The 57,671-nt window shown below is 41.0% G+C and carries 43 protein-coding genes and 1 pseudogene (1 of these 44 only partly in view); 6 read left to right on the top strand and 38 right to left on the bottom strand.

The features are described 5' to 3' along the window. Nucleotides 1–141: 141 nt before the first annotated feature. The 8 genes from ACGTN9_RS03220 to ACGTN9_RS03185 form a co-directional block, all read right to left on the bottom strand. Nucleotides 142–1,440 (bottom strand): O-antigen ligase family protein, encoded by a 1,299-nt coding sequence (locus tag ACGTN9_RS03220; protein ID WP_499590446.1) that lies wholly within the window; start codon nucleotides 1,438–1,440, stop codon nucleotides 142–144. A gap of 99 nt (nucleotides 1,441–1,539) precedes the next feature. After that, nucleotides 1,540–2,604, bottom strand: a complete 1,065-nt coding sequence (locus ACGTN9_RS03215; protein WP_499590444.1) for a glycosyltransferase family protein — start codon at nucleotides 2,602–2,604, stop codon at nucleotides 1,540–1,542. Nucleotides 2,605–3,455: 851 nt separating this feature from the next. Beyond that, the gene (locus tag ACGTN9_RS03210) at nucleotides 3,456–5,306 is read right to left on the bottom strand and encodes a polysaccharide biosynthesis protein (protein WP_499590442.1); all 1,851 of its coding nucleotides are present in this window, start codon (nucleotides 5,304–5,306) and stop codon (nucleotides 3,456–3,458) included. Between the two features lie 42 nt (nucleotides 5,307–5,348). Then, nucleotides 5,349–6,122 (bottom strand): tyrosine-protein phosphatase, encoded by a 774-nt coding sequence (locus tag ACGTN9_RS03205; RefSeq protein WP_499590440.1) that lies wholly within the window; start codon nucleotides 6,120–6,122, stop codon nucleotides 5,349–5,351. A gap of 253 nt (nucleotides 6,123–6,375) precedes the next feature. Further along, nucleotides 6,376–7,143: a tyrosine-protein phosphatase gene (locus ACGTN9_RS03200; RefSeq protein ID WP_499590438.1), complete on the bottom strand. Its 768-nt coding sequence runs from the start codon at nucleotides 7,141–7,143 to the stop codon at nucleotides 6,376–6,378. Between the two features lie 191 nt (nucleotides 7,144–7,334). Next, nucleotides 7,335–8,030, bottom strand: coding sequence for a CpsD/CapB family tyrosine-protein kinase (locus tag ACGTN9_RS03195; RefSeq protein WP_499590436.1), 696 nt, complete (start codon nucleotides 8,028–8,030; stop codon nucleotides 7,335–7,337). Further along, nucleotides 8,002–8,778, bottom strand: a complete 777-nt coding sequence (locus ACGTN9_RS03190) for a YveK family protein (RefSeq protein ID WP_499590434.1) — start codon at nucleotides 8,776–8,778, stop codon at nucleotides 8,002–8,004. The genes ACGTN9_RS03195 and ACGTN9_RS03190 overlap by 29 nt, the downstream gene beginning before the upstream one ends. Before the next feature lie 289 nt (nucleotides 8,779–9,067). Next, the gene (locus ACGTN9_RS03185) at nucleotides 9,068–9,451 is read right to left on the bottom strand and encodes a hypothetical protein (RefSeq protein WP_499590432.1); all 384 of its coding nucleotides are present in this window, start codon (nucleotides 9,449–9,451) and stop codon (nucleotides 9,068–9,070) included. A 489-nt stretch (nucleotides 9,452–9,940) separates the two neighbouring features. Between ACGTN9_RS03185 and ACGTN9_RS03180 the strand changes: the two genes are divergently transcribed. Further along, the gene (locus tag ACGTN9_RS03180; RefSeq protein ID WP_499590430.1) at nucleotides 9,941–11,530 is read left to right on the top strand and encodes a bifunctional metallophosphatase/5'-nucleotidase; all 1,590 of its coding nucleotides are present in this window, start codon (nucleotides 9,941–9,943) and stop codon (nucleotides 11,528–11,530) included. Nucleotides 11,531–11,833: 303 nt separating this feature from the next. Continuing rightward, nucleotides 11,834–13,378, top strand: coding sequence for a phosphodiester glycosidase family protein (locus ACGTN9_RS03175; protein WP_499590428.1), 1,545 nt, complete (start codon nucleotides 11,834–11,836; stop codon nucleotides 13,376–13,378). A gap of 238 nt (nucleotides 13,379–13,616) precedes the next feature. On the opposite strand, the gene ACGTN9_RS03170 is transcribed toward ACGTN9_RS03175, so the two are convergent. From ACGTN9_RS03170 to ACGTN9_RS03050, 25 genes are all read right to left on the bottom strand, one after another. Further along, entirely contained in the window at nucleotides 13,617–14,549 is a 933-nt protein-coding gene (locus tag ACGTN9_RS03170; protein ID WP_499590426.1) for a S66 peptidase family protein, read from the bottom strand. A gap of 193 nt (nucleotides 14,550–14,742) precedes the next feature. Next, entirely contained in the window at nucleotides 14,743–16,356 is a 1,614-nt protein-coding gene (locus ACGTN9_RS03165) for a sigma-54-dependent Fis family transcriptional regulator (RefSeq protein ID WP_499590424.1), read from the bottom strand. A 178-nt stretch (nucleotides 16,357–16,534) separates the two neighbouring features. Beyond that, nucleotides 16,535–17,920: a dihydrolipoyl dehydrogenase gene (gene lpdA / locus ACGTN9_RS03160; protein WP_499590422.1), complete on the bottom strand. Its 1,386-nt coding sequence runs from the start codon at nucleotides 17,918–17,920 to the stop codon at nucleotides 16,535–16,537. 11 nt (nucleotides 17,921–17,931) lie between these two features. Next, nucleotides 17,932–19,248, bottom strand: a complete 1,317-nt coding sequence (locus tag ACGTN9_RS03155) for a dihydrolipoamide acetyltransferase family protein (RefSeq protein WP_499590420.1) — start codon at nucleotides 19,246–19,248, stop codon at nucleotides 17,932–17,934. Between the two features lie 15 nt (nucleotides 19,249–19,263). Then, nucleotides 19,264–20,250 carry an alpha-ketoacid dehydrogenase subunit beta gene (locus ACGTN9_RS03150; protein ID WP_499590418.1) on the bottom strand — a complete coding sequence of 329 codons (987 nt, stop codon included), beginning with the start codon at nucleotides 20,248–20,250 and terminating at the stop codon, nucleotides 19,264–19,266. Between the two features lie 27 nt (nucleotides 20,251–20,277). Beyond that, a complete protein-coding gene (locus ACGTN9_RS03145) occupies nucleotides 20,278–21,267 on the bottom strand; it encodes a thiamine pyrophosphate-dependent dehydrogenase E1 component subunit alpha (RefSeq protein WP_499590416.1) in 990 nt (329 codons plus the stop codon). Between the two features lie 59 nt (nucleotides 21,268–21,326). Next, the gene (locus ACGTN9_RS03140) at nucleotides 21,327–22,361 is read right to left on the bottom strand and encodes a zinc-dependent alcohol dehydrogenase (RefSeq protein WP_499590414.1); all 1,035 of its coding nucleotides are present in this window, start codon (nucleotides 22,359–22,361) and stop codon (nucleotides 21,327–21,329) included. Nucleotides 22,362–22,459: 98 nt separating this feature from the next. Then, on the bottom strand, nucleotides 22,460–23,926 hold the full coding sequence (locus ACGTN9_RS03135; protein ID WP_499590412.1) for an NAD-dependent succinate-semialdehyde dehydrogenase: 1,467 nt from the start codon (nucleotides 23,924–23,926) through the stop codon (nucleotides 22,460–22,462). Between the two features lie 20 nt (nucleotides 23,927–23,946). Beyond that, complete coding sequence (locus ACGTN9_RS03130) at nucleotides 23,947–24,720, bottom strand: acetoin reductase (protein WP_499590410.1); 774 nt, start codon at nucleotides 24,718–24,720, stop codon at nucleotides 23,947–23,949. Nucleotides 24,721–24,753: 33 nt separating this feature from the next. Continuing rightward, on the bottom strand, nucleotides 24,754–25,491 hold the full coding sequence (gene nfsA, locus ACGTN9_RS03125) for an oxygen-insensitive NADPH nitroreductase (protein ID WP_499590531.1): 738 nt from the start codon (nucleotides 25,489–25,491) through the stop codon (nucleotides 24,754–24,756). 14 nt (nucleotides 25,492–25,505) lie between these two features. Beyond that, complete coding sequence (locus ACGTN9_RS03120; protein ID WP_499590408.1) at nucleotides 25,506–26,534, bottom strand: zinc-dependent alcohol dehydrogenase; 1,029 nt, start codon at nucleotides 26,532–26,534, stop codon at nucleotides 25,506–25,508. 8 nt (nucleotides 26,535–26,542) lie between these two features. Continuing rightward, a complete protein-coding gene (locus ACGTN9_RS03115; RefSeq protein ID WP_499590406.1) occupies nucleotides 26,543–27,247 on the bottom strand; it encodes an ABC transporter ATP-binding protein in 705 nt (234 codons plus the stop codon). Beyond that, nucleotides 27,240–27,962, bottom strand: coding sequence for an ABC transporter ATP-binding protein (locus tag ACGTN9_RS03110; RefSeq protein WP_499590404.1), 723 nt, complete (start codon nucleotides 27,960–27,962; stop codon nucleotides 27,240–27,242). Before ACGTN9_RS03110 ends, ACGTN9_RS03115 begins: the two co-directional genes overlap by 8 nt. Further along, on the bottom strand, nucleotides 27,946–28,953 hold the full coding sequence (locus ACGTN9_RS03105) for a branched-chain amino acid ABC transporter permease (protein WP_499590402.1): 1,008 nt from the start codon (nucleotides 28,951–28,953) through the stop codon (nucleotides 27,946–27,948). Before ACGTN9_RS03105 ends, ACGTN9_RS03110 begins: the two co-directional genes overlap by 17 nt. Next, the gene (locus tag ACGTN9_RS03100; RefSeq protein WP_499590400.1) at nucleotides 28,950–29,834 is read right to left on the bottom strand and encodes a branched-chain amino acid ABC transporter permease; all 885 of its coding nucleotides are present in this window, start codon (nucleotides 29,832–29,834) and stop codon (nucleotides 28,950–28,952) included. The genes ACGTN9_RS03105 and ACGTN9_RS03100 overlap by 4 nt, the downstream gene beginning before the upstream one ends. Before the next feature lie 73 nt (nucleotides 29,835–29,907). Then, nucleotides 29,908–31,134 carry an ABC transporter substrate-binding protein gene (locus tag ACGTN9_RS03095; RefSeq protein WP_499590398.1) on the bottom strand — a complete coding sequence of 409 codons (1,227 nt, stop codon included), beginning with the start codon at nucleotides 31,132–31,134 and terminating at the stop codon, nucleotides 29,908–29,910. Between the two features lie 19 nt (nucleotides 31,135–31,153). After that, nucleotides 31,154–32,395 carry an ABC transporter substrate-binding protein gene (locus tag ACGTN9_RS03090; protein ID WP_499590396.1) on the bottom strand — a complete coding sequence of 414 codons (1,242 nt, stop codon included), beginning with the start codon at nucleotides 32,393–32,395 and terminating at the stop codon, nucleotides 31,154–31,156. 22 nt (nucleotides 32,396–32,417) lie between these two features. Further along, entirely contained in the window at nucleotides 32,418–33,176 is a 759-nt protein-coding gene (locus ACGTN9_RS03085; protein ID WP_499590394.1) for an SDR family NAD(P)-dependent oxidoreductase, read from the bottom strand. Further along, the gene (locus ACGTN9_RS03080; protein ID WP_499590392.1) at nucleotides 33,163–34,335 is read right to left on the bottom strand and encodes an iron-containing alcohol dehydrogenase; all 1,173 of its coding nucleotides are present in this window, start codon (nucleotides 34,333–34,335) and stop codon (nucleotides 33,163–33,165) included. The genes ACGTN9_RS03085 and ACGTN9_RS03080 overlap by 14 nt, the downstream gene beginning before the upstream one ends. A gap of 283 nt (nucleotides 34,336–34,618) precedes the next feature. Then, nucleotides 34,619–35,365, bottom strand: a complete 747-nt coding sequence (locus ACGTN9_RS03075) for an SDR family oxidoreductase (protein ID WP_499590390.1) — start codon at nucleotides 35,363–35,365, stop codon at nucleotides 34,619–34,621. Between the two features lie 36 nt (nucleotides 35,366–35,401). Next, on the bottom strand, nucleotides 35,402–37,117 hold the full coding sequence (locus ACGTN9_RS03070) for a thiamine pyrophosphate-binding protein (RefSeq protein ID WP_499590388.1): 1,716 nt from the start codon (nucleotides 37,115–37,117) through the stop codon (nucleotides 35,402–35,404). Nucleotides 37,118–37,351: 234 nt separating this feature from the next. Next, nucleotides 37,352–38,356, bottom strand: a complete 1,005-nt coding sequence (locus tag ACGTN9_RS03065) for a M14 family metallopeptidase (protein WP_499590386.1) — start codon at nucleotides 38,354–38,356, stop codon at nucleotides 37,352–37,354. A 298-nt stretch (nucleotides 38,357–38,654) separates the two neighbouring features. Continuing rightward, nucleotides 38,655–40,151: an outer membrane protein assembly factor BamB family protein gene (locus ACGTN9_RS03060; protein WP_499590384.1), complete on the bottom strand. Its 1,497-nt coding sequence runs from the start codon at nucleotides 40,149–40,151 to the stop codon at nucleotides 38,655–38,657. A gap of 206 nt (nucleotides 40,152–40,357) precedes the next feature. Beyond that, the gene (locus ACGTN9_RS03055) at nucleotides 40,358–41,596 is read right to left on the bottom strand and encodes a glycosyltransferase (protein WP_499590382.1); all 1,239 of its coding nucleotides are present in this window, start codon (nucleotides 41,594–41,596) and stop codon (nucleotides 40,358–40,360) included. Continuing rightward, nucleotides 41,485–42,219 carry a WecB/TagA/CpsF family glycosyltransferase gene (locus tag ACGTN9_RS03050; protein ID WP_499590380.1) on the bottom strand — a complete coding sequence of 245 codons (735 nt, stop codon included), beginning with the start codon at nucleotides 42,217–42,219 and terminating at the stop codon, nucleotides 41,485–41,487. The genes ACGTN9_RS03055 and ACGTN9_RS03050 overlap by 112 nt, the downstream gene beginning before the upstream one ends. A 139-nt stretch (nucleotides 42,220–42,358) precedes the next feature. Here ACGTN9_RS03050 and ACGTN9_RS03045 point away from each other — a divergent pair, with 139 nt between their 5' ends. The 4 genes from ACGTN9_RS03045 to ACGTN9_RS03030 all read left to right on the top strand — a co-directional run bounded on the left by ACGTN9_RS03045 (nucleotide 42,359) and on the right by ACGTN9_RS03030 (nucleotide 49,073). After that, nucleotides 42,359–43,831 (top strand): O-antigen ligase family protein, encoded by a 1,473-nt coding sequence (locus ACGTN9_RS03045; RefSeq protein WP_499590378.1) that lies wholly within the window; start codon nucleotides 42,359–42,361, stop codon nucleotides 43,829–43,831. 4 nt (nucleotides 43,832–43,835) lie between these two features. Further along, complete coding sequence (murJ, locus tag ACGTN9_RS03040; RefSeq protein ID WP_499590376.1) at nucleotides 43,836–45,362, top strand: murein biosynthesis integral membrane protein MurJ; 1,527 nt, start codon at nucleotides 43,836–43,838, stop codon at nucleotides 45,360–45,362. Continuing rightward, nucleotides 45,362–46,546: a glycosyltransferase family 4 protein gene (locus tag ACGTN9_RS03035; RefSeq protein WP_499590374.1), complete on the top strand. Its 1,185-nt coding sequence runs from the start codon at nucleotides 45,362–45,364 to the stop codon at nucleotides 46,544–46,546. Before murJ ends, ACGTN9_RS03035 begins: the two co-directional genes overlap by 1 nt. 355 nt (nucleotides 46,547–46,901) lie before the next feature. Beyond that, complete coding sequence (locus tag ACGTN9_RS03030; RefSeq protein WP_499590372.1) at nucleotides 46,902–49,073, top strand: C39 family peptidase; 2,172 nt, start codon at nucleotides 46,902–46,904, stop codon at nucleotides 49,071–49,073. Nucleotides 49,074–49,127: 54 nt separating this feature from the next. Here the strand turns inward: ACGTN9_RS03030 and ACGTN9_RS03025 are convergent, their stop codons facing one another. The 5 genes and pseudogenes from ACGTN9_RS03025 to ACGTN9_RS03005 form a co-directional block, all read right to left on the bottom strand. Further along, nucleotides 49,128–52,619 (bottom strand): glucosaminidase domain-containing protein, encoded by a 3,492-nt coding sequence (locus ACGTN9_RS03025; RefSeq protein WP_499590529.1) that lies wholly within the window; start codon nucleotides 52,617–52,619, stop codon nucleotides 49,128–49,130. A gap of 435 nt (nucleotides 52,620–53,054) precedes the next feature. Continuing rightward, nucleotides 53,055–53,867 carry a teichoic acids export ABC transporter ATP-binding subunit TagH gene (tagH, locus tag ACGTN9_RS03020; protein ID WP_499590370.1) on the bottom strand — a complete coding sequence of 271 codons (813 nt, stop codon included), beginning with the start codon at nucleotides 53,865–53,867 and terminating at the stop codon, nucleotides 53,055–53,057. Nucleotides 53,868–53,884: 17 nt separating this feature from the next. Beyond that, a complete protein-coding gene (locus tag ACGTN9_RS03015; RefSeq protein ID WP_499590368.1) occupies nucleotides 53,885–54,706 on the bottom strand; it encodes an ABC transporter permease in 822 nt (273 codons plus the stop codon). A gap of 128 nt (nucleotides 54,707–54,834) precedes the next feature. Next, nucleotides 54,835–56,004: pseudogene (locus tag ACGTN9_RS03010) on the bottom strand (CDP-glycerol glycerophosphotransferase family protein); the annotation flags it as partial. Nucleotides 56,005–56,027: 23 nt separating this feature from the next. After that, nucleotides 56,028–57,671: the 3' portion of a glycosyltransferase gene (locus ACGTN9_RS03005; RefSeq protein ID WP_499590366.1), read on the bottom strand. The gene runs 393 nt beyond the window's last position; only the last 1,644 of its 2,037 coding nucleotides appear in the window; its start codon lies beyond the right edge, outside the window; it ends in the stop codon at nucleotides 56,028–56,030.

The following is a 57,671-nucleotide window of genomic DNA, read 5'->3' as shown; positions in this document are numbered from 1 at the left end:
CCAATAACCAGAATTTGTTCATTCATTTGCGCTAAGCAATAAATTGGTATGAAAATCCATAGTAGGAGTCCTCTTCAGTACTTACTTAGAGGTCTTGCATTACACTCTTTATCGTACCAAGAGAACTTTTTTATGCATTCTTCATATTTCTTCCTTACAAGAATGCTCCTTTATTTTCTTCACCTTAACCGGCTCTTCAATTGGGCACGGTAATAACCATATTAGTCCACCTGTAACCCAGAAATATTGATTTGTGGAAATGTCTCCAGAGACCATTGCTATTATAAAAGAAAAAAACCATGCCCCCCCAAATGCCTTTGCTATAATTGATATATCTACATTTAGCGATAACTTCTTCACTCTAAATATGGTAATGGTCATTAAAGCTAAGAGTAAGATAAGTCCTATTATTCCTAATTCCACAAATACTTCAAGAAAAATATTATGGGGGTAAGCTCTCGCAGACGTAGAATAAAGATCTGCGAAACCACCTGTACCTACTCCAAAATAATCAGATTCCAATATCCCATTTAAAGCTATTTGCATTCTTTCTATTCTGCCTTGGTCACTGGTGTTTTCACCTATTGCCATAATATTTGACATTACTCTTTGGTAACCATTTATTTCTTGAATATTAAAGTTTGTAACAAGCATAAAAAGAAATATTATTACCGTGGAGCTAATCAATTTTGTACTGTACTTTAACCTCTGCCAGAATCCCCCTAACAAGAGAATCACCCCAATTACAGAAATAAGTACAGCGATTATGGGACCTCTTGAACCAGTAAGCAACATCGTATGCATAAATATTGGTATTAGTAACAAATATAATATTTTCATTGGAAGTCTTAATTTCTCAGTAAGTAATAACACACTTAGAAGAATGCAGCCTAGCCCAATAGTCCTTGCTACTGTTATAGGATTTGCACTAACCGTTACTCTTAGTGATGATGTAATATCAGCGTAACTATATATATTCATTACCGTTAGAATAGATCCAATGATAACAGTAGTAATTATTACTTTAATATCGTATTTCTTAAGGGGAGCAAACATAGTATATGCTATGATAGGTCCAATTGACTTTAAAATAAAGAAAGTTATCTTATAAATCCCATAGCTTTGGGTACCGGAAAAAAAGAGATAGAAGGTTAATAGAATAATGAAAAAATAAAGGAACAAATTATATTTGTTTAATAAGTATTTAATAAATCCTGCTTTGTTTTTCTTAAATAAAAAATAAACAAAAGCCAAAAATAAAAACAACAACTGAAAAGATGCAGCTAAACCATTCATATTTAACACAAATAATGGAAAAGAGGTCAACGAAAAGGTTGTAAAAGTTAACCCAATTAATACACCTCTGCGAAAATCTTTGAATAATGTTTTAAAAAAGAAAAATAAGCATATTAGAAAAAAGATTGTATGAATTAAATTCAAAATGCCCCCCCCTTCTGATAATTAAATATTTTTGAGCCTACAAGTAATAAATAATCAAGAAGGCCACACCTAGTAATAGGTGAATTACAACATTATAAATTAAATAAGAATATCGTTGAAGTTAATTTTTGGGCTCTCTATATAGTAATCTGAGTATCTGCCTAAAATAGACCTTTTAATGTCAGTATTCTTAAACTTTGAAATATAATCTAACAAGTCTTCTATATTATAATTAAGACTGTACTTGTTATAGTTAACTACAAAATACTGTTTATTATTTAAAATATCCCGCACATTTGGCTCTAGACTATCAGATACGATCAATGACAAACCATTTGTTATATAGTCAAATATTTTGAATGGGGAAGAAGCTAAATTGATTATGTTATTATCTCTTATGATTATACCAATATCATGATTAAATAATTCCTCATCTAATAATAAAGGTTCAATATACTTAACATTCACTATTTCGGATAAATGATTTTTCTTTGCAAGAGTGTGTGCGTGTTTGAAATTTTCTTCAAATGTTAATATTGTAAATTTGATAGGAAGACTACTATATTTGTATATTTGACTTACGGTTTTAAATATTAGTTCAATATTTTGCCATTTAGAAAAACCCCCAGAATAAACTAGTTTTACTTCACTGTTATTAATACTCTTTAGATTATAATCTATTTTTGGTTTCAAGTTCGGAATAATTGTGTTATTATTAAGTTCATTTGTAAGGTCTTGATATTTTGATAAATAATGTATCTTTTGGTTTTCAGATATGAATATAAAGTAATCTGTTTTTTTTAATACCTTATACTCTATGTGTTCCAAGATCCTTTTTCTATTCTTTGAACCTTTTTTATAATAAGATTCCTCAGGAATAATCCCTCTTGGCCTGAAGATTAAATAAATATCTTTACGTTTTTTATACTTTTTCAATTTGTAACCATCTATTATATTAAAAAATATAATTACCTTCTCACCTTTTAGATCTAGAAAATCAAAAAAACTTTGGTAAGTGATTGATTTACCTTTTGCTATACTATTATTTAACCTTCCCTCCCACTCTTCGTCCAATATTATGTCGTTATTAACCGAATTAATTGTTGTCTGTATTTGCCTAAAAGATTGTTCAGTAAAATTATGGTTATATAAATATACCTTCAAGTAAGTCCACCCACTTATAATCAGTTTTATTAATTAATTTTCTCTATCTACCCTTATATGGATATAATGTTTGTTTTAAAGATTCACGGTGACTCTTTAGTTAACAGTTGAAAGCAACTACTTGGAGTAATTTAATCAAAGTGAGAAATCTTTTCTTTTATTAAGGTAAAGGACGTATTTACTTGTTAATTGTATATTTTACATACAATTACAGTCTAACCCCTTTTTATCCTATGTTTTTAAATAAAGATCACAAGTGAACAGGATAACCTTACTTGGCAAAGCCATAACCCTTAAGCATAGCTTCCGTTCTTTTTGCTGCTTCTGAAACGCTCTTCATACTGTTGGCATTACTCTTAAATGCTTCTTTAGGGTTGGCTATTCTAATGGCAAAGCTGACATGGTAAATAAAATATGGTGATATTCCACCCCAATTGCAAAGATTTAATCACGCTCTTGTCCATCAGCTATTACTGTATGAATTTCGTTTTCTATAGTGACATATTTGTTTTTCGCTACGTAGATGACGAGTTAGACGTATTAATAATTCTTCCTCCTTGGTTCAAATTAGAGGTGAAATGCTAATTTTCGACACTCCCTACTATCCTAAGGAGCTCTTTTTGTTTCGAATTTCACTTATTTCATAACAGGAATGCTCCTCATAGTTAGCTCATAAATAAGAAGTTAATCTAGTCTGTTTAACTTTTTATTTATGAGAAACGTAACTTATGCAGTATGTTTTTAAATTACTATTATACTTACCCTTTAACTTACGTAAAGTGAGGCTTAAGCCCCCAAACTTTTTAAAAAATTTTGTGAAGTTACAGAGCTCATTTCACTTCTATAATAGTTTATTTAACTCGACTATGTGCTACTATTGGTTGATCATTCGCTAGTGAAATTGAATACTCTCTCAATTCGCCCTGAGTCATGGTTTCTTGATTCCGAATCAAATAGCTGACTTTATCAGCATCAAATTCCACCGAGCTCCCAATGAAAATCTTAGGGAAGACTGGTTCTTTATGGATTTCTTTTTCATTCAAAAGCTCTTCGTACATTTTTTCCCCAGGTCTAATTCCCGAGAATTCAATTCCGATTTCATTAATGTCATAACCGGAAAGTGTAATCAAGTTCTTGGCAAGGTCAACGATCTTTACCGGTTCACCCATATCCAATACAAAGATTTCTCCACCACGAGCTAACGCTCCAGCCTGTAGTACGAGCCTGGAGGCTTCTGGAATCGTCATAAAGTACCGGGTCATATCTGGATGAGTAACGGTTACCGGGCCGCCATTGGCAATCTGCTTTTTAAATAACGGGATGACACTTCCCCGACTTCCGAGCACATTTCCAAATCGTACCGCAACAAAATTCGTTTTACTCGTTTGCGCTAACTGCTGAATTACCATTTCGGCAATACGTTTTGTCGATCCCATTACATTTGTCGGGTTGACCGCCTTATCCGATGATACTAATACGAATGTTTTAACACCGGCCGTATCAGCCGCTTCGGCAACATTTTTCGTACCAAGCACATTATTCTTAACCGCTTCTTTCGGATTGGCTTCCATTAACGGTACGTGCTTATGGGCTGCTGCATGGTAAATATAAGTTGGCTTATAATCGTTGATGACCTGGAACATCCGGTCGCGATCCTGGATATCGGCAATCACCGGAATCAGTTCGGTATCAATATCCAGCTGTTTCAGTTCCATATGAATAGAATAAATGCTGTTCTCGCCATGACCTAAGAGAATTAACTCTTCCGGACCAAATTTGACTAGCTGACGGCAAATCTCTGAACCAATTGAGCCACCTGCTCCAGTAACAAGCACAGTTTGTCCTTTAATTTCATTAGAAATCGAATCGATATCGAGTTCTACCGGCTCACGGCCAAGCAAATCCTCAATAGATACATCACGGATTTGACTGACGGAAACATTCCCCATCGCAATATCTTCTATCAACGGCAACGTTTGCACATTTGGCACGACTTGTTGTGCTTCAGTGATGATATCTTTTACACGGTCACGTTCTACCGATGGCATTGCGATAACGATATGGTTGACTGCTTTCTTTTCAACAATCTGTGCTAAATCTTTCGTGCTCCCAAGAACCGGGATATTATTGACGGTAAGATGATGCAACGTGAAATTATCATCAATGAAACCAACTACATTGAAGTTCTGTTCTCCGTTCCCTTTCATCTGACGGGCAAGCATCTGGCCTGCTGAACCTGCTCCAATGATCAGTGTCCGTTTCCGATCATCATTTTCCTGTAACTGCTTGATTCTTTTTCGTCTTGGAGCAAACGTAATGCCGTAAGTTGTATAATAGCGCCAGGCGAACCGGATACCACCAATTAAGATGATATGTAACATCCATGTCACCGTAAGAGCGCGTTCGTAGACCTCTCCATAGATTACTTGTTGTTCAACAGCGGTAACGAGAATCGATCCTGTAACCGCCACGAATATACCAATCAATTCTTCTAAACTGGCATATCGCCACACTTTTTTATAAAGATCCAATATATAAGAAAAGACATGATGTGTTAATAATAGCGTGATAGATGCTACAAGCATCCTTGTATCAAATACCTGGACGTATGGGTTCAGGAAAAAGTGGGACATGAAGATCGAAAATGATACAATAATAGAATCGATCAAAATCAATAATGCCAACCGTTTACTATACGTCAAACTCACTCACCCTTTCTATACTCGATTTTCTTTTTTATTGGATTATCCGAAAATCCCAAATAGTTTTTTCTTTTTTTTAATCGGCTCCGGAGGATCGGCGGCCACCATTTGACCTTCTGCAACAAATTTCGCATTTTCCACAAAATAATAAACCATGGATGGCCCATAGTTTTCCTTGATTTGCTGATATGCATGCTGGACACAGAACCCCCGGGACGTGGTGTTATGTGCATCGGATGCAATCAGGTGGGTCAGGTTGGCTTCGATTATTTGCTGCGAGAATTTCTGAATATTTTTTCCAAACCTTCCAGTCAAACTAGCTGTCGTTACTTGGGTGTAGGCACCGTTTTGGACGAACTGGTAAAGCAGGTCCGGTTCCTGAATCAGTCGTGCATTCCGTTCTGGATGTACGATGATGGGCTTGTAACCTTTTACCTGCAAGTCGAAAAGCATTTGTTTCGTATAACGCGGTACTTGATCGGAAGGTAATTCTACGAATATATAATTACTGGATTCATTAAGTGGCAGGATCGTTGCTTCTTCTACTCCTGATAGGAAGTCACCATGAATACGTGTTTCCTGTCCTGGAAGAATCGTTAGTGGGATGTTTACTATACTGAGTTCTTCGTTCAATTGCTTTACTGCTGACAGTATAGCGTCACTGTCATTATCATATTTTCCATTTCGATGATGCGGGGTTGCGATGATGGTATCGATTCCTTCATCGACGGCTTGTCTCGCCATCGCCAGGCTGTCTTCGATTGTCTTCGCCCCATCATCCACTCCGGGGAGAATGTGGCAATGAATGTCTATCATTCTATGTATCCTTTCCAAGCATATTTCCTTTATAAAATATGCATCTCAAATATGTCTATCAAGGATTATAGCATAATTCCATAAATTTGTAAGGGTACTAGTAACTGTTTTTATAAAATCTTTACAAATTACCCCCATAAAAATAATTCTCGTATCGAAAAAATAAAATACTCGTTTTACCAATGTCATTGACAAAACGAGTAACTGCTTCAATTAACTAGTTTAACATGAATTTATTTCCTTTTGTAGTCTACTAAAAAATTCCCAGGAACTTTTTTTGTTTAATGCGCTCTGGGGGCTCAGCCGCTAAGACTTCTCCCTGTGTCACATAGTAAGCATTTTCCATGAAATAATAGACTTGACTTGCTCCATACTTTTTTCTTATCTCCTGATATGCTTCTTTAGTGAAAAAACCTCTGCTCCCAATATTATGAGCATCAGATGCTATCAAGTGGGTAAGATTTGACTTAATCAGTTGATGCGTGAATTTTTGAATGTTTTTACCGAACTTTCCGGCAACACTTCCAGCAGTTACCTGTGTATAGGCCCCGCCTTTTACAAAATGGTACAACAAATCAGGATCCTCCATCAGTTTTTTATTACGCTCAGGATGGACAATAATAGGTTTATATCCTGCCCGTTGCATGTCGAATAACATTTGCTTCGTGTATTGGGGGACCTGGTCAGAAGGGAGTTCAACGAATACATAACTGCTGTCTACATTAAGCGGTAGTATCTCTTCTTTCTCCAGGTCTGTAATCATATCTCCATTAATTCTTGTTTCCTGTCCTGGGAGCACAGTCAAGTCGACTCCAGCTCGCTTCAGTTCCTCATTCAATTCTTGCACTTTATGAAAAATGGTTAATCGGGGGTTTTCATACTTTCCATTTAAGTGATGGGGAGTAGCAATAATGGTGTCAATGCCTTGCTCTAAAGCTTCTTTAGCCATCGTGATGCTATCTGCCATTGTCTGTGCGCCGTCATCCACGCCAGGAAGAATGTGGCAATGTATATCGATCATCTCTCTCACCTCACCTATCTTTCTCCTAAACTCAATGTTTTCAAACCTTTTTTGTACAGATTTGATTTAATTCTCAGTATAGCAGATTAGGAGATTTAAAATAGAGGTAAATATTGTCGTTTATTGTCTATGAAACCATAAAAACCCTTTTCTCAAACTTCGAGAAAAGGGTCCAGGGTTCAATTTTCCCTTTAATTACCATAATAGTAATAATAATTGGAGTTCTTTGCTTCTACGTCATTCAACACAGCACCAAGCAGGTTGGCATCCACTTGTTTAAGCAGATCCACAGCCTTTTTACCTGCGTCGATTTCTGTCTGCTTGCTTCGTGACACTAAAAGCACACCATCGCAGATTCGTGATAAAATTTGACCATCCGTAACAGCTAATACAGGAGGTGTATCGAATATCACTATATCATAATAATTTTTCGCTATTCGCAGGAAGTTGTCCATCGCCTTCGACCCTAATAGCTCTGAAGGGTTAGGCGGAATCGGACCAGAAGGAATTAAATGCAGGTTATCCAAATCACTTCCACGAACAACCTGGTCCAGGCTTTGGTCACCAATCAGTACACTGCTTAAACCATGACTGTTATCTAAGCGGAATGTATAATGCAGCGTCGGTTTACGCATATCCGCATCAATCAACAGTACCTTTTTTTCCTGTTGAGCGAAGGTTACTGCCAGGTTAGCAGTAGTTAAGGATTTCCCTTCCGAGGGGCCCGCAGAAGTAACCATCATCGTACGAAGGTCACTATCTACAGAAGCAAACTGCAGGTTCGTCCGGATGGTTCTGTATTGTTCAGAAATAGGAGAGCGAGGATTCATTTTCGTAATCAATGTACGCGCTTTGTTGTTAGATAGATTTTTTCTGCTGCGACGCATAGCTTACTCGACCTCCTTTTGACCGAAGCGAAGTGGCACCTGGGCGATCCATCGCACGAGCGACTTCTTCATCACTGATATGAGTGACGATACCCATTACTGGAATGCCAAGCTTTTCTTCCAAGTCTCTCTCTGTCTTAATCGTGTTGTCCATGTACTCAAGTAAGAATGCTATTCCGACTCCGACCATTAATCCAAGGACAAAAGCGATTGCCATATTAAGCATCGGCTTAGGGCTTACTTGAGCCGCTTCATTATCCAATTGTGCCTCTGAAAGCACATTAACATTGTCAACATTCATCAAATCAGGAATTTCATTTTGGAACACTTCAACGGTGGTATTCGCCATCATTGCGGCACGGTTTTGATTCTGATCTGTCACCGTAACGGTAACCACCTGGGAGTTTTGCTCGCTGGAAACACTCAATTTGTCCCTAAGCTGTCCAGCTGTCATGTTCAGTTCCATTTCTTCAATAACTTCGTCCAGGATTCTCGGACTCTTAATTACCACATTATATGTATTGATAAGTTCGACGTTGGTACGAATATCATTTACATTATACTCTTGGCTCGACTGACTCTCATTCTGATTGACGATAAATTGCGAGGTTGCTTCATACGTTGGTGTCAGGAAAAAGAAGCTTATAAGAGCAGCAAGTACTACCGCACCTACTGTTGTTCCAGCAATAAGCAAAAAACGCTTTTTCAGGACTTCAGCAATCTCTTTCAGGGAAATTGTTTCTTCCATGTAAAGTGTCCCTCCATCTTTCTATGTTGAATTTTGTCCAAACTAGGATTATTATAGCATACACAATCTATGGAATCTGTAAATTTTTTTCAAAAATACTATCTATTACATTTGGCATGACTGTATCCTAGTTGTTTTTATCCTCTCCCTCATTGTTATCGTCGTAGATTGTCGAAATTAAAGTCTATGGGGGTATTTATATAAAATAGTATAAATTACCCACACAAACTAAGAGCTTCCCCGGGAGAACCAGAAAATGGTTCTCCCGGGGAAGCTTCGCCTAAACTGGTCAGATAAATTTCTTTAGCAGAATTAAACTCCCTTTAAATAATAAGTAGGCACCAAAAAACGCCAAAAACCCTACTATACTAATAGCTGCATCTTGGAATTCCATTTGCCCGGCTCCCGTTATTTTCTGCTGTATTTCTACTGCGAACACAAAAACAAGCACCATTGCAAATGAAAATACAAATGATATAGCCGTGATGCTCCATTGAGACAGGACATGAAAAGCTGCATTCACAATTAAAAATCCAGCTAATCCTAATATGCCGATTATCCAAAAGTGCATCTCTTTATCATTCAAGGTCAACCCTAATCCCCTCGCCAGTTCGCCAAACAAGTCGTGAAATATATTAACGATTTCTGCAAGTAATAATATAACTTCTTTCATAATTCTCTCCTTGTGTTACATCTATTTATCTAACACTATATTCATCGGTAATAATTAAACAGAATGAATATATTTTAAGAGTATAACAGATTCAACAAGTATCTTCGCAGGGCAAGAAATCCGCCGGATTGACGAGGCTCAAGCCAACTAAACAAAGTAATGCTTCATATAAAATATCCCGTGGACTTCAAAATATGGAGACCGTGGGATATTTTACTTTCTCTTCCTCGAAATCGATTGTCTAAGAGAGACTTTTTGTCTAATTTTGTTGGTACCATTCTCCCCTTTTGTACCTTATATATAGGAATTAGTTCTGTTGGTATATAAATAGATGGTGCAGATACTAATTTTTAGAAAAGGAGCTGAGGTGAAAAAACATATCCCGGAGCACTTAAAAGTTACAATTTTCAAGATTTTACAATTGGTTAAAAACAACTTTATACTACTCTGCTATTGTTTAAGATAACAATAAATACAAGGAGGTACATCATGTTACAAGTTAGAAAGTTATTACCAGCCCTTCTATTGTCCTTATCACTTTTAAGTACATCAGTTTCAGCCCATCCCGGTGCCAATGAACACTATAAGGAAAGGTACATACCCGTACAATTATTAGGCATGAATGATTTTCATGGTCAACTGGACGTTTACCGTACCATCGGTGACCGAAAGGCAGGGGGAGCCGAATATTTGGCTGCTTACCTGAAACAGTATGAACAGGACAACAAAAACACATTACTTGTCCATGCAGGAGATGTCGTTGGGGCAAGTTCACCTGTTTCTTCCCTCCTGCAGGATGAACCTACCATTGAGATTCTAAACGAACTTGGTTTTGATGTAGGAACTGTCGGCAACCATGAGTTTGATGAAGGAGTTGCTGAAATGAAGCGCCTGATCTATGGAGGGACTCATGAAGAAACAGGAGATTTTGAAGGAGCTTCCTTCCCTTATACCGTAGCAAATGTGAAAGATAAAGATACAGGCGAACCGATTCTGCCGCCGTATGTGATCAAAAAAGTCAACGGCATGCCGATTGGATTTATCGGTGTAATCACCACAGACACGAAGAACATTGTTCTTCCGAGCGGTATCGAAGGGGTTGAGTTCACCGATGAGGCTGCGGCGATTAACAAAGCAGCTGCGCAACTGAAAGAAAAAGGTGTCGAATCCATCGTTGTGCTTGCTCATGTGCCTGCATCTTCCAATCCGGATGGCACTAATCCCTCTGGAGAGGTTGTGGAGTTCGCTCCAAAAATCGACGATGAAGTCGATGTTATTTTTGGCGGGCATAATCATGCTTACGCGAACACCGTTGTAGACGGAAAGCTGATTGTGGAATCTTATTCCTATGGAACTGCCTTTTCTGATGTAGATTTAATGATTGATCCAAAAACGAAGGATATCGTATCAAAAGAAGCGTCCGTGGTTACCACCTTCCATGATGCTATCGAACCTGATGCAGAAGTAAAAGAAATGGTGGATAACTACAGCAAAGAAGTGGAGGATCAAATTCAGGAAGTCATCGCGCAGGCGGACGAGCCGATTACGACCGCTCAAGATGCCAGTGGAGAGTCTGCGCTCGGCAACCTTGTTGCTGATTCACAGCGGGCTGCTATGCAAACAGACTTTGCATTTATGAATCCCGGTGGTATTCGTGCAGACCTGGATGAAGGTCCAATCACGTGGGGAGAATTATATACTATGCTTCCATTCGGGAATAACCTTGTAAAAATGACATTGACCGGGAGCCAAATAAAAGCAGCCCTTGAACAGCAATGGTCAGGCAGCTACCCTCGAATTTTGCAAGTGTCAGGATTAAACTATACTTGGGATGACGCCGCTCCAAAGGGGGAAAAGATTGTTTCCATGGCGGACAGTAATGGCAACCCGATTGATCCGGAACAACCATACACAGTGACCGTCAACAACTTTATCGCCACTGGCGGAGACGGATTTACGGTTCTGAAAGAAGGAACAAATCAAGTAACAGGGCCTCTAGCATTAGATGCTATGATTGAATATCTAAAACAGCAAGAAAATATTGAAGCTCCAGCTTTGAACCGAATTGATGTAAAGTAGCAAGATCTGATTAAGATATAGAACCGAAAAGCCCACAACAAGCTAAAACACTTAACCAAATTATATTCAAAAGTCCCCGGGAATGCAGTTAATGGATTCCCGGGGACTTTTTGCTATACGGAATGCCGGGACAATAACGAGACCACCCCGGGGAGCCCTCCGAATTTTGGATGCTCCGGGGTGTCTTTTGTCTAATTTTGATGGTTCTTATATCCTTTTTTCTCCTTTTCTATAGGATTTTTGCAGATGGATATATAAGTAACATCCTGAAGACTACTAATTTATAGAAAAGGAGTAGATGGAATGAACAAAAACAGGTTAGCCGGCACTTCTTTAATCAGTATTGGTTTAAGTTTATGGATATTGCTTGGCAGTTTTCCCGTAAATTCTGCCTCAGCCTATACGGAACTGGACCTTGGCCATGCCAGCCTGGAGGAAACCCGTGAAACAGAGAAAATTGCTCCTGGTGTTACCTATACCCATATTGAACGTGGCCAGACTTCAGATGTATACACGGTTCAGATCTCACTGGCGGAAACAAAGGATGAAAGCAAGGATCTGGTAAAACGATTGAAAACAGACGGTTATAAGGCTTATGTCACTCAGATCAAAGATAATAAATACAATGATATTGACACACATCGAATCGCTTATCTTGTGCGCGTCGGAGAGTTTGACAACGTTGGTGCAGCACAGGAGTTAGAAGCAGAACTGGAGAAAGACGGTTACACAAGTGCCAGCACACTTTTTACTGCCTTTGACGGAACAAGGACAGATGGTCCATGGGCAGTGAATATCCTCGAAGTTGATCCGGATGTTTTTGATGGTACCGTCACTTCCGCCCTCGCACAAGGAGAGGTGCAGGGAAAAGAGAAGGTAACCGAGATATCCGAGCGAACCGATGCACTGGCAGCAATCAATGGCGGATACTTTGTCGTCGGTACCCGTGACGGGACACCGGGCGACCTGGCCGGCGTTTCCGTCTTTGATGGCGAGTTGGTCAGTGAGTCCGTCAGCGACCGCACCAATCTGGTTTTTTCCGAGTCAGGGGCAGATATTGCGGAAGTGGAAACGGAACTGATGGTTGAGTCTTCCGATGGAGCATCCATTCCCCTGGATGGCATCAATCGGAAACCTGGGTTGATCCGCAGCTGTGGCGGTACCGGAGGTGATGTGCCGACAGAAGCACCGAGGCATGATGTCACCTGCACCGATGACAGCGAGCTGATTTTATTCAAGCCTGTATTTGGCGATGAAACACCAGCAGGTGAAGGCCTGGAAGTTGTTTTAGATTCGGACGGCGAGGTTTGGGAAGTCAGAAACCAAGGCGGGCACATCCCGGTAGATGGTGCGGTACTTGCTGCTACTGGCTCACACGCCGAGTGGCTTAGGGAACATGCACAACCAGGAGCCAAGCTGGATGTGGAAGAGAGTTTATTGGTAGATGGAGAAGAGTCAACGGATGCGGCTATAAATAGTATCGTAAATGGCGGCCCACGCCTGATTGAAAACGGTGAATTGACGATACCTGCCGCTGATGAAGGCTTTTATTGGAGTTCAAACTTCCTGTATAACTTTGCGATCAAGCGACACCCTAGGACGCTTGCAGGTATCAAGGAAAACGGCAACCTGTTGTTTGTTACGGTAGACGGTCGTGCCGACAATAGTATCGGGGTGAACTTCCTGGAAAGCGCTGAGCTGATGCAGAGTCTCGGTGCTTTTGAAGCCATGAACCTCGATGGCGGTGGATCGACTACAATGGCGATTGGGAATGAACTCGTTAACCAGCCTTCTGATGCTTCCGGTGAGAGACCAGTAGGAAACGCGATTGTAATTCTGCCAGAATAACATTGTACTAACACACCCCAGGTCCTCCAGAAATTGGACCTGGGGTGTTAACTTGTTTACCCCGGATTCCTTCAAAATTTGGAGGGATCCGAGGATGGTAGACTTGCTAGGTTTCCCCACCATCTCTATTACTTTTGATATTTATTTAAAACCAACCCGCCCTGAAACGACCCACAAAGTTTTGTGTAAAAGTAATTAGTCATCTCATAACTCCCCGGTATTCATAATACTTATTTCATCAGTAGAAAGAAGGAGTCGTAGTAGGTGTAAGAACCGTTAATGTATTATTGAATGTATTCAAGTTAACCGTTGCCCCAATAGGAATTGCAGTTTTATAAGTGCCGTGTGCTGAGGTTAGATTAGTTATCAGCGGCTTTCCTAATGGTATTATAAATTCATTGATAAAATCTTCGTACGTCTTACCATAAGATTCTTCACACTCTGTGCATTCTCCCATAACAATCCCAATACAGTCCCGGAACTTCCCAGCCATTCGTAATTGTTCGGTATATCTGAATAATGTGTTAATGGGTTCGTGTGTATCCTCGATCAGGAGAATCTTTCCTCGAGTATCTATTTCAAAAGGAGTACCGATGGTGCCAACTAATGATGTGAGATTTCCGCCAACAATCGGCCCGGTGACGTTTCCGGGTACTCTGCTTTTTAACGGAATATTAGGAGGAGTCTGTATTTGTCCAATTGGTGTAGAGGAGGAAATAGCAGTAAAAAATTGATTAAAATTATAGGCGGGGGTGTTTGGGTTAAAATCGACAAGCATCAGACTTTGAAAAGTTATTAAATGGGCATATTGGTACAGGGCATTCAACAATACCGTAATATCACTGTAACCACTTATGATTTTTGCGTTTCGCTGTATAAATGCATAGTCAAGATAAGGAAGAATTCCAGCAACTCCTACCCCGCCCCTTGTAGGTAATATCATTTTCACCTCTGGATTGGCAAACATACGCATTAAATCTCCTGCACGTTCTTGCGCTGTACCTGCTAAGAAACCATCTCGGGCGTAAACGTTACGACCAAGAAGAGTTTTAAACCCCATGTCTTCCAACATTTTTATTCCTGTCTCAACCTCATTTCTTTCTGGCGGGCTTCCCAATGTGACAATACCGATCGTATCTCCGCGCTGTAATGCAAATGGCCTTATTTGCATAGAAACACTCCTTCCAGAGTCAAACGTCATTCTAGAGTTATTTTATTTGAGAAACCCTCTTGAAATACTAAATAAATAATTCTTGTTGGTGTAGAAATGAGAAGACCCCAGGTCCTCCAATATCTGGAGGCCCTGGGGTAAACAAGCGACCACCCCGGAGCCCTCCAAATTTTGGAGGGCTCCAAGGTGGTTTTTAGCTGATTTGATTTTCTTTCAATTGATAGGTGTCGATCTTCTTATATAACGTCTTTCTGGTTATTCCAAGAACTTCTGAAGTTTTGGCAATGTTTCCCTGAAAAACATTTAAAGCTTTTCGAATCGATTCTTTTTCTACTTTTTCCAGGGTGGTCAGTTCCTTGGTTTCTCCGATAAAAATATGGTCCATTACTTTGTCTGGCAAGTGCTTGATGGTTATCGTTTCTCCTTGTGCCAGTACCACCGCTCGTTCAATATAATTTTCCAGCTCTCTTATATTTCCCGGCCAACTATATGATTGCAGGGGAGGGAGAATGAGAGGATCATAATCACAAGTATTCATGCCAAGACGATGACAGACTTTCTGAAGTAAGGTCTCAAATAATTCGGGAATATCTTCCGTTCTTTCTCTTAATGGTGGTATATCGATTACTATAATTCCTAATCGATAGAATAAATCTTTTCGGAATGAACCTTGTTCAACTAATTCTTCCAATGGGTAGTTGGATGCGGCAACAACACGAACATTGATAGGTATTGAATGGTTTCCGCCAACACGGGTTATTTCGTTTTGTTGTAATGCTCTTAACAGCTTGACTTGCATATCAGCAGACATACTGTTGATTTCATCGAGAAATAATGTACCACCATTGGCCAGCTCAAACTTTCCTGGCTTGCCACCTTTTTTGGCACCAGTAAACGCTCCATCCTGGTATCCAAACAATTCACTTTCAATTAATTGTTCCGGAATGGCTGCGCAGTTCATCCCTATGAACGGACCATCATTTCGATTGCTTGCTTGGTGAATTGCTTGTACGAATAATTCTTTTCCTGTACCGCTTTCCCCTTCAACTAAAACTCTTGTGTCCATTTTAGAAACAAGCTTGGCCATCTGAATAGAATGTAAGAGTTTATCATTCTTTCCGATGATATCTTCAAAGTTGAACATAGTGGAAGAGGAAAAATCTGAGTTTTTTTGCTTCTTAAAAATTTTTTCTTTTAAATATAATTCTTTTTCAATGGCTTTAGTAATGGAAACAACCATTCCTAGTGTATGTGTATGTTTTAGAGAGTACCTTCCTGATAGAGTTAAAACACCTAATATATTTCCATTTGTATCATGAATTGGCGATGATGCACATGTCCACTGGTGGAAATTCGCATTGTAATGTTCCGGTCCCGCAAGCTGAACAGGAGTATTCGTTTGGAGGGCAAGGCTAATGGCATTAGTTCCGGCACTTTCGGAACGGTGAGCTCCGATAACAAACTTATTCTTTTTCGCATCATTAATTACTAATTTGTCACCACGGACATCCAGCACATTTCCTTCCTTATCGGTAAGCACAAAGATAAAGCCCGTTTCTTTCGTCAAATCGCTGATCAATTTGATAAATGGAGAAACAATGTTGATCAAATACTGGTTCTTATTAAGTAAATCTCGGATTTCATCTTCTTTTAATAGGGAAGGCTTTTGAAATGGGTTGACGTTCATCTGTCGGCACCGCCTCCAAGAATCGGCTACTGTTTTTGGCAGATGTGATAAATCTTTTCCTCCATTAACGAACTTCTCCCACTTGTTATACAATTCTTTGTATGTGTACTCACTTTTCACAATACATCCCTCACCTATTGATGTTTTTTTACAATATGGGTGAATAGCACTACGCTCTTTTCCAATTTTTCGCATAAGTTTTAACAATATTTATATAATAACAAATATTTCGAATTCTTTAAATGGCAAAGATTGAATACCATATCGGCATTCAATCCTATTTTGTACCTATTTTCGTTTATAGAGTCATTACCGGGCTTTGCTTGTTCGCAAGCCATGATCGTGCTACTTCCCATATTCCTTCAGATAATGTGGGATGTGGATGTATCATGGACGCTAATTCAGATACCGTGCCTTCTAAAGCGATGAACGCAGAGGCTTCAGATATCATTTCTGTTACGTGTGGACCAACCATAACTATTCCTAAAATTTCATTAAATGCTTCACCTGCAATTAATTTGATAAAGCCTGTTCGTTCGTCCATGGCAAACGCTTTTCCATTCCTCTGCAATGGAAATGTCTCAGTGCGGACTTCATGCCCCTTCTCCTTTGCCTCTTTCTCCGATAAGCCGACACTTGCTATCTCCGGAAGAGAATATATACACCTCGGAACGACGGTATAATCGATTTCTCTTGCTTCATGACTCGCATTCGCTGCTGCAACTACTCCTTCTGCACTGGCCACATGGGCAAGCTGCCAGCCTCCAACCACGTCACCAACAGCATAAATGTTCGGTCTGCTTGTCTGCATTTGTTTATTTACAGCAATAAAGGGACCATTCATTTGCAAATGAAGTTTCGAGACGGCAGACAGATTCGGTTTCCGTCCGGAAGCGAACAATAGTTCATCCGCTTCAATGGCAAGTAATTCTCCATTTTCTGTCGTCACGTGAACGATTTTTCCATTTGGTTTTTCTGCAACTTCTTCCACTTGTGAAGAAGTATGGATATTCACATGTGTCTGTTCCAATGTTTTTCTAATTTGTTCGGCAGCGTCTTCATCTTCTCCAGCAATCAGTCGGTCCGTCATTTCAATGATCGTCACGTCTACGTTCAGGCTGGAGAAAACACAAGCGATTTCCACACCAATAACCCCTCCGCCTATAATAACTAAAGAATCAGGAACACGTTCGATGTCAAAAATCGTATCCGTGGTATGTACATTAGTATGTTCTACTCCCTGGATTGGCGGTATAAACGGTTTGGAACCGGTGGCAATGATGATTTTATTTGCGCGTATCTCTTCCTTCTTATCAATTGAGATACGGTTATCTTGTTGAACTGTGGCGGTACCGTTATATACATCTACTTGTACTTGGTTCAGTAACGATGCCACCCCCGCACGTAAATTTTCGATTACTTTATTTTTGCGGCGAAGCATTTTTTCTAATGATATGGACAGGTTTTCGTACTCGATTCCCCATTGCTTTGCTTTTTTCATCAATTCGATGACTTCAGAATGGCGGAGGAGTGTTTTGGACGGGATACACCCAGTATTCAAACAAGTTCCTCCAAGGTGGTTGTTTTCGATAATCGCAACAGAATTGCCGTACTTTGCTGCCTCTTCCGCTGCAATATACCCACCAGGCCCCCCACCGACTACTGCTACATCATAATTCTTCATCGTCCAACACCTCACATGATTAATTCGTATGGGGTTTCTAGTGTTTCCTTCAAATCAGTTAGAAAGTGAGCAGCTGGTGCCCCATCAACCACTCTATGGTCAAAAGACAAGCTTAAGGTCAATTGTGGTCGCGTCTCCACATTTCCATCCACACTTACCACTTCTTCTCGAATACGCCCGACACCCAAAATTGCTGATTGACCAGGGTTAATAATCGGAGTGAATGAATCTACAGCATACATACCTAAATTGCTGATCGTGAATGTCCCTCCAGTCATATCATCCGGTGTTAATTGATTGTCTCGGGCGCGTCGAGCCAATCTTTTGCTTTCTTCTGTTAGAGAAGCTAGTCCTTTTTTGTTCGCATGTTTGATGACTGGTACAACCAGTCCATTTGGAATGGCCACCGCTAGACCGATATTCACCGACGAATGAACATCAATTCGTTCACCTTGCAGGGAAGCGTTGATCATTGGATGAGACGCCAACGTTCGAGCGACCGACTTTACGATAATTTCCGTATAAGATAACCGGTATCCTGTATTTTTTTGAATTTTATCGATTAACTGTTTTCTCAAATTGATTGCTTCCGTCATATCTACTTGAGTAGTTAAGGTGACATGCGGAGCTGTCTGGGTGCTTTGCTGCATATTTTCACCAACCGATTTACGTAGTCCGTCATAATCGACTGATGTATCGACTGGTCGGGACATTGCTTGCAAAACATCTTCTTTTTTCACTTTGTCAGTATCCGAATATGTCTGGATTTCGGAAGTGTGCAAGCCATGACTGGCAGCCACTCGCTCAGCTAACGATGTAGATTTTTTCTGATGTTGCATATATGCTTCGACATCCTTCACATGAATACGGCCATTCGGTCCAGATCCTTGTACTTGCTGAAGGTCGATTTGATGGCTTTCCGCGAGCTTCCGGGCAGCAGGAGTCCGGCGTGGCTTCGTCATCGTCAGATGCTTGACGTTTGAATTACTGTCTATATCAGCCTCTTCTTTTCCATCTTTTTCGTTCACAACTTCTACTGGTTCCTTTTCTTCACTGGATGCCTCATTCTTCGGTTCAGGGATCTCTTCTCCAGGTTCTCCGATATAAGCGATTGTTTTTAAAACAGGTACATCGGTATCTTCTTCGTATAGTTTCCGAAGCAATATACCAGAGGCGGATGCTTCCACCTCGATATTAATTTTATCGGTCATGATTTCAAGAATTGGCTCTCCATTTTCGATTGGATCGCCTTCTTCTTTAAGCCATGCTATAATTTTTCCTGTTTCCATCGTTGCCCCCATTTTGGGCATTTGAACATCAACTGCCATTTTCTTCACCTCCCTTTATACAAGTGTCGCGCATACAGATTGGATTGCCTTCTTAATATCGTTGGTTTGCGGTACAGCATGTTTTTCAAGGGTCGGGTTATACGGTATCGGTACTTCTTTCCCCCCTAATCTTGTGACAGGCGCATCCAGGTAATCAAACGCTTCGCTTTCATTGATGATACTGGCAATTTCTGCTCCATACCCTCCTCGCTGTACAGCTTCATAAACAACGACGGCTCGACCGGTCTTCTTTACCGATTCGATGATAGTTGCTTTATCTAATGGAACCAAGGTGCGAGGGTCTATCACTTCGACACTCAGTCCTTCTTTTTGCAGTTCTTCTGCTGCTTGCAGGGCTCTTTCGACCATGACAGAGGTTGCTACGAGGGTCACATCCGTTCCTTCCCGCTTCACATCCGCTTTTCCCAGCGGAATGCTATAGGCTTCTTCTGGCACTTCCCCTTTTTGACCATATAAGAGTTTATGTTCATAGAAAATAACTGGATTATCATCATCCATTGCTGCTTTTAATAACCCTTTTGCATCGTATGGAGTGGATGGTTGAACCACCTTCAATCCTGGGATATGGGCTGTCCAAGCCTCCAGGCTCTGTGAATGTTGGGCAGCAAATCCAGCACCAGAGCCAGCGGGTGTGCGAAGCACCATCGGAATGTGCCCTTTCCCACCGTTCATATATCGCAATTTTGCTGCTTGATTTACAATTTGGTCCATAGCTATGGTAATGAAATCCGAAAATTGCAATTCCAAAATCGGACGCATCCCTGTAAGGGCAGAACCTACTGCAACACCACTGATGGCTGCTTCGGAAATCGGGGTGTTATAGACCTTTTCTGCTCCCAATTCTTCGACCATCCCATTCGTTACACCAAAAGCCCCGCCATAAATTCCGATGTCTTCCCCAAGAATATAGACATCTTCATTATTTTTCATTTCTATGACCATCGCTTCTCTTAACGCATCTGCATAGGTGATTTCACGCATACATTTCCCTCCCAAATGACCTTTCTTTTATGCATAGACATCTTCTTCTAAAGAATCTAACGAAGCATCAGGACTATTCTCTGCATATTCGATCGCCGCTTCTATTTCCTTATTGACTTTCTCCTTCATCTCCTCGTATTCTTGTTCGGTAATGATGCTATCTTGTAACAGTCTTTCTTTGAAATTTTTGATCCCATCCTTGTTGGTCATCCACTCTTGTTCTTCTTCTCTGGTACGATACTTTCTTGCATCACTTCTTGAGTGACCCTTCCATCGATAGGTTTCCGCTTCAATCAATGTCGGGCCCTCTCCTTTCTTCGCACGCTCCACTGCTTTTTGTGTGGTCTCCAGTATTTTCAATACATCTGTACCATCAATGGTTTCCCCGGGTATGCCGTAAGCAGCAGCCCGGTCGGATAGTTTTTCAATATTGGTCATATCGGAAATCTTTCCGGACATGCCGTACTTATTATTTTCACAGAAGAAAATGACTGGAAGGTTCCAAATGGATGCAATATTCAACGATTCATGAAAACTGCCCTCGTTGGTTGCTCCGTCCCCAAAGAAACAAACAACGGCTTGGCCCAGATCTTTCTTCACAGATGTGAAAGCTGCCCCGCATGCAATCGGCAAACCTCCACCAACGATCCCATTAGCACCCAGATTCCCTTTATCCAAATCGGCAATATGCATTGAACCGCCTTTCCCTTTACAATGTCCTGTCTCTTTCCCTAATAGCTCTGCCATCATCCGATTGACATCTGTGCCTTTGGCAATACAATGACCATGACCACGGTGTGTGCTAGTAATTTTGTCTTCATCCGTCAATACTGCACACGCCCCAACAGCTGTGGGCTCCTGACCGACACATAAATGCATCGTTCCATGAATTTTCCCCTGCATGAATAGTCCACTGACAGCTTCTTCAAATTCGCGAATCAAAACCATCTGATATAACAAATCTACTAATTTTTCTTTTCCGATGTCCTGTACATCCTTCTGATAAGTTGATTCCATTTCTTAAAGACCTCCTTCATACAAATCATCCAAACACCAGATTGCTATAGAACTGTTAATTAACCGTCATAGTACAATAAAACCTTTCCACACTCTTTGGCTTCACAGATATCAAAGGCCCGTTCCCACTCACTTAATGGAAGTACATCGGTAATAATCGGCTTCAGATTCACCGTATTCGATGAAAGAAGTTTTTGGACTTTCTCCCATGTTTTGATGGAGTGGGCATAGGATCCATACAATTGAATTTGTTTGTAAAGCAGTGTATCCATATCCATCTCTACTTCACTTCCGATAATACCTACCTGTACATATTTCCCCATTTTCTTCAAAGCGCCCAGACCTGTGTTGACAGCAGATGGCGCACCTGAACACTCGAGGACAACATCTACTCCCTGTCCCGATGTTTCAACATCTACCACTTGATTGACATCCTTAGAAAATACATCCATCACCGTATGTGCACCTAGTTCTCTTGCAATCTGTAACCGTATTTCATCTTGTGTTGTCCCTGTTACAATCACATTGCATCCTTTTGCAACCAGCAAACTTAGACAGATCAGTCCAATGGGACCTGGGCCGGACAACAGTACCCAGTCGCCTGCATGAATATCGGTAAGCTCTTCAACAGCCTGCACCGCACAGGCAAGTGGCTCCGCGAGAGCTGCTTCCTGCAGGGAAAGGTTTGGTGGTATTTTATATACCATGTCTTCGTTCACGATGACATAATCGGTAAAGCTACCATTCATCCCACTGCCAATACTCCTCCGCTCGGGACAGAACATATAATAACCTCGTTTACAGTAGGAACAATTGTTACAGGTCCATGCAATTGATGGAAGGACCATCACATGATCCCCCGGATGGATGCCCTTCACGTTTTTGCCAGATTCCACAACTTCACCTGAAAATTCATGGCCAACCACTACCGGAGGGGAATTTTGGTAGGAATCATGATAGATGTGTAAGTCCGTACCACATATACCCGTATAATGTACTTTTATTTTTATCCCCGTTGCATCACAGACAGGCTCTGGTATGTCGAGTAATTCCATGTTCCCAAATCCCGACTTTGTTTTAATGAGTGCCTTCATGTCATTCCCCCAAATCCTTGTAAACTTTATACAATAAATGAATGATAATGCATGGGATACCACCCGAAAGGATGGTATCGCCTGTTTGTTAAGCTAATTTATAGCCCTAAAGAGATGAACTTTTCTTCCAGGTAGTCCCTGATTCCTTGATGGCCCCCTTCACGGCCGTAACCACTGTGGTTCATACCGCCAAACGGAGCTTGTGGGACACCAGGCATGGCGTCATTCAGCCCAATCACCCCAAAATTCAATGATTCAGATATGTTCACAGCTCTCTGGATGTTTGAGGTATATAGATAAGCAGCCAACCCATACTCCGTATCATTCGCTTCTAAAATGACCTCTTCATCATTAGAGAAAGTGGTGATTGGGGCTACTGGCCCGAATGTTTCCTCTCTCATAATGAGCATGTCTTTATGGGCATTTTCGAGCACGGTCGGTTCAAAGAAATATCCTTTTTCTGTTTCTTGTTTATTTCCTCCTTGTAAGACGACCGCACCCTTTTGCTTGGCATCTTCTACATGTTCCACAACCTTTTGAAGGCCGCCTTCATTGACCAATGGACCGATTTGAACCGTAGAATCCAGACTATTTCCAACCTTCAATGCTTTTACTTTTTCTACAAATAATTTTGCGAAGTCATCCTTAACGTTTTCGTGTACATAGATACGGTTGGCACAAATACATGTCTGGCCGGCATTCCTGAACTTACTTGCCACAGCGCCTTCTGCTGCCTTCTCTAAATCTGCATCTTCAAACACGATGAATGGCGCATGTCCGCCTAATTCTAAGGATAGTTTTTTCAATTGCGGAGCCGACTTTTCTACAAGAGTCCTGCCTACTTCTGTTGAGCCGGTAAAGGACACTTTTTTTACAATTGGATTGTCAAAGATTTCATTCGATATTTCCTCTGTGGCACCAGCCACAACATTGACAACTCCTTTTGGTATTCCTGCTTTTTCTGCTAATTTTGCAAAAGCAAGAGCGGATAATGGGGACTGGCTGGCAGGCTTCACTACTCCGGTGCATCCAGCTGCCAGTGCCGGACCAAGCTTTCTGGTCATCATAGCCAATGGAAAGTTCCAGGGTGTGATGGCTGCTATTACACCGACTGGTTGTTTAATTACAGTCAATCGTTTGTTTGGAGCTGAAGCCGGAATCGTCTCTCCGTATACACGACGTCCTTCCTCGGCATACCACGATAGGAAGTTGGCAGCATAGGTCACTTCTCCTACAGCTTCCGTGTAGGCTTTCCCCATTTCCATACTCATAATGGCCGCTAGTTCTTCTTCGTTATCAAGCATGAGATCCCTAAGTTTCAACAAATAGCCTGCCCGGTTATTTGCGGTTAATTTCGACCAGCTGGAAAAAGCCCTGTCTGCAGCTTCAATGGCATTCCGCGCTTCTGTTTTCCCGCCACGAGGAATAGTGGCGACTATCTCTCCAGTGGAAGGGTTCTGCAATGAAAAAGAACCATTAGAACTTGCAGACACCCACTCCCCACCTACAAATAACTTAATATCTTCTATGTCTAATAGGGTGAAAGTTTCTACTGTTTTATTCATGTCTATCTCCTCCTTGTTATTTATGAAAATACGATTCCGCCATCGATCATGACAGCCTGTCCAGTCATATAGTTGGAATCTTCAGATGCCAAATAGGATACAAATTTTGCGACATCGGCCGGCTCCTCTACCCTCCCTAGCGGAATATTATCAATCCGCTTCTGTAAGGTCTCTCCAACAGGAACATTTAAGTATTCGCTCATTCTTTGATCGATTTCTTTCCACATATTTGTACCGACTACTCCTGGACAATAGGCATTGACGGTAATTCCATAGCGAGCCAGTTCTTTGGCAGCGGTTTGGGTCAACCCGATCACCGAAAACTTTGTTGCCGCATAATGACCAAGAAATTCGATGCCTCGTTTTCCTGCTGTACTGCTTGCTGTAATGATTTTGCCAGATTGTTGCTTAATCATCTGTTTGGCAGCTGCCTGCATACAATAAAGTGTCCCAAATACATTGACTCGGAAAATGCTCTCCATGTCCTTTTCTGAGATTTCAATGAACGGTTTGACTTGCACGATTCCAGCATTAGCAACCATGACATCGAGACGTCCATACCGATCTACCACCTTGTCTACCAGATGGAAAACCTGCTCTTTATCACTAACATTCGCCAGGAAAGATACACTCTCTTTCCCCAATGCCTGTATTTCGTGGGCCACTTCCTGGGCAGCTCCCTCATTGATATCACTCACTACGACAGTCATGTCATCCTGAGCAAGCCTTAAGGCAATCGCCCGGCCAATGCCTCCTCCAGCCCCGGTAACAATGGCAACCTTCCTATCACTCATGTTCTCACCCCCATGTTTTTGATCAACAATCGATCACTCCAGGTTAAATCCTTTTGAGGCGAGAAAACCCTTCATATGTTCTCTCCGTTTATCAGCCAAAAAGGCACTCATCGTATTGGACCAGTTGGTATCTTTGTTATTGCTTAGACGCGTTTTATAGTAATCTGCTAACAGCACATCGTAGTCTTCTAATATGGAAGGGTATTTTTCTTCATCATAGCTGTTCTCATGAAGAATCGCTTCAACCGGAAGCCGTGGTTTCACCAATTGAGTTTCATCTGGCACCCCGACAGTCATACCAAAAAGCGGAAATGTCTTATCAGGTAAATTTACTACCTTACTGATTTCTTCCGGGTTGTTACGAACCCCGCCGATATAACAAATGCCATAACCTTGTGATTCTGCTGCTACCACGAAACTTTGTGCAAATAATGCCGTGTCCACTACGGAAACGATAAAGTTTTCAACCGTGTCATGCTGAATTTGTACTCCTTGCTTTTGACACGCATATTCCAGCCGTTTCATATCAACGCAAAATAACAATGTAACAGGGGCTGAATGGATTTGTGGTTGATTTTTGGACAATGTGGCGATTGCTTCTTTCTTCTTTTCATCCGTTATATGAACCACAGAATAGGCTTGAACAAAGTTGGATGTCGCTGCATGTTGCGCCGAATATAATAGTTCTTTTAACGTCTCAGGTGGTATCGCTTCCTTCTTATATTTCCTGACCGATGTATGACTCTGTAATAGATCCAATGTATGACTCAACTTTTCGTCCAAAGTCAAATTGTCATCTCCCCTCTATCCTGATTTATCGCAAGCACTGGCTTAAGCACAGTTTGATTAGAACCAGATTTAAATGCCTGATCAACTTCTGAAAGTGAATATAGAGTTACAACGTGCTCGAGCAACAGACCTTCATATGTTTTTAATAAGGTAAAAGCACGTTCATAATCCTTCGGGTCGCATCCATAACTTGTGATTAGCGGCCATTCGTTTCGTACCAATTCGGTTAAGTAAATCGAAGTCTCTTGTCCATATAAAGCGACAAATACCGCTCTCCCGCCTTTTTTCAAATGCTTCCAACCTGCCTGGACTGCAGCATTGGCACCAGAACATTCAAACACTACATCAGCCTTTTCATCCAGCAATCCCGTTTCTGCTACATGTAGAGTAATGCCAAACACGGAACATTTGGATAAGCGATTGTCATAATCTTTCTCCAAGCCGGATAAAATAACTTTCGCCCTTTTTTGAATGCAGACTAAACTGACACAAAAACCTATAATCCCTGGGCCTTGGATAAGCACAGTGTGGTTCTCGTTAATATCACCGGCCTTTTCTACGGCATGAACAGCAATGGACATTGGCTCGCTAAGAGCGGCGATTTGGGATGATAAGTCTTCTGGATATTCTCTAATAAAACTTGCGTTTGTCTTCACAAATTCTGCCATCCCCCCGTCAAAATGGAGCCCGATCACCTGGTTCCGTTCACAAATAGATTTCCGGCCCTTCCGACAATTTTCACATTTATTACAGTAGTGCATAGACTCAACGATGACGTTCTTTCCTTTTAAGTGGTTGAGTGAAGAATCATATGTTTCGATTACTTTGCCGGAAATTTCATGTCCTAAAATAATTGGTTTCGGGACGAACTCGTACCCTCTTGCATGATGAAACGCATGAAGATCACTACCACAAACCCCACAGTAATCCACCTGGACAAGCACTTCTCCCTCTTTTAAGTGTGGTATTGGTTGCTCTTGCAAAACAATTTCCTGTTTTTGTTCCGTTTTGACTGCTGCTAACATCTATCCACCTACATTCCTAGATAGGCTTTCTTTAGATGTGAATCATTAGCAAGATCTTTCGCGTTTCCGCTCAGTGCCAACCTTCCATTTTCCAACACAAATGCTTTATTGGAAATTTTTAAAGAATGTTGGACATTTTGCTCCACTAGTAGAATCGTAATTCCGGTTTCTTTTATTTCCAGAAGTGTCTTCAGTAGCTTCTGAACCAATATCGGTGCTAATCCTAAGGAGAGCTCATCGATGATCAGCAATTTTGGATTGGCCATCAGTCCTCGAGCGATGGCACACATTTGCTGTTGGCCGCCACTCATATCTCCTGCGAATTGTTTTTTCCGTTCTTCCAGGACAGGAAATAGATCATATACCATTCCTAAGTTCTTTTTATAATCTTTCTTCGCCCGTTTGGAGTAGGCTCCCAGTTCCAAATTTTCCTGGATGGACATGTAATTGAATAGTTTTCTTCCTTCAGGAACTTGAATGATACCCTCTTCGACTATTTCATGGGGATCTTTGTGCTGTATTTCCTTTCCTAAAAAAGAGATACTCCCCCTCGATGGACGTTCTAATCCAGAAATAGCGTTTATCGTGCTTGATTTCCCTGCTGCATTAGCTCCCAGTAAGGCGGCAATTTCACCTTCTTCCACTTCAAAGGAAAGGTCCCATAAAGCTTGTATTTCACCATAAAACAAATCAACATTTTGTAGTTTAAGCAAGGTTTAATTCCTCCCCTAAATAAGCCGTTATCACTTCGTCATTATTTGCAATTTCATCGGGAGTGCCTTCTGCGATTTTTTCCCCATGGTGGACCACTACAATGCGATCACATACATTCATGACTACTTCCATGATGTGTTCAATGAGTAAAATGGTCGTTCCTCTCTCTCTCAGGCTTTTGATAATCGGGAGCATTTCTTTCACTTCGGTCGGGTTTAATCCCGCCATTACTTCGTCCAGTAACAGAACTTCCGGTTGTGTTGCTAGCGCTTTGGCTACTTCCAGCCTTTTCTTATCTGCAATGGTCAGGCTGTTACCGACCAAATCTTTCTTTTTATACAAACCAACCCTGTTTAATATTTCTAAGCTGTAAGCCCTCGCTTCCTTTGCACTCTTTACTTTGTTAAAAGCCCCCACCATCACATTTTCTAAGACAGAAATATTGCCGAAGGGTTTGACCACCTGATACGTTCTGCCGATTCCTTTTTTACAAATGACATATGGCTTTTGACTCGTAATGTCATCCCCTTTAAATAAAACCGAACCAGACGTCACAGGCAGTGAGCCAGATATCAGGTTGAAGAGCGTAGTTTTTCCAGCACCATTCGGCCCGATGATTCCGACAATTTCTTGTGAGTTGACATCAAAATTCACGTTATTCACTGCTTTTAGACCACCAAAATGTTTGGAAACGTCCTTAACCTGTATAATCAAAATTTTCTTCCTCCTTTACAGCCGTCTTTTTCTTCGCTTTTAATTTACCTGGTATCTTTTTCAAAATAGGTAATAAACCATTTGGCATAAAGGAAACGATCAATACAAGGATAATTCCGTAAGCGAAGTAGTTCATTCCACTTAATTCCGGAAAAGAAGCACGTAATATTTCATTCAGCGGAATGATGATACATGCACCAAGAAGCGGTCCATAAATCGTTCCCATCCCTCCGATGATAGCGATCAGAGCAATTTCGATGGAAAAGTTCAAATTAAAAACAGAATTCGGTTCAAAGAACAACATGTATTGGGCATATATGACACCCGCCACACCAGTCAACCCTGCACTTAAAATCATTGCGAGCATTTTATATTTCGTTACATTAATCCCTAACGTTTCTGCACTATCTTCATCTTCACGAATGGCTTTCAAATAGTAACCGATTTTTGTTTTATCTACCCAAATCACCACAGCTAAACTGATCAGGAACAGCACAAATGCAAGATAATAATAGGAGCTGTACTCCCTGAAAATCAGATTGGCAAAATTGGGATCAAAACGGATATTGACCCCTGAAGCTCCATTGGTCAGATCTCTCCAAAACAAGGTGATATGTCGGATAACTTCTGCAAAGGCTATGGTTGCCAAAGTAAAATACGGCCCTTTTAAGCGGAATGTAGGCCAACCGATCAATACCCCTACAGCAATGGACAGGGCAGCAGCAATGAAAAAGCCGAGCCATGGGGACAGTTGGAAATTTAAATACAGCAGGGAAGAAGTATAGGCACCTAAACCGAAGAAGATGGCATGTCCCAGTGATAGCTGCCCGCCATATCCTCCGAGAATATTCCAGGCACTGGCAAGGGCTGCAAATAAAAAGAGTAATATCAAAATATTCAAGTGAAAGTTATTATTAACACCCAATGGTAATAGTAAAGCCACAACCCCTAAAAGAAGCAGGTACTTATTTTTTCCGAGTATCGACATCATTTCAGACCAACCTCCTCTGCGCCCTTCCCAAGGCTAAAGATGCCTGAAGGACGGAGTAGCAACACTAAGATGAAAATAACAAAGTAAACGGCTTCTTTTAGCCCAGGAGAAACTAATACTCCGGCCAATGCCTCTACCAGGCCAATAATTAATCCGCCATAGAATGCACCAAACATACTTCCCATTCCACCCAAAACGACAACAACAAAGGCAATGAGTACAAAGGAAGTTCCTATCGTCGGATAAACGGAGTAAATCGGCATCAGCATGGCCCCTGCCAGCCCAACCAGCGCAGAACCAATACCAAAAGCTAATAAGTATATCCTTTTTACGTTTACCCCCATTAAATAGGCTGCTTGTTTTTGCATGGCAACGGCACGGATTGCCTTTCCAGTCATTGTCCGTTGCAGGAACAGGTACAAGCCTGTAGCTACTAGAATAGCCACCCCAAAAGCTGCTAATCTAGGAATACTGATGGCCAGGCTGCCAAGTTGAATAACACTTGATTGATAGCTGGTCTGTACCGTAAAGTGATCAGCGCTTAACACCATTAATGCAAGATTTTGAAGCGCTATAGACAGTCCAAGTGTTGCGAATATCTTCGTTGAAGCTGGTGTATCTAATATTGGCTGAATCATAATCCGTTGGATAATCACCCCTAGCAAGAACAGGCAACCGATTACTAAAATGGCTGATATATAAGGATCCAGTCCCATAGTGGCGTAAAAAAGAAAACTGAGGTACATGGCAATCATTAATAATTCTCCATGAGCAAAGTTAATGATTCGTACAACCCCTAAAATCAAATTCAGTCCCATGCTGATTAAGGCATAAATACCTCCTAATAACAGGCCGGAAATAAGCGTTTGCAAAAGCGTCATAATATACACCCCGTTGATTTTAATATCTTTATCAAGAGGAGAGATGGCTCCCCTTGATAATTTTCGTTTCGTCCTATTTAATTTGTGGTTCTTCGACGGCTACTTTTTCTGGCCACACTGTAATCAGTTCTCCATCAACCCATTGATGGACATAAGGCTCACTTTTTACGTTTTGTCCATTATCCGGATTGAACTCCACTCCCCATCCAGTAGCTGTAGTACCAGGCTCAACCGTATAATTCAGGGCAGCTTCTTTTAATTTATCTGGATCTATTTCGCCAACCTCATCAATGACTTCAAGGACCGATTTCATCCCCATATAGTTAGCTAATGAGTGGCCGGACCTAGGCTCTTCTCCATACTTTTCTTTATAAAGCTTCAAAAACTCATCCATTCCCGGTGTGTATTCCCGATTGATATTATATTGAGGGAAATCAATGTTCAAAATGCCATTTGCATTTTCCCCAACAGCATCTTGGAAGTCTGCCATCGTATGACCTCCACCTGATCCAATAAATACAGGTACTTCTAACCCTAATTCCTCACCTTGTCTTTCCAGCAAAATCGCATCGTTCATATAAGAAACAGCGATCAATACATCTGGATTGCTTTCTTTGATATTCAAGACGACGGAACTTAAATCATTAGTTCCTGCACTATATGGCTGGGATGTTACAATGTTGATTCCCTCTTCTTTAGCTATTTTCTTAGCCTCCTCAGCAATCGTTGAACCATATGCTGAATCTTCATGGGCAATCGCTACCCGCACATCCGAAAGGTCTTTGCCTAGTTTGTCTGCAACCACTTCTTTAATAAAATTCACATGTACTTCCGAGAAGTAGGACGCTGGTGGATTGGTACGTAACACATATTCATATTTACGGTCGGTGATAGAATCAGATACTGCCCCAAGTTCCCAATATAATACTCCATTTCTTTCTGCTACTTCACTTGCCGCAAAGGAGATAGAGCTGGAATATGAACCAACAATCGTATTAATACCTTTTTGATTAATGAGCCGGTTGGCTTCTGCTTGTGCAGCATCAGCGTCTACGGCATCTCCTTGAACCAGTTCAATTTTCTTCCCTCCAGCGACACCTCCATTTTTGTTCGCCTGTTCGACAGCCAACTTAACCCCTCGAAAACTCTCTTCTCCCAAGAGTGCTAAATCACCGGATAAAGGGAACAATGCACCGACCTTTAAGGTATCTGAATCTGACCCCCCTCCACTTGCGCTGGATCCACAAGCGGTTAATATCAAGAGAAATGCTATCATTAAGACACTAGTAATTTTTTTCATTACTTTAAGCCCTCCTTTTTTAGTTACCTTCAAGATTGAATAACGGTTCCTCAACAGCTACTTCCTGCGGCCAAACAGCGACAAGTTCTCCATCCCTCCATTGTTGTACATATGGCCTGCTCCTTAAGTTTTGACCTGTTTCCGGATCAAACTCTACGCCCCATCCGGTGGCAGTCGTACCAGCTTCAGCTGTATACTTTAAAGCTGCTTCTTTTAATTTATCTGGATCTGTTTCTCCGACTTCATCAAGAACATCGATTAAAACCTTCATTCCCATATAATCAACTAAAGAGTGACCGGACCTTGGTGCTTCGCCGTATTTTTCTTTGTAAAGGTCGACAAATTCTTTTAAGCCAGGTGTAAATTCATCGTTAAAGTTATATTGAGGAAATGCTACATTAAACGTTCCATCTGCATTTTCACCTGCCGCCTCAATGAAATCCAACATGTCATGTCCGCCTCCGGAGCCGATGAAAACCGGAACATCCAGCCCTAATTCCTCGCTTTGTCTTTCTAGTAAAACAGCATCGTTCAGGTAGGAAACCCCAATTAATACATCCGGATCAACTTCTTTCAGGTTTAATATGACCGAACTTAGATCATTGGTTCCTGCACTATACGGCTGAGTGGTAACGATATTTACTCCTTCCTCTTCCCCTAATCTCTTCGCTTCCTCTGCAATCGTTGTTCCATAGGAAGAATCTTCATGAGCAATGGCTACTTTCACATCCTCTAAATCTTTCCCAAGCTTGTCAGCAACAACTTCTTTAATGAATTGAATGTGGACTTTTGATAAATAGGATGCCGGGGGGTTGGTACGTAATACATAATTGTATTTTCGATCGGTGATATTATCTGCTACCGCACCAAACTCCCAATATAAGACACCGTTTCTTTCAGCAACTTCACTTGCCGCAAAAGAAATAGAACTGGAATAAGAACCGACTATCGTCTCTATTCCTTTTTGATTGATCAATCGATTGGCTTCTGCCTGGGCTGCATCGGCATCGACGGCATCTCCTGTTACCAATTCAAGCTTCTTTCCGCCAGCAATCCCACCATTTTTGTTGGCTTCTTCGACGGCTAATTCAACACCTCGAAAGCTTTCTTCTCCTAAAAGGGCTAAATTTCCAGACATCGGGAACAATGCTCCAACCTTTAACGTATCCGAATCAGTCTCACCTCCGCTCGCACTATTCGAGCCGCAAGCAGTTAAAACAAATAAACAGACAATCAGCACTAAACTTGCAAGCCTTTTCATAAAATCCCCTCCACTTTTTTCATTAAGAACTTAGCCATCCACCATCGACATATATGGTTTGACCGGTTATATAGTCAGAAGCTTCCGATGCCAAAAACACGGCCGCTCCTTGCAAATCCTCCACGTTACCGGTCCGCTTTAGCGGGATACGGGATTTCATCCATTCCACCCTTTTTTCGTCATCAAATACGGACTTGGTCATCTCGGTTTTAAAGTAGCCTGGTCCAATGGCATTTGTCACAATACCATCCTCCGCGAACTCCGTAGACAATGCTTTTGTAATTTGGGATACTCCTCCTTTACTGGCTCCATATGTAGTCATATTTTTAAAACCAAGTTCGCTCGTTAAGGAAGCAATATTGATGATCTTTCCGTATTGTTGTTTCTGCATGTGTGGAATGACAGACTGGGCAACAAATAAGACACTTTTCAAATTAATGTCCATGATGAAGTTCCAATCTTCCTCCGTTATCTCCAAAAAAGGCAGCCGTTTATTTGTACCAGCGCAATTTACCAGAATATCGATTTTCCCTTCCTGTTCAACCACCTCTTCCACAAAATATTCAATGGATTCCTTCTCACGTATATCAACCACGGAATAATAAGCTTTCCTGGAAAACTCTTCGACTTCTTCTTTAACCTGCTTTAATTCAGATTCGGTTCGACTGGTAACTGCTACATTCGCTCCAGCTTCTGCCAGAGCTAAGGCAATGGATTTTCCGATTCCTCGACCACCACCTGTTACGAGTGCGGTCTTGCCAGTAAGGTTAAATTGCTTCAACTTTTGCACCTCCAATTGAACTTTTGTAAATATCAATCACATCTTCATAAGACGTTTTCCTTGGATTGACAGCGATGTTCCCACTTAACAAAGCATCATTGGCCATTTGATCCAACCGGGAATGATCCACATCAAACTCTGCCAGATTACCAGGGATGCCAATATCTTTTGATAGTTTCTTCACAGCTGTCACCGCTGCATCCGCTCTTTCCATGAGTGTCAACCCTTCCAGGTTCTCTCCCATATCTTCGGCGATATCACTAAATAACTCTGGAACCGCCAATGCGTTAAATTCCATAACGTGTGGTATCAATATCGAATTTGCAACTCCATGGGGAACACCGTAGATGGCACTTACAGGATGACTAAGTGCATGACAATTTCCTAATCTTGTATTATTGAAGGCCAGCCCAGCAAGCAGACTCCCCATTAGCATATTATCTCTGGCATTCATGTTGTCTCCGTTGTACACAGCCTGCCTGAGGTTTGCACTTATTTTTCGTATTGCTTCTCTTGCAAGCGCTTTCGATATTGGGCTTGCCATTTTAGATGTATAGGATTCCAGTGCATGGACTAAAGCATCCAGACCTGTAGCAGCTGTAATGTTTGCTGGCAATGACTTAGTCACTTCCGGGTCAACCAACGCCCAATTCGGAGCAATCCCAACTCCGCCAACCGTCAGCTTGTACTCTCTTTCTTCATCAGTAATAACCGTAAACGTTGTAACCTCACTGGCTGTGCCTGCTGTAGTTGGTATGGCAATAAGGGGCAATGTTTCATTGGTGTACTTTCCAATTCCTTCATAGTCGACAATTGATCCATCATTGGTCGCTAACACACTCACTGCTTTAGCCACGTCAATGGAACTTCCACCACCCATGGCGATAATCACATCGGCATGCACCTGCTTAAGCAGGTTTAAGGCATCGTTACAATTGGATATTGTAGGGTTCGGTTGAGTTTCATCATAGATGGTATAATGAAGATTGCTTAGTTGTTCTGTCACCTGATCCACTAACCCCGTTTTTACAATCCCTGCATCTGTAATAATGAGCACATTCTTAAAGTCTTGTTCAGCCAGAATCGTGCCAAGCTGATCAACTGCTTGTCTTCCGTACGTTATTTGTGTTGGATTTTTAAAGAATCCAAAATCATTCATGCTATTATCCTCCTTTTTATGGAATTTTTTTAAAAAGAAACTTCTACTTTTATATCCATGCAATAAGTATGCCAACTTTTTAAATGTGGAAAATTTCGAATATTGTAAGTAATTAAAAAAACTAATCCTTCTGACTAGGCATTTTTAATAAATAGCGGTGTGTAAAAATTACACACTATTTACCAAGTGTTTACTTTTATTCGAATGATATTGTCGTTGCTTCCCGAATAAAAAAGGTTAACCAGCTAAACTGATTAACCTTTATAATCATCTTCTGTTGTTATTAGGCCATGACCCAACCGCCATCGATATTTAATACCGTACCTGTGATATAGTTGGCTTTTTCACTAGCCAGAAATTCGACAGCAGCACCGACATCCTCTGCTTTTCCAAATTTTCCAGAAGCAATTTGAGAAAGAATGAGATTATTTGAATCTGTATCTACTTCATCCATCATTTCAGTTTGTATACGTCCCGGTGCAAGTGCGTTCACAGTAATGCCATATGGAGCCAACTCTCCTGCAGCTGCCTTTGTAAACCCAATGATACCTGCTTTCGTTGATGCGTAATGCCCGCCTGAAACAGAAATAAAGCTTTTCGCCGCAATTGAGGACATGTTGATAATCCTCCCATAGTTTCTATCCATCATATAGGGAGCAATTGCTCTCGTACAATTAAATGTACCTGTCAAGTTAACGTCTATCACCTGTTGCCACTCAGAGGGATCCATTTCATATATTGGAACTTTTACGCCGTTTCTTTTTGGGGAAATACCAGCGTTATTTACTAATATATCTATTCGGCCATATTTCTGCTTCACTTCATAGACCATAGTATTAATAGATTCGAAGATAGAAACATCACAACAATAAGCTGATGTATAGGAACCTATTTCATTACTGGCTTTTTTAACTAAGGATTCATCCTTATCTACCATCACGACATGTATATGATGGTGTGCAAGCACTTCAGCAATCCCTTTCCCTATTCCACGCGCGGCTCCCGTCACTACCGCTAGTTGATGATTCATTTATTCCCCCTCCCTTTCGGTTAACAATTGGCAAACTCACATATATTTGACCGGTTCATTTTGCTTTTTAGCGATAGCTTCTTTAAAGCCGAGGATAGGTGTTTCCCAAAGTGGTGTATTTACATGAATAACGGATGAAATATCGGATTCTTTCGCAAGCGAGAGCGCTTCTGTCAACTCTTTTTGGTTCCTGGCCCTGTATCCATGTAAACCGAACCCTTCTGATATCCTGGCAAAATCAATCGCAGGGAGGTCGAAATATTCCTTTTGATAATTCAATTTATTCAGCCATTCCATCCATCCCCAGTTTTTGTTATCAAGTACGATCATGGTTACTTTCAACCCATACGCATGTAATGTGGCAAGTTCACCTATGGTATAACCAAAGCCGCCATCTCCAGCTAACAGATATACTTCACCGTTCTCCATAGCTGCAGAAGCTCCAATTGCGGCCGGTACTCCAAAACCTAACCCAGCTAATCCACGAGGCGTCAGAAGTTTCCTTCCTGCCACTTGATGTTTGAAATAAACACCACCCCAGCCACTGGAAAAGCTGGCATCACAAACAAGTATATCTTCGGGTGCCACCACCCGGTTTAAAGTATTCATGACCTGCTGTGGTTTCAGCTCATTAAGGTTATTGCTTTCCAACTCATTTGAAACAAAATCTTCCCAGCCCTGTTTTGCAGTCTGGATCCATTTAAGGCGCACTGGATATTGCGGGGATTTCTCTATCTTCTGTGCAATCTCAAGCATTTCTTTTATCGTATACTTCGCATCCCCTACTAGGCCAACTTCCGTATTAAACACTCGGCCGATTTCTGTTTCATCGATATCTAAATGAATCACTGTTTGATTCGTTGATGGGATCTCCCAGTAAAATGTAGAGTTCTGTCCTGATTTAAAGCCTACCAAAAATACAACATCCGCCTCCTCTGCCAGCCTTTTGGCAGATAAGGTTCCAAGACCTCCTGCTAATCCTATAGACATCGGATGGCCATCAGAAATAATTCCCCTGCCGGTGAAGGTTTGTAACACTGGAAGAGAAAAATGTTCTGCGAAAGCAGTTACTTCCTGCTCTGCCTTAGATAACATAGCTCCACCTCCAACCATCATCACTGGTTTTTCAGCCATAGATAATATTTCGACAGCCTTTTTGATAGATTGCCGATCCGCTATGGGACGATTTCTAGGAAAAGCCCCTAATTCTTGAGGAATTTTAGGAAATTCTCCTTTCCATTCCTGTTGGAATACATCTTCATGAACCGAAAGCACCGTAGGTCCGGGTCTTCCAGAAACCGCCTTCAAAAAAGCATTACGCACCAAGTCAGGCATGGAATTGGCGCTAGTTATTCGTGCTGTCCATTTTGTAAAAGGTTTTACCATTTCCAGTTGATCCATTCCTTGCGCAGCATTCCCACGATCACGCAAGTGCTCCCAATCAAGTGGCAAGTCACTAAACAAAGCAAATATAGGCGTAGAGGAATTGTAAGCCTCCCCCAGCGCAGAAGTAAACTCCGCCGACCCTGGGCCTACAGTCGCATCACAAACGCCAATCTTATTAGTTAATCGTGCATAGGCAACTGCTGCATAAGCTGCACTTTTTTCGGATCGGAACGAAATGTGTTTAACTTTTCCCTCGCTATTGTGTATTCCATCATATAATGGAAGATTTTGTCCCCCCGGCAACCCAAATACCGTATCTACAGTCATCTGTGTATACATGTTCACCAAAGCATCACCTAAATGCATGGCCATTCCTCCTTAAATAAGTAATTTAATTTACACTAAAATTTTTCGCATTCTTATTAAACCAACAACCTCCTTTTAAATTTTTATTCTTAGTTAATGCAATAATCATGCCAACAAGGTTAAAAAACCAAAGCCCATCAGCAAAAGAACATAGATAAACAGATTAATAATAAAAGCAAGGAACCCCGGGACATCCATTTTCTGGATGTCCCGGGGTTCTTTAGCTATCTATTCTTAACGAGCGTTTTCTGCCATTCGTAATGGCACGATTTTGTTTTTGTTCCATGCTTGATCGAAAGCACTGGTCGGAAGATGACGTTGTCCAGGATAAGCACCGATTTCGATCGTAAGTCCTACCCGCTTGAATTCATCAACGAACCAATCGGTATAGCCGCCGCCTGATGGATTGGGCTGCGGGCTTACTGGCTGATAGCCGGTAATCAGGCTGATGTTATCTGCTACACGCTTATCGCGGTCATAGTGGTCATCTGTCTGGTTAAAATACCAGTAAACTACCCTTCCGGCGGAATGGTAAGCAATCGTTGAGCGAGGTCCGGTTTCATACGTGAAACTTGCTAGATGACGAGCTTCTTTAGCCTGCATTGGATAATAGCCTTTGAAGTCCTTATAATACGGTTTGCCACTGCTGTACTTGATGTTTTCCCAGTCTGCCGGGTACTGACGGTTCAAGTCTTCCCCTTTAGCATTAGCCTTCCATCGTGTAAAATCCCTCATTCCGTCATTCATTCTGATAAGATCATTATGAATAGAAGACGGCATTGCATTTAAACCTTGCTGCTGCAGGGTCACACCATCTGGGTTCACCATGGGGACGAACCAGATGGCAACATCGTTGAGCAGCGTTCGAACCTGGAAGCCATTAATCGTCGTGTTGTTGGAATAAGCCTTCGCATATTCTTCTACCATTTTCATGTTAAGTGTCGAGGTCAGCCACTCCCTGGCATGATGGGATCCATTGACTAGAATATTCTTCTCTCCACTGCCCACTTTCACCGCCCATAGTTCTCTGCCATATGGGGAAGTTCCAATAGACTTATAGGTTATCGCTTCAGGATAACGTTCTGCCAATACCTTGATGTCCTTCGTTAATCTTTCATAAGAATAAGTAGTGTCCGAATCAACTTGTGACGCCGAAGCGGTGTTTTCTTTAATTCCCAAACCTCCAGAAAAAACGATTAAAAAAGCGAACAAACTGATAAACAGATTTTTGTAAACCAAACTTTCTCATTCCTCCCTGGTCTTATGATTCGACAAACTTCTATGTTTGTTATCTATTAAACTACCGCATACATTTGCCCATTTCATCCCTATTACAAAATGTTACATAAAATAAATAAAACGAGCTATCCCTCTCCTACTAAGGGAACAGCCCGTATTCACCTTTGCTAATCCATATCCTGTATAAAAAGGACGATAGAAGTCTTATCCATTACTAAGATATGCATCCCCCTGATTACCGGTTAACGCAAAAAAACGGAGCCTCCAGTATCTGGATGCTCCGAGGTGTGGTATTTATTCAACTGGCAGTATTCACTCTTTTGATTTTCCTGATTCCAAATACTAGTGCTGCTATTAGTAAAGCGAACAACAAAATCGGAATACCATAAACAAATGTGAAATAGCTGATTTGACTTTTTTCTTTAGCCACTGGCACGTTAAATTCGTCAGAAGCATTTTTGATATCCTCGGTCGGCAATGCATACACATTACTGTCCTGACTTCCAACAATTAAGGTGTCATTCATAATGATCGGACCTGAAGGAGCCAATGTACCGCCAAGTTTCTTTCGTCCTAATTCTTCTCCCGTTTCTGCATCCATTGCATGGACAAAGCCTTTGGCATTAGAAAAGTAAACGACTCCGTCATCCGCTACTGGTGGTGCTTTCATAACCGTGTTGTTGAACTCCCAGAGCCGCTTGCCAGATTTCAAATCATAGGCATAAAACTTTTTAGTGATTGGACTTCCTACATAAATTTTGCCTTCGTAGATGATGGGAGCACCTGACTTGTTGTTCTTTACAAATTCACCAATGCCAAGACTATCTTCCCAAATTACTTCACCAGTCTTTGCATCCATTGCGTAAATCTTGTGTCTGGGATGCTTTTCACGTTCATTGATGAAGCCTCCTCCACCAAAGAAACCTTTGATAGCTTCTTTGTAGACTTCAACAACACCATCCCGATCGTATACTTGCTTCAAGCGAATCGGGGTTGCCTCTTCCAGAGCTGTTGTCACGACAATCCCTTGGTCTACCGCAGGCGGAACATCATCCAGTCCGGCATAAACGTTTTTAAACTCAGTCTGCCATTTGATTTTGTCTGTAGTAAGATCAACAGAAGTGAAGGCATATGGCAATGGCCCGCTCCCCCCGACGAACAACTGGTCACCAACGATGTTCGGTGATGACATACTTACTGTGTGGCCCAGGTTCACCTTTGTGTCTGACTCACCAGTTTCGGCATCAATTTTATAAAGATGGTCGTCACCTGTAGCAGCATACACATAACCATCTTTGAAGGTTGGGGTAGGCATCACTTCGCCTTTGGTATTAAATTTCCATTTTGTTTCTCCGGTTTCCGCATCTAACGCTAACACACCGCTTTCCTCAGTTCCGCGGGTACCATCTCCCTGGAAGAAACGGTTACCGAATCCAACAAACACTGTACCTTCGTTATAAATCATTTCGGAATGAATCCAGTTAGGGGCCTTGCTTCGCCACAGCTCTTCGCCACTATTAACATCAAACGCAAACAGATCACCAGAATTGTGGTTGCCGACAAACAGTTTGTCACCTGCCACGACTGGTGTAGCACGAACCTCATCTGCTGTTTTAAACGTTTTTGCTTCCAGTGGCTCTACACCTTCCTGATTGTATACCGCATTCTTATCGTCCTTAAGACGATACTCATGCCATGCATCCGGACCAAATGCAGCACTTGCCTGTACGGGTGTTATAAGTAATGAGATAGCCAGGAAGGCTGCCAATAATCCATTCTGCCTCATCTTTCGCATTCTTTTCACTCCTTAATTCATAAAAATATAATGACAAAATATTTACACTTCTAAGTACGGTGCATATTATAGCACATTTTGTCGAGCATCCACATTACAATTTAGTGTTAAGGGTATGGGTATCCAATATCTGGAGGACCTGGAGTGTGAACGAAAACACCCCGGAGACCCACAAAAATTTGGAGGGCTCCGGGGTAGTATTGGTATTAATGCAATTTTTTATAAACACTCTGTACTTGGGAGGCGAATTGATCAATGGAGAAATTGGCTGCTGCGTGATTATGTAATGCTTCCCCGACCCCTTTGAGCTTCCCTTCTTCTTTCCATTCAACCGCCTCTGCAATTGCCACTGCAATTGAATTCTTACTCAAGTCCTGTACCAGCCATCCGTATTCTTCCGAAAGCACCAGCTGTTTTACACCTCCGACGTCGGTGCTGATGACAGGTACTTCCGCCCGGGCCGCTTCGAGTAAAACAAGCGGGAAGCTTTCGCTTTTTGAGGTCAACAGTTCTACATCCATCATCGGCAAAATACGATCGACATCGTTACGGTGGCCGAGGAAATAAATTGCCTCTTCCATGTGCAATTTACTCGCTAGATTCACAAGGTTATTACGTTCTGGACCGTCCCCGACCAGTACCAGCTTACACTTAGGATATTTTTTCAGAACTTCCCGGAAAGCTACAAATGCAAGTGCGTGCTGTTTGACCGGTTCGAGCCTGGCGACCATCACTACCAAAAAGTCGGTCTCCTGAAACCCGAGCTCTTCTCGTGTGTAAGGCCGCTCCATCTGATAATCAAAATCCAGGCCATTCAGTATAGTCGTAATCTTTTCTTGTGGTATAGAAAAATCGAGCAGAACTTTTTTGAACCGCTCCGAAATTGCGATACAGTGGTCAGCCGAGCGAATCGTCCTTTGCTGCAACCGGCGCATCAGGTTGCCTTTCAAACCCTTGCCCATGAAATCATCCCTTGGGTCGCTGTGCACCGTGACGACCCAGGGGATATCCAGCCAGTGCTTCATAGCATGGACAATCACATTCGCCCGGGGGCCATGGGTATGAATGATATCAATATTCTCTTCCTTTATGTAGTGCCTCAGCTTTTTCATTACACGCAAGTCCAGCTGGCGGCTTTGCCGGAACACAACCGTGCGGATACCAAGTTCACGGGCGCGTTTAAGCATTTCCCCTTCTTCACATACCCCGAGGACAAAACTTTCCCGATCGAGTTGGTTGAGAAGGGAAAGGATATGGAACATGCCGCCTCCTGTTTCATTGCCTGCATTTAAATGAAGCACTTTCATTATTGATACCCTCGTTTCTACGGACTTTATTTTTTTCGGATAATATGCCAGAGAAACCGCGGCAGCTGAAGCATTCGCTTCCAGCGGGATGGACGTTTGATCAGCCGGTACAGCCACTCCAGATTCAAACGCTGCCACAACTTGGGAGCACGTTTCATTTCTCCGGCCCAGACATCGAGACTTCCTCCTACCCCCATCAAGAGACCATGGTCCAGTTGCTTAACCGCTTTTGTGATCCATTTTTCCTGGCGCGGGAAACCGAGCGCTACAAATATCAAATCAGGAGTAACGGATTTAATTTCTTCTAATATCGATTCGTCATCATCATCGAAATAACCATGATGATATCCGCAAATATCAAGATTAGGATAAGCCTTTTTAATGTTGTCAGCCGCTTTGTCAGCCACTTTATCTGTCGCTCCCAGCAAATAACATCTCAGTTTTTTCTTATTACCATAGTCTAGCAGCTCAAGCATTAAATCATACCCGGGGATTCGTTCCGGTAACGGTTTTTTTATGATTTTTGAGGCAATAATGATACCGATGCCGTCTGCGACCACATAATCGGCTTCCTGCTGGAGGATGTATTTATATTCCAGGTCTGATTCAGCAGCCATCACGATTTCAGGGTTAGCGGTGACGACGAAGTTTTTCCCTTTGTTATCTAGCGCTGGGTAAAGATGATTTTTCAATAATTCTTCCTGTGTAATATCGATGAATGGAATTCCTTTAATGGAAACATAACTGGTAAATTTATTCATGACAAGCAACCTTTCGCTAAATTTACATAATTTTAGTAAAATGTAATCAAATTATAAAGAAGTGTTTAAACGAGCATAAAATTCATGAGCTACATTATATATGTGTGATAAGAACAAAATAATGATTGGGGTGAGATTTTTGAAACCATTTGATTATCGACTGCTACTTTTACATATTGGGCTGCTGGGGCTGGCGCTTTTATTCCCTTCCCCACTTTTTGGTTATATCATAACAGGAATCATCCTGGTGACAAGTTATTTTTATGTAAAGAATGGCTGGCTTTTCTTACTGGTATTCTTTCCATTACGCCCGTTTCTTACTGAAGTGAATGGAGGATTGCTCTATTTGGGGGATCTGATTATCATCCTCCTTTTTTTCATGACCCTTATCTTTGCTCGACCGTCTATCGAACAATTAAGACGCAACTATCTGTTCACTATCTTTTTCATCCTGATGCTCGGGGTCGGATTCTTTTCCGGTTTATTCACCGGTATATCACTGGTCGCAGGTATCTTCCAGGTCCGTGCCTTTTTAATCATGTTTTTACTTATTTATATTGCAAGTGCATTCCCATGGGAAAAGCGGGATATCAAAGCTGCCATTTCCGTTTCCCTCGCTGTTGCAACCTTGTTGAGTGTCCACGGACTGATCGAAAAAATCTCCTTGCGGCATTGGCTGTTACCTGAAACATGGGAAAACTGGAACCTCGCTTCTGCGAACGCAATGCGAATTTATGGACTGATCGGCAACCCTAATGTGCTTGCTACCTATTTAATCATCGTATTTTTCATGAGCTTTTATTTAAAACCCGATATGATACGCTGGTACAAATTGCTGCCATTCCTTCGGATAGTCATCCTGGGTGCCTTTTTATTGACCTATTCCCGCGGGACGATTCTCGCCTTCGGATTCGGTTTCCTGGTCTTTCTTTTCTTCCAGAAAAAATGGCGCTCTATTGTACCCGTATTCATCTACGGAATTGTGGCATTCGCTCTCATCTACTATCCTGTTGTGACAGCAGTGGATTACATTCAGGAAAGCGGTTTTTTTCAGCAAGAGTCAAATCAGCCTGAAACATCTGAGATTAAGAAGACTACCGAAGAGAGTGCCACTTCGAAGACAAAAAAGCAAAATAACGTGTTCATTGAACGCTTCCAGGAGATGTTCTCCAGTGCCACCTTACAATCCAGCCTTGAATGGGGAAGGTTGTATGTCGTTTTTAAAGGAATCGAAATCTTTCTTGACCACCCTTTCATCGGCACCGGGTTCGCTACCTATGGAGATTCAGCTACGAAAAGCTACCCATCTCCGATTTATGAAGAATATGGGGTGCCGGATAACTTATACACCGATAACCAGTATATCGAGATTCTAGTCGAAACAGGAATAGTAGGTACGTTATTATTTCTCACGTTTCTGGCCTTTTTAATAGGCAAGCTGTTTCGCTATCCCAATTCCCTTATGCGAAATCTCGGGCTTGCCATGACAGCGGCCATGCTTGTCGCTGGATTGTTTTATAATATTCTTGAAGACAAAACATTCACCCTGTATTACTATCTATTGATTGGGTATATAATCAGTATCAACAGTCACAAAAAATTGGAGACATGATTTCATGATACAGTTATCGAAATTAATGAAAGCGTTCGGGATGGTGACTGTCCTGTCAGCGTTCGGGAAGTTATTCGGGTTTGTCCGTGAAGCGCTGATTGCTTCTTTTTTCGGGGCTTCCGGCACTGCTGACGTATTTTTTGTCGCCTTTCTGATCCCCACCATACTGTTCACAGCACTTGGGACAGGCATCCAGGCAGGCATCGTCCCACTTTACATTCAGGAAAAAGAACGAACAGGTGAACAGGCCTCACACCTGCTGCAACGGCTCGGCAGCTTTTTCATCCTGAGTTCAGTTGCGTTGACATTGATCGCTTATTTGCTTGTCGTCCCGTTAGTACATATTTTCGCACCCGGCTTTACAAACGCCCAGTCGGATCTTGCTGTAACCCTGACGATGATCATGCTGCCAAGCCTTGTGTTCATGACTATTCAGTCCCTGACTCAGGGCATCCTTCATTCGAACGAAAAGTTCGGGCTTCCGGCCTGGGCGCCGCTGGTCAACAACCTGGTAATCATCTTGTTTATGTACCTTTTGTATGAATGGATCGGCATACATGGTCTGGCGATCGGGGTGCTTATCGGGAGCGCAATGCAGCTGGTCATCCAGCTGCCCGGACTTCAAAAAGGCGAACGAATATCAATCACCTTCAAGTTTTGGCTGGAATGGAGCACGTTGAAACAGGCACTGAAGCCCTTTATGCCGATCATCATCGCATCACTCGTTGTCCAGTTGAACCTCGTCGTTGACCGGGTCGTGTCCTCATTTCTGGAAGAAGGAAGTGTATCGGCACTGAACTACGGCAACCGTTTATTGTGGTTGCCGCTGAGCATTATTTTGATGCCGATTTCAACGATTTTATATCCTTACTTATCCCGTGTCGCCACAAAAGGCTTTCAGTCATTTATGGATATCTCAAATCAGGGAGTTAAAGCCATCCTCATGCTGGCAATACCACTTCAGGTCGTCATGGTGATCGAAGCGGACTCCCTTGTGCAGTTAGCTTTCGAACGGGGGGCTTTTGATGACAAAGCAAGCATGCTGACGAGCCAGGCGTTTGTCTTTTTTGCTGCCGCTCTGCCATTTTTCGCACTCCGTGATTATTTGATGAACAGCTTCTATGCTTTCAAACTGGCAAAAATGGCAATGTACTCCTGCCTGTTCGGTGTCGGGTTGAATATCTTACTGAGTGTCAGCCTCGCTTACTCGATGGGTGTCGGCGGTGTCGCCCTTGCAACCAGTCTCTCGATGGTATTCCAGACGGTTTTCCTTTACCGCTACCTGGCTAAACAAGCAGTGTCAGGCACCGAAAGGCCGACCCAGCATTTGTTTCGGTTAGCTGGGGTGCTTTTCCTGTTACTTATAGGTTCGGCGGGGCTGCACTGGCTGCTCCCGGAAATGCCTATTCTTTTATCTTTAATCATTACGACATTATTCACATTTATTCTTTACGGACTGTTCTTGTACATCTTTCGACTGTATCCATTACAAAAACTTTTCCCTACCCTTACCAGTAAAGGAGAATCCTGATGAAGATTCTGATCACTACAATTTTCGACTATCCCCATGAAGGCGGCCTGTCTTCCCATATAAGCACATTGAAAGAAGGATTGGAAGAACGGGGTCATACCGTTGATGTACTGTCATTCTCAGACCTTGGGAGCTTAAAGAAAAAACTGTTTGCCCAGGCTCCGGGGTACATTGTCAACCGCTTTAAAAAAGGTCATGGTCAGCTGTTGAATGATTTGCAGCGTAAGAAGCTATTGGAAAAGGCCTTAAAAGAAAAAGCCGGTGACTATGATGTGATCAATTCCCAGGATATTTTCGCAACATTAGCCTCTGCCTCTACAGGTGTTCCAGTAGTTGCAACAGTCCATGGCTACTACGCTTATGAAGCAATCAGCCGTGGTGCCATCCAGCAGGAAACAAATACTGCGGACAAGTATCGAAATTTAGAAAAAGAAGCTTACCAGGCGGCTGACCTGAACGTTACCGTTGATCAGAGGATTCGCGACTATCTTAAAGATACAGCAGATGTTGAAGCCCAGGTGATGAAAAACTTCATCAATACCAAGCGTTTCGACAGGATCGATGTTAATCTGGACGAGCTGAAGCAATCACACGACATCCCGACAGACAGTAAAATGTTATTTGTACCACGCAGACTGACCGAAAAGAATGGAGTCATCTATCCGATTTTGGCACTTCCTGATATTTTAAAACAGCACCCGAACACCATGCTTGTCTATGCCGGGACCGGGGAGCAGATGACGGCAATGAAAAAGAAAATTGCAGAGCTTGGTCTGCAAGAAAATGTACGTCTGCTCGGATCTGTCGCACCTGAAGATATGACTAGCCTCTATCAGGCAGCTGACATCGTATTGATTCCGAGTGTCCACTCCCACGGCGTCGAAGAAGCCACCTCGATTTCTGCCCTGGAAGCTATGGGGTCTGGCACTCCGGTGATTGCAGGAGCTGTCGGGGGTTTGAAGGAAATCATCGACCATGAAAAAGATGGGTTGCTGTTCGGGGACCGGAATGTAGAAGAATTAAGCAGCCACGTCATAAAATTACTTGATCTCCCTCAATTCGGTAAGGAAATCGCAATTAATTCTAAACGAAAAATCTCTGAAAGCTATTCACACCAAGCTGCCGCAGAACGGTTTGAAGCAGTATATAATGAAGCAATTAATTCAAAGATGATCATCGATTGAATCTTAGGTAAAGTCACTTGGAATATTTTAAATAAAGACGTCCAGAGCAAAAAAGCTCTGGACGTTTTTATTTCTTAAAGTTTTCGGGGTATTGTCACCTGTCGCTCATTAACAAAGGAGCGTCGTGATCAAAGATTTGTTTGAATTTCCACCTTAAATTGTCACTAATAAGTGTTAGGAAGAACCCGCAACTGATTCTTATGATCTATTATGTCACATATTCACTAAAACTTATTATTCATCACCCCCAAATACACCTGTCGATTTAAATGATTTATTGTAAATTAATGTAACATTTTAGTCCTATTTTGCTATAATTAATAAGGTTGTTAAAAAATATAGGGAGTTGGTTCTATTGAATGATAGTTTTTTCTTGAAGGTAAGCATGTTGTTCACGATCGCGTTAGGCTTGTTATTTTCCTATGATTTTATCTCTTTAGCGGAAGCAAGTTCACTAAAAGGTGTTGCTAATCAAGAAACCACCTACGTCTTTTCTACGAAAAGTACAAGGTCAGAAGCATTAAAAAGCTATGATAAAGGAAGTATATTAACTTTTCGGGACCAGGATGAAAATGATAATTGGTATAGAGCCGTTGTTTATGTAGACGGGGAAAGTAAAGAAGGTTACATACATACCGAACATGTACATCCCATTACCACTGATCCCAAACAGCTTACTGGGATCGCAATAAAAGCTAAAACTGCCGTTTTTGAGCTCCCAAGCCGTCGTGCAGGTATATGGAAAAGCTACCACTCGGGATCAATATTATATTATGAATCTTTCACTTCCAATTGGTACAAAGCAAGAGTATATGTAAATGGTAAAGCCAAGACAGGCTATATAGCAGCTGAAGATGTAGAGCAGCCTGTCGAAGACCCTGTCACACTTTATGGGGTCGCCATGAAAAATCAGACTCATGTATATGAACAAGCTAATTCAACTTCTGATTCATTAAAATGGTATATTCACGGTTCGCTATTAAAATATGAAACTTATATTTCCGGCTGGTATAAAGCGACTGTTTTCGTGAATGGCAAATCGAAAACCGGGTATATTTCTGTGAAGGATGTGGAACAACCTGTTAATGATCCCGTTATAAAATACGGAGTGGCACTACAACCAAGGACTCCTATATATAAACGGGCAAATAAAGGATCCAAGTCCTGGAAAACTTACTCTTCTGGCTCTATCCTGAAATATGAAACCTATGTGTCGGGTTGGTACAAAGCAAGGGTTTATGTGGACGGAAAGCTAAAGACGGGATTTATTTCGGCAAACGATGTCACAGAACCAACTAACAAACCAGTAACTCACTTAGGGATCTCTCTTAAACACCATACGAATGTTTATAAAAAAGCGAGTAAGGCTTCAAACCCTTTAAAAAGTTACCCTTCCGGCTCTAAGTTAAAATATGAAACCTATGTGCCTGGATGGTATAAAGCGACTGTTTTCGTGAATGGTAAAGCCCATACTGGATATATTTCTGCCGCTGATGTAGAAGTTCCTGTGAAAGAACAAAGCAAAGAAAAAGGAATAAGTTTTAATGGGAGCGCATTGGTTCATGCCAAACCGAGTAAGTATTCGAAAAAATTAAAAGGATATAGGGAAGGATCTGTATTACAATATAAGACATATATGAAAGATTGGTATCAGGCCACAGTTTATATTAACGGTGAACGCCGAACTGGTTATATACATAAAAGTGATGTCATTGATATCAATTCTACACAAAAAGATTATCGCGGGGTAGCGACGAGAAACAGAGTATATGTTTATTCGAGCACTTCCACCCAATCAAAAAAGGTCAAAGGGTATGACGAGGGAAGCATTCTAAAATTTAAGTCTTACACAAGAAATTGGCATGAAGCAACTGTTTATGTTAATGGAGCCACTAAAAAAGGCTACATCCATAACAGTGATCTTGACTTGGTTTCAGCTGATGACAAAATCATTAGAGGAACTCCAGTGTTGGATCAGTTCCCTGCCTACCCAACCGGATGTGAATCAGTATCGGTAGCCATGCTTCTGAAAGGTGAAGGATATGATGTTTCAGTTAGAGATGTAGTCAATGTTCTTCCTAAAGGGCCTAGACCCTATTGGTTCCAGGGCAGGTTCCGGGGAGCCAATCCTGAGGAGGAGTTTGTCGGCCATCCAAGCAATAGCAACAGTTTCGGAGCATTCGAAAAACCAATGCTTAAGGTTGTCGATCACTATACCAACGGAAAAGGAGTAAAGCTGACTGGTAAATCCTTTAATGAACAGTTAGCCGTAGTAAAATCAGGTACTCCTATTGTCATGTGGGCGACCATTAATCTTCTACCGAGTTATCAAAGTCTTTCATGGTACGACAAAAATTATAATAAGGTGACTTGGCAGGCTAATGAACACGCTTTTGTTGTTGTCGGCGTTTCTGAAAATAACTTGATTGTCCATGATCCTTATATTGGGGAAAGAGTCGTCTATGACAAGGAGTTAGTCAAAGAGCGGTGGAATGAAATGGGAAGAAGAGCAATTACCATTAATTAATAAATTTTTTGTAACTTAAAACCCCCAGCCTCGGCCGGGGGTTTTAATGTACTATCAGTTGATAACAATATGGACAAAGTCCTGATGAACCCACCCCGATTCAGTAGAATCAGGAATCTGAATTTTAACATATTCATCTTTTACAATGAATTGGCCATCTTCCAGTACAGCTCTCAAGAAATCTCCTGGATATGTTTTACCAATAATATCTCCATTTGGAGCGTTACGGATGTTCAATCTAGTTGAAACGTCTTCGTTGACTTGGATTAAGTTGTTCATTGCAAGTGATTTTCCATATACCCAAACTGTTCTACCATCTACTAACACTCGATACCATCTGTTGTCATATGGATAGCTTCCATTTTCACGCACATCCTCATTATAACCAAGAATGGTTACTTCAGAAGACTGCGTTAATGTCCCAACATAGGTCGAAGAGGATGTATATGGCAGCGTACGATAGTTTGAGTTTTCCAGCAATGTAGCTGTTATGCCCTCCGGAAAGTTTATAATTACATCTTCCGGGTATGGCTGGCTTTCAGGAATATTGCGCCCGTAAGTACCAGATGAACTTTCATTCATTGGCATGATAGAGGCTGAAGAATAATGCTTTGCATCATATGGACGGATGCTTTCCATCAACCTTGCAATACCATTTTTCCAATTTTGGTCGGTTGCATATCTGACGTTCATACCAATCAGTGTTGGTCCGTTATAATACCGCCCATCAGGATTCAGGTAATTTGTTCTGACCATATAGGCTACAGAGTTGATGCTTTCTGCCTCTGTCGGATAATAATATCCACAAGTGAATGGGCAGACATCATACGCACCATAACCGTATAGATTGTTTTTGTAATCCATCAGGTTAGAGCCGCCCCAGCCTGTTTCCCAAATCGTATGTGCAACAAGATAAACTGCATTGACACCATATTCATTCTGAACGTCAATAAAGTCTTGAGCCAAGTCCTTCAATGGACTTTCTGGTCTTGTCCGATTGAAGTAATCTACTATTTCCTGGGCAGTTACATTAGAGGGTTTTCTCAAATCCGTATCAATGTAGGTTTTATCTGGTTCTGGCTCTAAATTTGTAGTTACATCACTTTCAGCAATATACCCAGTTACATATTTGCCATTGATTAAAACCTTCACTTTATACCAATCCTCAGTAAAAGTGTAAACCTTAAGAATAGAGTCTTTTTCATATGACTTTAAAACGTTCGATTTACGTGAAGCTAAATCATGCACATTCACCTTGTCGAGGGCTCTTACTTGGAACGTGGATGTTTCATCAGTTAGTCCCTGGACATGGGTATTATGGATATACCCGGTTTTGCTTGCTCCATTAATATCCACAGTGATTTTATACCAATCTTCTGTAAAAGATTGATAGCCAAGTATTTCCCCTTGCTTAAAGGCTTTCAATACATCAGAACTTAATGTGGCTTGAGAATATACATTGGTCGGATCTGCTAATCCAATCCCTTTTAAGGATGCTGGAGAAGGGTCGCCGTTTTCCACATCTTCCTTATAGATATAGCCATTTCTCCACTTACCGTTACTATAGACGACTGCTTGATACCAATTTGTGGTGAAAGTTTGATACTTCAAAACAGTTCCTTGCCCATAAGTTTTTAAGACTTCGGAACTGGTTGTAGCATCCGCATAAATGTTCGTAGGGGCCTTAATCCCAATCCCTGACAGAGTAGTCGGATTAGCTACACTATTCTCTGTGTCACTGGCATTAATGTATCCATGTCTTCTTTTACCGTTCACGTAGACAGTAGCTTCATACCAGCCTGATATAAAGGTTTCGTATTTTAAAACCGTACCTTGGCCATAAGTTTTTATTACATTAGAGCTTGTAGTAACATCTGAGTAGATGTTGGTAGGGTTTTTAAGACCTATACCATAAATAACAGTTTGGTCGTTATCCCCGTTTTGCACATGATTAGCATTAATATAACCTGCTGTCTTTTTCCCGTTGACATAAACAGTAGCTTTATACCATCCGGAAGTGAATGTTTCATATTTCAATACTGTACCCTGACTATAACTTTTTAAAATATCAGCACTGGTTGAGGCTTTAGCATATATGGGGGTTGGACTATTCATGCCTACGCCCCTTAAAGTTGTTGGATCAGCATCTATATTTTCGACATGATCTGTCTTAATATATCCAGTACGATATTTTCCGTTAGCATAGACAGTTGCTTTATGCCATCCAGTGGTAAAAGTTTCATATTTCAATACTGTACCTTCAGCATAACTTTTCCAGGCAGATGAGCTGGTGGCAGCCTCTCTATAGACCTTCGTCGGGCTTTGCAAGCCTATTCCATACAGAGTAGTCGAAGAACTATCTCCATTGCTTACATCACTTGCTTTAATGTAGCCTGTTCTAAAGCTCCCTTCAGCATAAACGGTCGCCTCATACCAGCCAGAGGAGAACGTTTGATACTTCAAAACTGAGCCCATGTTATAACTCTTCCAGACATTCGAGTTTGTCGAAGCTTTGGAATAAATATTAGTAGGATCAGCTTGTGCCACCCCGTATAAAGTAGTTTGAGAATCTGCCAGATTCTCTACATCCCCTTTACTGATATAACCGGTAGTAGGATTTCCATTGATATAAACAGTGGCGACATACCAGTTTTCGTTAGAGAAACCACTGTATTTCAGTACAGAACCTTGCGCATAACTTTTCAGCACTTTAGATCCTGTTGAAGTTTCCGCATAAACATTCGTAGGAGCCTTTAAAGCAACTCCATGATATGTTTGAGTAGTTTCTATACTGGTCATTGTCAGGGACTTCTTTTCCATACCAGCGATGGAGACTTGTTCGTCGGTAAAACTTTCCTCTTGAGCTTTCACATCTTTTTCCTCTGCGTCTGGGTTCTCCTCACCTGGAAGCTCATTTGAAGAAGACTCAGTTTCTATAGTCTCTTCCTCTTCATTACCTTCAACGACCTTATCTTCAGCAGCTTTTTCCTCAGTTGAAAGATCTGCCTCATCACTACTTACTGACGTGTCTTCAGAGGAAATGTCATTCATCTCCGGCGATTCCTCGCCAGCCTCTCCTTCGATAGGCGATTCTTCCGTGACAGTAGACTCTGTGTCCTCATCTATTTCCTGTCCTTCTACACTTTTCGTTGAGGATAACTCGTCAGCACTTTTCTCCTGGTCTATTGTTTGCTGCTCACGGGAAGTACGGATTTGTTCTGCTTCTGCCTCATCAACCAAATAGTTTTGGTCAAGAAAACCAGTCCATACTTGTACAGAATCAATCCCTTCATAAGTGACCTTAGTATATTTATCACCTATTTCTTCGACAATGACTTCTGAATCATCCGGTATATGTACGAGTACATCACTATTTGCATCCTTTTCTTCCAGAAGTTTCACTTCTTCTCCGATATTATCAGAAAATACTACTCCAATAACCTTCTCATCTGCCTTAGTTCCCGTGGCGGCGTCCACCATATGTAATGGAATGAGCTGAATAAAAAGTGCAAAAACCATAAGAAGAATATTAACTTTTTTTAACATAGCGTTCACTAATCACTCCTCCATTTGTTAAATTTCATTTCCTGAAGAATTTTTACTATTGAAGCTATTAATATACTAGACTAGCGTCACCACCTTTTAGAATTTTATAGATGCACTTTCCTATTATGCCGAATTTTGTCAAAAATGTTAAGCCTATATTTCGATAAATTTCATAATTTTAATTTTAATTTACAAATATATTGCATCTAGTGGTTTATCATAGAAATTAAGTTATGTAAGGCCTATAAAATGGTTTTTTTACATAATATAAAGTGTCTCTTATACATTACATCGACAAATTCTGATAAAAGTAAATACTTTACCACTAAATTCCAGCTAAATTACTATTTAAACATTAAAAATTTCCCAGGCCCGTGCTGGGAAAAAAATAATATAAAAAAGGACAGCTGAATTTTAAATCCAGCTGTCCTTTTTTTAGTTGGAAGAAGCTAATCCTATTCCGCTTTGTTTTTTACTTACTTCTTCTCTATATTGCTGTTTTTCTTTTTTACTCATTTTTTTATATTTATTAAGGAATTCCTGGTATTGAGGAAGTACTTCATCAACGGATCCATATGCCTTCACTTCCCCATATTCCAGCCAGAGGATTTTCTCGCAGAATTCTTTCATTTGTCCTAACGAGTGGCTGACAAAAAACATTGTCTTTCCACTTTTTTTGAACTCATGCATCTTCGATAAACTTTTCTCAGCAAATGCTTTATCTCCAACCGATAGTGCTTCATCAATTAGCAGTATATCCGGGTCGATATTAACAGATATTGCAAACCCGAGCCTTGACTTCATTCCACTGGAATAAGATTTTACAGGCTGGTCTATAAACTTGCCAATTTCCGCAAATTCAATTATTTCATCCTCAAGCTCGTTAATCTCTTGCTTATTAAAGCCTAACATTAAAAGCTTTAATTCAACATTTTCTCTCCCAGTCAACTTTCCATCCAACCCGGTGTTTACTGCAATCAAGGCAGCCTGCCCATTGACTTCAACTGTTCCTGATGTCTCTGGTATTACTCCGGCAATAATATTTGAAAGCGTGGACTTACCTGATCCATTGACCCCCACAAATCCCACAATGTCTCCCTGCTCAACATCAAAGCTGACATTTTGGAGGGCATAAAAATCCTCCCCATAACTTTTCTTGGGGATGACCAAGTCTAATAGTCGCTCTTTGGGATTATTGAACAGTTTGTACTTTTTACTGATATTTTTTACTATGACTGATTTACTCATAAGTTAACACTTCCAATTTATAGAAAATCAACAAAATGTCTTCTGAACTTAACATGTAATGCTGCACCTATTACGAACAATAGTAATAACAGCCCAAAGAAATAAAGTGTATACTGCCATTCTTCTATAAAATACCATCCACCGGTCACCAAAGAATGACGATACCCTTCCACAATATAATAAAATGGATTGATTTTCATTACAGTCTGCACCCAGTGCGGTAACCCGCTGACATCCCATAGAATCGGAGAAAGATACAATAGCATTCTTAGTACTGATTGCAGTAACATTTGAACATCTCGAATTATGGTAGACAACGTGGAAGTGATTAAAGAAATGGCAAAAATCAATGCTACTACACCGAACATGTAAATTGGCAGCTGCAAATAATAAATCCCCATACTGAAAATCGAAAATCCTAAAAATTGCAAAATAAGAATGATAAACCCCAATAACATTAGATGAGAATAAAAATTAGCAAATATAACGTAATTGGGAATGACGCTCATTGGAAAATTCATTTTTGATAACATTTTGATTTTGGTATAGATCGATTTTGATGACTTCAATAATCCTTGATTAATGAAGAACCATACAACAATCCCGCCTAAAAGCCAGGGAAAGTAGTCGATATCACCAATTTGGCCTCTTTTATCCCTTAATATACCAAAACCAAATACAAACCAATAAATGGCTATTTGGATGGCAGGATTCAATAGCTCCCAGAACATTCCTAAATAATTATTAGAATTAGTACTCTTCAACTCATAAAATGACAATCGTTTAACCAAATAAAAATATTTGATCTGTTCCTTTAAAACAGTGACTGCAGCTTTCATTATTTATATCCCTTCTTCAATAAAGCTTAACTCTGACAAATGCCATTATATCCAATCTGATTTTGTTTAACAATTGGAATCTTCAAATGTCATCAAAATATAATCAAATCACATACTGATTATATTTATCAGGTCTTTATAAACCTGTCTACTACTCTTCTGGAAGCATTACCATCTTCCCATTCACAGAATCTGCGATAGAAATCTTCATACTGTTCCGGTTTGAACTTTTCTTCCCCGCTTTTAATTGCCGAAACTAACTCATCTGTGGTTTTAACTAAAGGTCCGGGGGCTTCTTTTTCAAAATCGAAATAAAATCCTCTTAACTGGTCGCGGTAATATTCTAAATCATATACATAAAAAATCATTGGACGCTTCAAGTTGGCAAAATCGAAAAATACAGAGGAATAATCAGTAATCAAAATATCTGAAACTAAGTATAAATCACGTATATCCGTATAATGGGAGAAATCATATACAAACCCTTCGTATTCACTCAAATCTAATTGATCCGCCACTAAATAATGCATCCGCATCAGCACGACATAATCCTCACCTAAATCAGCTTGAAGCTTGTCTAAGTTCAAGGGAGAAGAGTATTTATATTTTCCTTTGTGATGGTATTCATTATCTCTCCAGGTTGGCGCATATAAAAGAACTTTTTTGTTTAAATCAATACCCATTTGTTCTTTTAACCTACTAATATGACTGTCCTGATTGGCATTATATAAATAGTCATTTCTTGGATACCCGGTCTCAAGAACTTCTTTGTCAAAGCTAAAGGCTCTACGAAAAATCTCTGTCGAATAAGCATTCGGTGATATTAAATAGTCCCACTTACTTGAAGCTTTCTTAAAGTTCTTTTTATAACGCTGAATATCTGTGCCAGGCATCTGAACATCTTTCATATCGGCTGCCAATCTCTTTAAAGGAGTACCGTGCCATGTCTGTAAATACTCCGTATGCTTAGGCTTAGGGATCCATAATGGCAAACGGCTATTTGAAACCCAATAACGTGCCCTGTTCATCGCCACTAGCCACTTTATAGAAAAGCGAGGCACCATCTCTATTCCCTGTTCTTTGAAATAAGGGATGGAAGAACGGTCCATGCTCCAAATTAGTTTATATTCCGGATTATGTTCAGCCATATATTCATATATAGCCCGCGGGCTGTCGCTATATTGTTTCCCTAAAAAACTTTCAAAAATCACCAATTTCGAATCAACCGGCAATACTTTACCAGCGACTTTAAAAAATAGCTTATAAAGTTTTGTTAAAGAGGCTTTGATAAATGCCTTTCTTAAAATAGCTTTCATCTAGTTTAATCCCCCGTCATTTTACCAATCATTTGTTTGACTTTATTCACCACAGAATGCTTTTCTTTCTTAGATGGAGAAGCTTTCTCTTGGCTCTCTGTCACTTTAATTGAAAGGTTACCATGTTTAGTAGAATAAAGCCGGTAATTGAAGTTATTTTTTTGAACTGTATGACTCTCATCGTGATAAGAAAGACGGATATCCTTAGCGAAAGCGCCCTGAGCCAGTCGAATACTGAAATCTCCAATAAAGTCCAGTTGCTCCAGATCTTCAAATGGGATTTCAGCGTAAGCTTCCTCCCCAGTCTCCTTTATTTCGTAGAACTGGATCCAGGTAGATTTCCTACCCCTAAGATATAGTTGGACTTCTTGCATGAAAAGATCAAGTTTTTCCATTTTTAAAACTAATCGTTGTTGGTCGAAATTTACTTCTTTGAGGGTATAAGGCAAAACGAATTCCGGCTTCTCTTGTCTTATTACAGGCTCTTCATCATTCAATTCTTTTAGTAGTTTTTTCCAATTTTGCACAAATTGGTTATAACTGAACTTTTCCACTACCGAAAATGATTGATTTGAGAATTGATTTCTTTTATCTTCATCTTTCATCAACTCAATTATTCGTCTGCCAAGTTCATCTGTATCACCATCTCTTACTAAGTAACCATTTTCTCCATGAGTGATGATATCACTTGGGCCGAAATTAATATCATAAGCAATAACAGGCGTCCCGAAAGACATACTTTCGGTCATTACCATGCCGAAACCTTCAGAACGTGAAGTCATTATGGTGAGATAAGCACTTTTATAAACCGAGCCCATATCTGTCGTGAACCCTTTCATAACAATATTATTGGATAAGTTCAGGTCTTCTATCAATGAGTTTATGTTACTTTCTCTTTTATCCTTATAGCTAAATCCATATATCTCCAATACGGCATCAGGGTTATATTCAACAACCTTTTTGAAAGCTTTGATTCCGTCCTCTACTCTTTTTTTATAATGAAGGCGGGCGACTAGTATAACTTTATTTTTATCATATTCCTTCCCTATGCCTTCTTTATCAGGTTCAGCAACAAAATGAGGGATGACAGTATAGCTGGGCCTGTCACCGTATAATTTCGCTACCGATTCTTTTTGACCATTGGTCAGGAAGATATGCTTGTCAAACTCATTCAAATGATTGTAAAGTGTATCCCACACCGCACTAATTGGAGCATATTTTGTAAATGGTTTTGCAAAATGACTACTATGTGAGAATGTCACTTTGCGTACTGATGGATGTTTTACTTGAATAACAGTGTAGTCCAGATTTTTATCTGGGAGGTTATATAACCTGTCTCTGAATTCAGAAAATAACACCGGTGCCTTATCATCTTCTATCACTTGTTCAATCCAGTAGACATAAGCCTCTGCCATACTGGCAAAGGTGATTGACTCAGGAGCGTGCAGCTTGCATCTCACCCACTGTTTTTTATCATTAACTTCAATCGATATAAACGTTTCACCATTTTTACCTACATGATGGTGGAAGGTCTCTTTCCTGGTTTCAGGATCGAAATCTATCACTCGCGTCAGCTGTCCGCTGACTGCATACTCTTCCCGCTTGTAACGCCGCCTGGAATCATTGAAATAGTCGATATACATCAACTT

Source organism: Halobacillus sp. B23F22_5, assembly GCF_043497085.1.
Taxonomy (GTDB): Bacteria; Bacillota; Bacilli; order Bacillales; family Halobacillaceae; genus Thalassobacillus.
This window is presented reverse-complemented; position numbering and strand designations above follow the sequence as displayed.

What these genes read in the sequence shown, in the direction of transcription:
- ACGTN9_RS03075 (WP_499590390.1), bottom strand. Translation starts at nt 35,365, where the DNA reads ATGAATCATCAACTAGCGGTAGTGACGGGAGCCGCGCGTGGAATAGGG.
- ACGTN9_RS03095 (WP_499590398.1), bottom strand. Translation starts at nt 31,134, where the DNA reads ATGAAAAAAATTACTAGTGTCTTAATGATAGCATTTCTCTTGATATTA.
- ACGTN9_RS03080 (WP_499590392.1), bottom strand. Translation starts at nt 34,335, where the DNA reads ATGAATGATTTTGGATTCTTTAAAAATCCAACACAAATAACGTACGGA.
- ACGTN9_RS03070 (WP_499590388.1), bottom strand. Translation starts at nt 37,117, where the DNA reads ATGCATTTAGGTGATGCTTTGGTGAACATGTATACACAGATGACTGTA.
- ACGTN9_RS03050 (WP_499590380.1), bottom strand. Translation starts at nt 42,219, where the DNA reads ATGAATAAATTTACCAGTTATGTTTCCATTAAAGGAATTCCATTCATC.
- ACGTN9_RS03120 (WP_499590408.1), bottom strand. Translation starts at nt 26,534, where the DNA reads ATGTTAGCAGCAGTCAAAACGGAACAAAAACAGGAAATTGTTTTGCAA.
- murJ (WP_499590376.1), top strand. Translation starts at nt 43,836, where the DNA reads ATGATACAGTTATCGAAATTAATGAAAGCGTTCGGGATGGTGACTGTC.
- ACGTN9_RS03195 (WP_499590436.1), bottom strand. Translation starts at nt 8,030, where the DNA reads ATGCGTCGCAGCAGAAAAAATCTATCTAACAACAAAGCGCGTACATTG.
- ACGTN9_RS03175 (WP_499590428.1), top strand. Translation starts at nt 11,834, where the DNA reads ATGAACAAAAACAGGTTAGCCGGCACTTCTTTAATCAGTATTGGTTTA.
- ACGTN9_RS03135 (WP_499590412.1), bottom strand. Translation starts at nt 23,926, where the DNA reads ATGAATAAAACAGTAGAAACTTTCACCCTATTAGACATAGAAGATATT.
- ACGTN9_RS03185 (WP_499590432.1), bottom strand. Translation starts at nt 9,451, where the DNA reads ATGAAAGAAGTTATATTATTACTTGCAGAAATCGTTAATATATTTCAC.
- ACGTN9_RS03140 (WP_499590414.1), bottom strand. Translation starts at nt 22,361, where the DNA reads ATGAAGGCACTCATTAAAACAAAGTCGGGATTTGGGAACATGGAATTA.
- ACGTN9_RS03155 (WP_499590420.1), bottom strand. Translation starts at nt 19,248, where the DNA reads ATGGCAGTTGATGTTCAAATGCCCAAAATGGGGGCAACGATGGAAACA.
- ACGTN9_RS03190 (WP_499590434.1), bottom strand. Translation starts at nt 8,778, where the DNA reads ATGGAAGAAACAATTTCCCTGAAAGAGATTGCTGAAGTCCTGAAAAAG.
- ACGTN9_RS03205 (WP_499590440.1), bottom strand. Translation starts at nt 6,122, where the DNA reads ATGATAGACATTCATTGCCACATTCTCCCCGGAGTGGATGATGGGGCG.
- ACGTN9_RS03015 (WP_499590368.1), bottom strand. Translation starts at nt 54,706, where the DNA reads ATGAAAGCTGCAGTCACTGTTTTAAAGGAACAGATCAAATATTTTTAT.
- ACGTN9_RS03200 (WP_499590438.1), bottom strand. Translation starts at nt 7,143, where the DNA reads ATGATCGATATACATTGCCACATTCTTCCTGGCGTGGATGACGGCGCA.
- ACGTN9_RS03025 (WP_499590529.1), bottom strand. Translation starts at nt 52,619, where the DNA reads ATGTTAAAAAAAGTTAATATTCTTCTTATGGTTTTTGCACTTTTTATT.
- ACGTN9_RS03035 (WP_499590374.1), top strand. Translation starts at nt 45,362, where the DNA reads ATGAAGATTCTGATCACTACAATTTTCGACTATCCCCATGAAGGCGGC.
- ACGTN9_RS03145 (WP_499590416.1), bottom strand. Translation starts at nt 21,267, where the DNA reads ATGGAATCAACTTATCAGAAGGATGTACAGGACATCGGAAAAGAAAAA.
- ACGTN9_RS03100 (WP_499590400.1), bottom strand. Translation starts at nt 29,834, where the DNA reads ATGACGCTTTTGCAAACGCTTATTTCCGGCCTGTTATTAGGAGGTATT.
- ACGTN9_RS03180 (WP_499590430.1), top strand. Translation starts at nt 9,941, where the DNA reads ATGTTACAAGTTAGAAAGTTATTACCAGCCCTTCTATTGTCCTTATCA.
- tagH (WP_499590370.1), bottom strand. Translation starts at nt 53,867, where the DNA reads ATGAGTAAATCAGTCATAGTAAAAAATATCAGTAAAAAGTACAAACTG.
- ACGTN9_RS03060 (WP_499590384.1), bottom strand. Translation starts at nt 40,151, where the DNA reads ATGCGAAAGATGAGGCAGAATGGATTATTGGCAGCCTTCCTGGCTATC.
- ACGTN9_RS03170 (WP_499590426.1), bottom strand. Translation starts at nt 14,549, where the DNA reads ATGCAAATAAGGCCATTTGCATTACAGCGCGGAGATACGATCGGTATT.
- lpdA (WP_499590422.1), bottom strand. Translation starts at nt 17,920, where the DNA reads ATGAAGAATTATGATGTAGCAGTAGTCGGTGGGGGGCCTGGTGGGTAT.
- ACGTN9_RS03090 (WP_499590396.1), bottom strand. Translation starts at nt 32,395, where the DNA reads ATGAAAAGGCTTGCAAGTTTAGTGCTGATTGTCTGTTTATTTGTTTTA.
- ACGTN9_RS03130 (WP_499590410.1), bottom strand. Translation starts at nt 24,720, where the DNA reads ATGAGTGATAGGAAGGTTGCCATTGTTACCGGGGCTGGAGGAGGCATT.
- ACGTN9_RS03150 (WP_499590418.1), bottom strand. Translation starts at nt 20,250, where the DNA reads ATGCGTGAAATCACCTATGCAGATGCGTTAAGAGAAGCGATGGTCATA.
- ACGTN9_RS03105 (WP_499590402.1), bottom strand. Translation starts at nt 28,953, where the DNA reads ATGATGTCGATACTCGGAAAAAATAAGTACCTGCTTCTTTTAGGGGTT.